Origin of the sequence: Roseovarius nanhaiticus, from assembly GCF_900156535.1 — a bacterium.
Classification (GTDB): domain Bacteria; phylum Pseudomonadota; class Alphaproteobacteria; order Rhodobacterales; family Rhodobacteraceae; genus Roseovarius; species Roseovarius nanhaiticus.
Map to the genome: position 1 here is coordinate 1 of NZ_FTNV01000001.1, position 57,012 is coordinate 57,012.

Consider the following 57,012-nt stretch of genomic DNA (forward strand, 5'->3'; position numbering starts at 1 on the left):
GATATATGTGCAGTCATCGTTCATCGAATGAACCAAACCGCCCACATATCTCTTCAGATATCATCAATGTCAAAAAACGTCGGACCCAAAAGCCCCAGAACAAAATCAACAAACAGCGCCCTATACAAACGGCGCAGCCCGCGTCATCAATCCCGAATTTTTCCCGGGCAAGACCGCCAGAGCACCGCTCCAACTTCCCGTCCCGTGCCCCAGCGCCGCATCAGCGCCGCCGGTGAAGGGGGTTCTACGGTTAGTTCCGGATACCCGCAACCCCTTTTTTCGGCAAAGGATGACTTTTGGCTGAAAAACCGATTTTTCACGTGAACTTATAAGCTTAGGTGCCATTTGTTGCTGCAGTATGCGTTCGCACGAAAGGATCTGACCCACGTTCCCCTGGGTGAGCCGAGTGAATCGGCTTCTAGGCGGACGGGCGCCTTTGCCCAATAGGGCGTCTCATCCGTCTTTGCCCGGGAATCGGGCGATAAAGGCACGCAAAAGGGCGAGGCCATTCCTGGCCCCGCCCTCCCTAATCCTGATTCTCGCCATCTCAGCGCTTGTGTATGACCGCCACCTGATCGCGGCGCTTCTTCTGATACTTCACAGGGTGCACGATACAGGCCGAAATCTCGGGGATAAGGGCGTTGAACTCCGCGGCGACGGCGGGATCGGAGTGCTGAAACTCGCGCGTATCTATGTAAGAGCGTAGCAACGCGGCCGTCTTGGTGATTCCGGGCACTTCATATGTGTCGGGCTGCCAGCGCAGATCCTCGATCACATATAGACCGCCCGACGGCAGCTTGGGGAAAATCTCAAGAAAGGCATTCTGCTGGTGGTGGCTGGCATGGCTGGCATCGTCGATGACGATATCGGGCGCGTCCATTGCCGCAACACTTTTGGCGATCGCCGCGCGGTCATCCATGTCGCAACGGTGAAAGGTGAAACGATCATGATCGAACCATGAAAAATCCGACACGTCGAGCCCGTGGATATGCGCCTTGGGAAAATACTCCAGCCACATCCGGATCGACGGCAGGTCCGTCGTCTCGCGATCCGCATCATTGCCTTGCTCGGGACCGCCTATCAGCAGGCCCATCTCGAGGAAGTTGATCTTGCGGCCCCGGTAGGGATGAAAGAGCAGATGATAGAGCTCCGTATACCGGTGCTTGGTCGAGCCCTTGTCCGAGCCAAACCGGTCGGCGAGGTCCGTCAGGTTGATAGGGGTCTTCTTCTTGGCAGTGCCTTCGTCCAGCATTGCTGCCTCCCTTATTCCGCCGCTTCGGCGTTTGCTTTTTTGGATATGACCGGCGCGGCCTCGGGGTCGATCCCGTGTTTCTTCAGCAGCTGGTCGATCAGGCCGCCCTCGTCCGGCAATCCGCCGGGGCGTGACGCCAGAAATTCACGGATGCGGCGACCGTATAGATGAATCGACGTCGTCTTGTCGGTCAGATAGCTCTCGGCACTGTCAGCGCGGGCGGCCTTGACCATGCGGCGCCGCTTGTCGAAGGGAATGGGGTAGAGCACTTCGCGCGGAAATGCGTATTTGTCCTCACCGGTCTTGTGGACGTAATGCGTCACGGCTTGCGGCCCCCAGACGCCCCAAGGCAGGTCGCTGCAATGCACCGGACTACCGGCATCCTTTTGCGCCTGCAGCTTGGCCTTGGCACCATCACTATACCATTCGGGGATGCCATATTCATCATGGCTCATCTCCAGAAGGCCCGCCAGCGCCGGACTGTCCTGCGGCAGACCCAGAACGCCGCCATTGATATGGCTTTCGCTCTCCCACCCATAGTAATGGCCCGTCTCGGTCTGGAACGGCTTCATGCAATAGGCGTCCGTGTCGGCCCAGATCGTGCGCTCGCTCTGGGTCAGCATGTGATAGCGAAAGACGTCCGAGAAAAGCGCCAGGCTGCCGGTGCGGCCATGGGCGATGAATTCGTCCCGCTTGAGGATTGCATCGCCATGCACGATCTTGGCGCCCTCGGGCACATTTTCGACCGGGCCATAATGATAGAGCGTCACGTCGTGGCCTGCGTCCAGAAAGGACTGAACACAGAGTTGCTCGACATAGCTCAGGGGGCCTTCGACCCACAGCATGGCGATATGGTGTAGTTTGCTCATCTTTGGGATCTGCCCTTTTGCCTGAAGCCTCGCGCGCGCCCGATTTCGGGTCTTTGCTGCGCATGACGTTACCCCAGAGGTCGAATCCGCGCAATCATGCTGCGCAATGTCGCAGGGACCAAAGCCCCTTGCCGCATTTCCACCACAATCTCGTGCGCAGTTTGCCTTGATTACGGTTAATATCGCCTCAACGCCCGCTCTTAGACGGGTCAGGCAGGAGCAGTAGACAATGACACCACTCTCGTTTTGCGTGATGCCATCCCGTGTTTTGCGGCGCGATGTGCCCGGCGGTTTCCGCGATTGGTCGGCCGAGGCGCAGGCGGCATTCGATAGTGAAACGCTGTTTTACGACGCGTTCGAGGGCGCCGAACCCGGTACCGTCTATGCGGTCGGCCCGCCACTCAAGCGCAGGTTTCGCATCTTCGTGAAGCAGGCCGAATTCCTGGTCGACGGGCAGCCTGCGCAGATGCGCGAAATCAGCCAGTCCCAACGTGCCTCGATCCTCGAGATCACGTCGAACGTGGCCGCGCCGACGCAACTGTCCATCCGGCATCCTGACCTTTCGCTAGATATGGCTGTCAGCCCGTCGCAGATCGGGCGCTACCAAGGGCTGAAGACGCTATTTACACTCAGCCGCAACAATGACCTCGCCTGGGTCCGCGACTGGGCGCGGCACCATGTCGAGACGCAGGGTGTCGAGGCGATCATCCTTTTTGACAACGCATCGGACCGATACGGCACGGACGCGCTGGAGCAGGTTCTCTCGAATGTGCCGGGCCTTACCACATTCGACGTGGTTCCCGCCCCGTTCCGATACGGCCCCGCTGGCGACGGACGCGAGCTGACAAGCGCGCGATTTCTGCAATTCGGGCTCTTTGAAATTGCGCGCCTACGGTTCCTGGCCCAGGCCGCGGGCGTGCTGAACATGGACATCGACGAAATGGCCTACGGCCCGGCGGGCGAGACCGTCTTTCAGGCCGCCGCCGACAGTGAGGCCGGCTTCCTCACCCTGCCGGGCACGTGGCGCTATCCGCAGCCGGGTGCGCCACTGACCCATGCCGCACATCTATTGCGCAGCGCGGAGGAAGACGCGCCGATGTATCCCAAATGGTGCCTCATCCCGAACGGGCCGCAACTGGGCAAAAGCTGGCGCACACATGGCATCAAGGGCCTGCCCGATCAGCTTCAACAGGATTTCGGTTTTTTCCATTGCCGCATGATCTCACAGAGCTGGCATTACGACCGCTCGGAATATCAGGACCTCACGCTCGAGCCGGATCCCCTAGCCCGGCGCATCCTGCAACGCGGCGTGACAGCGCAAGCGGCGGAAACTCCGCGCAAGGTGGCTAGACCGAAAGCAGCGTGACCCGGCCCCGCGCGCCGATCTCGGCGGTGTCGCGGTCATATAGTCGGGTCAGGTGCGCGCGCTCGGATGCGCTCCACGGATCGTATCCGGGGTAGTCCGGCCCACGCGGGTAAGCGTCCTGAATCTCGACCCGCCGCGCAAGGGCCGCCTCGCCGCCGCTGCGCTCGATTTCCATCAACAGCTCCTGCACCGCGCGGTGGCTGGCCGACGGCCTGCCCCGCTTGCGCTTGGGCGAGACCAGTGCGTCCACGTCGATATCCGGACCGCAAAGGTTGCCGATGACCACATTCGACAGATCGCGGAAATCCTCGTGCCGCCAGATCGTCAGATGCGCCTGCGGGAAACACTGCTCGATCACGTCGATAAATCCGCTCCAACTGGGCAGGTTCGACAGCACCGCGCGTTTCATCTGTGCCTCGGGGATCACATTCTCGCCCTTGGCCGAACGCAGGAATTCGATGAAGGTCGAAGCAAAGAAATCGGCGTAGTTGCGGATCGCCAGATGCACCTCTGTCACCGGGTAGGGGATGTGCTGTGCAAAAATCGGGATCAGCACGTCGCGCCGGTTGTAAAGCTGCCCCGACCGCACGCAATGCCCGCTATGGCCCGGCATGTTCTCGTCCGACAGCACAATGCGCGCACCCGGCCCAGCGCCGATGCCGTCAAAGAAGTCCCGCGCCTTTTGCGCCAGCAGATCGTCGGGCATCTTGGTCTTGTAATCGAGGCCCAGCTTTTCGTAGCCATTCAGCTGCGTCGGAAACGTATATTCTTTGCGTGTGTCGCGATGATGGACGTAATGCACGCCGCTCTTGCGCATCCGTCCCGCATTGCGTTGTAGAATGGACTGGATGTGGCTGGTGGCCGTTTTGTGAACGCCCCCATGCACCACTACGTAGGGCGTATCGCTGGTCATGCGCTCAGCCCTCGGCCATCTCCGGCGCGGCGTTGATCGCCCGGATCTGCGCGCGGAAGGCATCCCAGCCATCCCGCAGTTTCAGTTCTTCGATGCGCCCGCGGTGCCACTCGGTCGCCGCCTTGTGCAGGCGCGCCAGTTCGGGATCCTTCAAGAGCGAGGCCATCTCCCTGCGCAGACCAGGCAGGCGCGCGTGGATCGAGGTATCGCGCTCGGTATTGTAATTCATGTTGGACCAGTAGGTGACGCCCTGATCGTCGCCGACATGGTTGGTGCGGCCCCGGTCCCGCTTGACCAGGAAACTGTCGACCGAGCGGACGGCATAATGATGCAGGCGCACATAGTCATGGGCAAAGCCGTCATACGCCTTCCAGCCTTGCGCCAGATAAAGGTCCGGCATCGGCTTGCCGCCGCCATCGACCCAGGCGACATCGCCCCGGTCGAGGTGAAAGGCCGGGCGGTGAATGCGCAGCTTGTCGAAGCGCTCATTGTTGCGCACCAAGGTCTTCATGCCCAGCGCGCGGTAATTGGGAAATTCCAGCTCGGCGCAGCCGCGGTCGAACTGCTCGATCACGAAATCCTCGCTGTAATCGACGCGGCCCGAATTCCCCATCAGCTTCCAGCAGGCCGAAATGGCATCAGCCTCGCCCACCGCAGCGAAGAGATCATCCAGCCGCCCCTTGCCGACACGCACATTCAGAAACTCGTCGCAATCCGCGCAGATCAGCCAATCGGCGTTCTTGACCAGATCCTCATCCTTGGCGGCGCGCAATGCGCTGCGCTGCGGACTGCCGCCGGGCTTGAAAGGGTTTTGGCGATGCTGCGCCAGCCCAAGCGCGTCCAGACGCGCGGCGATCAGATCGGTGCCGTCATCGCAATCGTTCGTGTAGATCAGGAAGTCCGTGAAACCGATCAGGCGGTTATAGGCCACCCATTCCAGCATGAAGGGGCCTTCGTTCTTCATCGTGGTGACGATGACGCGGCGCTGATCGGCCTGCTTGGCCGGCGCTTTCTGGCCCGGATTGGCAGGGGCGACGATGCGCGGCATAACACCGCTTGCCGGCATCTTTGCGGCCTTGATCTTGGGCTGCTTGGCGATCGCGGCTGTCACCTCGGGCGACGGCGCATCGGGCGCGGCGGTCGCTTCGGGCGCGGCCTTGACCTCCGCCTCCACGGCGGGCGCCGCGGTCGCCTCTTCCTCAAGGCGTTTCTTGCGCTTGCGCAGGCGGCGGCGGAACGCCTTGTCGAAACGGTCGGCTAGCGCCTCGCGGCCCCGCTCGCGGAAATAATTCGAGAGCGCGCCGCGATACCACGGCAGATTGCGCCGCGCACGATAGAGATCGTAGAATTCCGCCTCGGTCAGCTCGTCCATGATGCAATGGGTCATGACGGCCTTGAGCGCGCCGATCTTGCGCAGGAAAACCGCCGTTTTGTGGTTCGAAAACCAGCACTTGAAGATGTGCACATTATCACCGTGAAACCGGTCGACATGGTGCTGGTCCAGCTCGAAATGCGGATCGTAGAAGATATTGACGCGCCCGGCCCCATGGGTCAGCGCGGCGCCATCGCCCAGCGGCAATGTCCAGTCCTGACGGCGCCCGTTCTCGTACCGCGTCTCCCAAGGGACCAGATCGGGGTCAAGCGTGCTTTGCGGGTTGATCGCGATCACATGCGCGCCCGGCACCAGAGACGAAAACACCAGCGAGGCATAGCCGCCCATCGACACGCCCGCGAACACGACGCGCTCGTACCCCTCGAAGAACCCTTGGGCCACCAGCCCCTCGAACCGCTTGATCAGATCCGCGTCACGATACCAATCGCTGACATGCGCCATCACGCCCAGATGCGAATACCCGCTGTCGGAGGCGTATTTATACGCCCACGGCTCGCGCAGGACGCTGTCGTCATTGACGTTTGAGAGGTTGTCGAAGGTTACCAGCAGGCGATCACTGGGCCGCTTGATGAACATCAGCGAATGGCGCAGGTTCTTCTCGAAAAAGCCCTCACCCTCGGCGCCCGGCCTCAGATCGTCCAGCCACCGGGGCGTTTCGGGGGCGTCATCTGGGCTGTCGCTCTCGTCTTGGTCTGCCATGGGTCCAACTTTGCGTTGTATGTCATTATGCGCGACATGGGCCTGATGGCCTGCCTCGGACCACCCCGCCGCGTTGATCGTCACACTAACCCGGCGCGATCGAAACAGGCAACATATCTATCCTTTCATGGTTATTGTTTCTTGATCCGAAACCGATCAGCCACATCCGTCGGGCCTCCGCCTTTCGATGCGTCGTGGCGGTGGGACTTGGCGGCGCGTTGCGCTAACTGACAATCGGTAACGCCAGAATTCGGAGACAAAGATGCTGGATACACTCAAACGCGCCATAGTGCCCGTCACGGCGCTGGCGCTTTCAGGTCTCGCTGTCGCGTTGGCATTCATCAATGTTGCATGGCTTTGGCTCCTGATTTTGACACTGCCTATCGTCGCGCTGGGGATTTACGATCACAACCAGAAGGCCTGGACCATCACCCGCAACTTTCCCGTTGCCGGGCGGATGCGCTGGGTTTTCTACAAGCTGCGCCCCTACTTGCGCGCCTACATCGTCGAGGATGACCTCAGCGGCACGCCCTATTCCTTTGACGCGCGCAACCTGATCCACGCCCGTGCTCGCGGCGAAAACGACACGCATCCCTTCGGGACCGAGCGCGAAACCGGCGCGCATGACTACCACTGGCTCATGCATTCCATCGCGCCCGAGGATCAACCCGATCAGGCCCCGCGCGTCACCGTTGGACACGACCAGACGTCAAAGCCCTATTCTGCTTCCGTCCTCAACGTGTCGGCAATGAGCTTCGGCTCGCTCTCGGCCAATGCCATCCGGGCGCTGAATATTGGCGCGGCAAAGGGCGGATATTATCACGACACCGGCGAGGGCGGCGTCAGCGACCATCACACGCAGCATGGCGGCGATCTGGTATGGGAAATCGGGTCGGGCTATTTTGGCGCGCGTACCAAGGACGGTGATTTCGACCCCGAAATGTTCCGCGACACCGCATCGAGCGACCAAATCAAGATGACCGAGATCAAGCTGAGCCAGGGCGCCAAGCCCGGCCATGGTGGCATGCTTCCGGGCGGCAAGGTGACGGCCGAGATCGCCCGCGTGCGCGGCATTCCCGAGGGGCAGGATTGCATCTCGCCACGGGGGCACAAGGCTTTCTCGACGCCTATCGAAATGATGGAATTCGTTGCCCGCACGCGCGATCTGTCAGGCGGCAAGCCTGTGGGCATCAAGATGTGCATTGGCCAGCCTTATGAGGTCTTTGCCCTAATGAAAGGCATCCTCGAAACGGGGATCAAGCCCGAGTTCATCGTCGTTGACGGCGGCGAGGGCGGCACCGGAGCGGCGCCGCTGGAGCTGTCCGACTGGGTCGGAACACCGCTGACCGAAGGGCTGATCCTGATGCGCAACGCGCTGGTCGGATGCGGGCTAAAGAACGACATCAAGCTGGTGGCGGGCGGCAAGATCTATTCCGGCATGGGGCTGGCGCGCAACATGGCGCTGGGGGCCGACTGGTGCAACGCAGCGCGCGCCTTCATGCTCTCGGTGGGCTGCATCCAGTCGCAGCGCTGCCATATGGATACCTGCCCCACCGGCGTCGCCACCCAGAACGCGGCCCGCCAACGTGGTCTCATTCCCGAGGTTCAGGGCCCACGCTCGGCACGCTTTCACCAGAAAACGGTCGAGGCGCTGGTCGATATGGTCGCTGCCGCGGGTCTCAAACATCCCAGCGAACTGCAGCCGCATCACATGATGCACCGCGTCGGCCCCGAGACGGCGCTGCCGATGGACGTGATCCACTCGTTCCTGCCCGAAGGCATCCTGCTCGATGCGCCCGAGGATACGCTTTATTCCGATTGGTGGTCGGCCGCCCAGGCAAACAGTTTCAAACCCGGCACCGACCTTATCAAACGCCGCGCCAAATCGCAGGCGATGGCCGCATTTTCCTGATAAGACCGCGCAGCGCAAAAATAAGGCCGCGCATGGATCCATGCGCGGCCTTTCTGTGTGTCGACGCCGATCAATGCACGACGGCATCCTCGGGCGGTTGCCGCTTGGTGGTGCCGACGCGGTCCCCAATGATCAGCCCCGCGTCGCCTGCGGTCACATTGACAGTCGCGCCATCCAGCACATCACCGGCCAGCAACATCTCCGCCAGCGGATCCTGAACCGCCCGCTGGAGCACACGCTTGAGCGGACGCGCCCCGAAGACCGGGTCATAGCCCTCGTCGGCCAGCCATTTCTTGGCTGCCTCATCCAGATCGAGGGTGATCTTGCGGCCTGCCAGACGCTTTTTGAGGCGCGCGAGTTGCACCTCGACGATGCCGGTCATGTTGTCACGGCTCAGCCGGTCAAAGATGACAGTCTCGTCCAGACGGTTCAGGAACTCGGGCCGGAAATGCGCGCGCACCGCGTCCATCACACCGCGCTTGGCATCGGCGGCATCCGCTCCCTCGGGCATCTGACTAAGCGCTTGGCTGCCAAGGTTCGACGTCAGGATGATCAGCGTCTGCTTGAAATCGACGCGGTGGCCCTGACCATCGGTCAGAACACCGTCATCGAGCACCTGCAAGAGCACGTTGAACACGTCCGGATGCGCCTTTTCGACTTCGTCGAACAGCACCACCTGGTAAGGGCGCCGGCGCACGGCCTCGGTCAGGACGCCGCCCTCGTCATAGCCGACATAGCCCGGAGGCGCACCGATCAGACGGGCGACCGAATGCTTCTCCATGAACTCGGACATGTCGATGCGCACCATCGCGTTGTCGTCGTCAAAGAGGAACTCGGCCACGGCCTTGGTCAGCTCGGTCTTGCCCACGCCGGTCGGCCCGAGGAAGAGGAAACTGCCCAGGGGGCGATTCTCGTCATTGAGCCCGGCACGCGCGCGGCGCACCGCGTTCGCGACGGCCTTGACCGCGGCATCCTGACCGATGACGCGCTTGTGCAGTCCGGCCTCCATGCCCAAGAGCTTCTCGCGCTCGCCTTCCAGCATCTTGGCAACGGGGATGCCCGTCCAGCGCTCGACCACCTGCGCGATCTGTTCGGGGCGCACGGCCTCCTCGACCATGACGCCGTCCTCTTCAGATTTCTCGGCCTCGGCCAGATCCTTTTCGAGCTGCGGGATCACGCCGTAGCTAAGCTCACCGGCCTTCGCCAGATCGCCCGCACGCTTTGCGTGGTCCAGATCGATCCGGGCACGGTCCAGCTTTTCCTTGATGTCGCGCGCACCGGCCAGCTTGTCTCGCTCGGCCTGCCATTTCGCGGTCATCTCGGCAGAGCGTTCCTGCAATTCGGCCAGATCCTTTTCGATCTTAGACAGGCGGTCCTTGGAGGCTGCGTCATCCTCCTTGCGCAGGGCCTCGGCCTCGATCTGCTTTTGCAGGATGTCACGGTCCAGCGCGTCCAGCTCCTCGGGCTTGGAGTCCACTTCCATCCGCAGACGGCTGGCGGCCTCGTCCATCAGGTCGATCGCCTTGTCGGGCAAAAAGCGGTCGGTGATGTAGCGGTTCGACAGAGTCGCGGCAGTCACAAGCGCCGAGTCACTGATGCGCACACCATGGTGCAGCTCGTACTTCTCCTTGATCCCGCGCAGGATGCTGATCGTGTCCTCAACCGTCGGCTCGCTGATGACAAGCGGCTGGAACCGGCGCGCCAGCGCCGCGTCCTTCTCCACATGCTTGCGATACTCGTCGAGCGTGGTGGCCCCAATGCAGTGCAGCTCGCCCCGCGCCAGCGCCGGCTTGATAAGGTTGGCGGCATCCATCGCGCCATCGCCCTTGCCCGCGCCGATCAGCGTGTGCATCTCGTCGATGAAGAGAATGATCTCGCCCGCGGCATCCGTCACCTCGTTCAGCACCGATTTCAGACGCTCCTCAAACTCGCCGCGATATTTCGCCCCGGCGATCAGAGCGCCCATGTCGAGACTCAGAAGCCGCTTGTTCGCCAAGCTCTCGGGCACGTCGCCATTGACGATGCGCAGCGCGAGACCCTCGGCAATCGCGGTTTTACCCACGCCCGGCTCGCCGATCAGAACGGGGTTGTTCTTGGTCCGGCGGCTGAGGACCTGCATCGCGCGGCGGATCTCATCGTCACGGCCGATGATGGGGTCGATCTTGCCTTCCTCGGCGGCAGCGGTCAGATCGCGCGCGTATTTCTCCAGCGCTTCATAGGTATCCTCGGCGCTGGCCGTATCGGCGGTGCGCCCCTTGCGGATATCGTTGATGGCCTCGTTCAGCGTCTGAGCCGAAACGTTGCCGGCCTCCAGCGCCTCCTTGGCCGGGGACTTGGTCAGCGCCAAAGCCTGCAACAGACGCTCGACCGGGACAAAGCTGTCCTTTGCCTTGCTGGCCAGCTTCTCGGCCTCGGACAGCACCTTGCCGGTCTGCTGGTCCATGTAGGTCTGACCCGCATCGCCCTGAACGACCGGGATCTTGGCGATGGCAATATCGTTGGCCTGTGCCACACGCGCCGGATCGCCCCCCGCGCGCCGGATGAGATTGGCCGCAAGCCCCTCACCATCGTCCATGAGCGCCTTCAGCAAATGCTCGGGCGCGAGGCGCTGATGGCTTTCGCGCATCGCAATTGTCTGGGCCGCCTGAATGAAACCGCGCGACCGTTCGGTGAATTTGTTCAAGTCCATGACTTGTCTCCTTGCTAAGCGAATTCCCTATGGCGCACCCAGCGTTAGGCATGCTCCGGCGGGATCCTTGAGTTGTATTTGGGCAACAGGCCGATCCGGTTCAAGAGCGGGCAAGCCCCAAAACCGCGGCACGGTAAACTTTTCGTCAGCTGTGATGAAACCGTAACAGCGCCACCTTAGTTAACTTTGCGAGAGGCGAGTTATCCACAAGGCCTTTCCCAGCCCAAGGCTGGCTTCAGCGAAGGAGCAGTCCAATGAAGATCGAGAAAATTCAGTTCGATAACGTGCGCTACAATCCCGAAATCGGAGCGTTCGAAACACTGGTCAAGATCCACGATCAAGGACAGACATTTTCCTATCCCGCCTCGGTCACCGCGCCGCTACATGCCGAATACGGCCTGATCGTGCGCGGTTTGGCGCAGGCGGCCCGCAAGGCGCATAAGGGCACCGAAGGCAGGACGCGGCTTCATCACGCGGCACCGCTCAAGGCGGCAATCGCGGATGCCAGCCAGAAAAGCCTGTTGTCGCGCCTTTTGGGCAACGCCGCCGCTTGACCCAATCCCGGCGGGCGCGGTTGACGCCGGGGCGATGCGCCGTATGAAGAGCGCATCAGCCAACCGGGAGCCGCGCCCATGACACAGACATTCGACGACCGCCTCATCGTGGCGCTCGACGTGCCGAACGCACTGGCAGGGCTTGAGTTGACTCAGCGCCTCGGGCCCCAAGTCGGGTTCTACAAGATCGGCCTTGGCATGCTGACAGGCGGTGGCCTGGCACTGGCCAACGAGTTGGTTGCCGAACACGGCAAACGCATATTCCTGGACATGAAGCTTTTCGATATCGGCGCGACCGTAGAGGCCGCAGTGCGCGGACTTGTGCAGTTCGATCTGGACATGCTGACGGTTCATGGCGATCCGCATGTCGTGCGCGCCGCAGCCGAAGGCGCATCCGGCAAGGCGACGCGCATCTTGGCGGTCACCATCCTCACCTCACTCGACCGCGCGGATCTGGATGCCGGGCTGATCGAGGCAGGCGACATTCCCGATCTTGTGGCGACCCGTGCGGCCCGCGCCTTCGAGGCGGGAGCCGATGGCGTGATAGCATCGCCGCAAGAAGCTGCGATGATCCGCGCCTTGCCCGAAGCCGCCGGCAAGCTGATCGTCACGCCGGGCGTGCGCCCCACCGGTGGCGCTTTGGGCGATCAAAAACGCGTTGCGACCCCCGCCGAGGCTATTGCGGGCGGCGCCGATCACATCGTCGTGGGCCGCCCCATATGGGCGGCTAGCGATCCGTCCGCCGCTGCGGCGGATATACTTGGAAGCCTACCCTGACATAGACGCGGCGCCAGAAGAACTTTTTGCCTCCGGCGGGGATATTTGTCGCAAGAAGAATGGGCGGGATTAACGCCGCCTCTTTCGGTTGGTATAAAAGACCATGCCCGCATTCTGCCGTGATTGCCTGACCGAAACGCCACCCGACCAGCGCCGCTGCGCGGCCTGCGGGCGTCCGCGTGTCATCTCGCATCCCGAGCTCTACGATCTGGGCATCGCACATATGGATTGCGATGCGTTCTACGCCAGCGTCGAAAAGCGCGACGATCCCTCGCTGGAGGGCAAGCCCGTCATCATCGGCGGGGGCCGTCGCGGCGTCGTGTCCACTGCCTGCTACGTGGCACGCATCCGCGGCGTGCGCTCGGCCATGCCGATGTTCCAGGCGCTGAAACTTTGCCCCGATGCGGTGATCATCAAGCCGCGGATGGAAGTCTATGCCGCCGTGTCGCGCCAGATCCGTGCGATGATGGAGGATCTCACCCCGGCCATCGAGCCTTTGTCCCTGGACGAGGCGTTCATGGATCTGCGCGGCACCGCGCGCCTCCACGGCGCGCCGCCCGCCGTGATGCTGGCCCGGCTGGTGCGACGGATGCGGGACGAGCTGGGCGTCACCGGCTCCATCGGGCTGAGCCATAACAAGTTCCTGGCCAAGATCGCCTCGGACCTCGACAAACCGCGCGGATTTTCAGTGATCGGCGCCGCTGAGACGGGGGCGTTCCTGCAAGACAGGCCGGTGCGCCTCATTTGGGGCGTGGGGCAGGCCGCGCAAGCATCATTGGAGGCGGCGGGCATCCGCACCTTCTCGGACCTGCTGCGCTGGGAGCGGACGGACCTGCACGCGCGCTTCGGCGCGATGGGCGACCGGCTATGGCATCTGGCGCGGGGCCAGGACCACCGCCGCGTCGATGCGCGCGCGCCGGTGAAATCCATTTCGAACGAGACGACGTTCCATGAGGATACAGGGAATCTCGATATCCTCGACGGGCATATCTGGCGCCTGGCCGAGAAGGTGTCGGGCCGGGCGAAGGCGCGGCAGCTGGCGGGCCGAGTCGTCACGCTCAAGCTGAAGCGCGCCAACCATACCAGCCTGACCCGGCGCCAATCGCTGCGCGATGCCAGCCAGATGGCCGACACGATCTATCGCACCGCGCGCGGCTTGATGGACGGGGCCACGGGCGAGGCGCCGTTCCGTTTGATCGGCGTCGGGCTGTCAGATCTGGTGGATGAAAGCGCGGCAGATCTCTCGGGCGATCTACTGGATCCCGGCGCGGCCCAGCGCAGCGGCGCCGAACGGGCGCGCGATCAGATCAGGGCGCGCTTTGGCGAGGCGGCCATCGTCAAGGGGCGTGCCCTGCGCTGAGGCTATTCGGCAGCGAGAGGCATTTGGACTGGCCGGCCGATATCGGCCAACCGCGCGATCACGTCTGCCATCACGGCCGCGAACGCCTCGAAATTCGCATTCGGCGTCACGCTGCGCTCATCCATGTAAAGGGCGCGATCGATTTCGATCTGGACCGCGTGGCGCCCGCGCGGGGGGCGCCCGTAAGTCTGGGTGATATAGGCGCCCGCAAAGGGTGTATTGCGCGCGACGCTCAGCCCGGCATCGGTAAAGGCCGCCTCGATCCGCTCGGTAACCTCGCGGCTGGCAGACGCGCCGAAGCGGTCGCCCAGCACCACGTCGGGGCGCCGCGAGCCACTGCGCACCGTGCCGTCCAGCGCCTCATGCGGCATGGAATGGCAGTCAATCAGTACCGCATTGCCAAACGCCTTGTGCGCAGCGTCCATCTGGGCTGTGAGCGCGGCGTGATAGGGCCGCCAGTAATGATCGATCCGCTTGCGCGCCTCTTGCATGGACAGCTTGCCATCATAGATGACGCGACCTCCCGCCACGACACGCGGGATCACCCCAAGGCCCGACGCAATGCGGGGGTTATGTCCGTGGTGGCGCGCACCCTCGATCAAGGCCGGGTCCAGCTCGTCCGCGCTGCGATTGAGGTCGACGAAAGCGCGCGGCGCACCGGCCAGGAGCAGCGGTGCGCCATGGTCGGGCGCCGTGGCAAACAGTCGATCGACGAACGCATCTTCCGAGCTGCGCATCGCCAAAGCATCGGGCAATGTGCGCGCCAGAAACGCCGCAGGATAGTCACAAGCGCTGTGGGGCGATGCGAAAACGACGCTGGTTTCCCGGCGCTTGGGCGATCTGAGGTGATAGGCGGCTTTGAACATTGCGGCTCCAGCGCGGGACAGTACATGATAGACCGAATTTTCCTGTGATCAAAAGCCCCTTGATCCTTGGTGCGACTCCTTTTATAGACCGGCGAACTGACGCGCGAGTTGTTCGTCCAATCTATTTGGAACGTGGCTCAAGTGCCGGTATTCATGGGCGATTAGCTCAGTGGTAGAGCACTTCGTTGACATCGAAGGGGTCACAAGTTCGAACCTTGTATCGCCCACCATGAATTCATTGGTCCCAACCGGGGCCGCCCGCAACCCCAGGCGCTGGCCCGCGCCGCGACAGAAGAGGAAGAGAACGATGAAAGTTCGCAACTCGCTCCGCTCGCTCAAGAACCGGCACCGGGATTGCCGTGTCGTGCGCCGCAAAGGCCGCGTCTACGTGATCAACAAGACCCAGCGCCGCTTCAAGGCCCGTCAGGGCTAAGCCGAGCAGCAGCTCCCGCGCAAGCGGTAGATACCAAGCCCCGTCCCGGCCCTGCCGAGGCGGGGTTTTTCGTTTGCGATGTCTCTCTTGCCGCGGCAGCGCAAACTGGCTTAGCTGGCGGCGAACACAACCGGAGTGGCCGCCATGCGCGCGCAAAAGATCATTGTCGTTGGCGCAGGCATATGCGGGCTATCGTCGGCCATCTGGCTGCGGCGCGCGGGCCATGAGGTAACACTGATCGACAAGGATGGGCCCGGCGCTGGCGCGTCCTATGGAAATGCGGGCCTCTTGGCGGAGTGGGCAGTCGTGCCTGTCAGCGGTCCGGGGATCGCCTGGACCGGACTGAAATACCTCACCTCGCGCGATGCGCCTCTGTCGCTGGAATGGCGCGAATTGCCGCGCCTAGCCCCATGGCTGCGGCAATTTCTGCGCAATTCCTCGGATGCCAAAACACGGCAGATCTCGGCTGCGCTGTCGCACCTTCTGCACGATTCGGTCGATCAGCACCGCGCTTTGGCGCGCGGCACCATCGCCGAGCGCTGGATCGCCTCCAGCGATTTCGGCTGGGCCTACGCCAATCGTGCGGCGTTCGAAGCGGATAGCTACGGCTGGGAGCTGCGCCGCATCGCCGGCTACACGCCCGAAGTGATCGAAGGCGATGCCGTGCGCGAGATCGAGCCGATGCTGGGCCCCGCGACCCAGTGCCTTGTCCGGCTGCGGGGTCACGGACATATAACCAATCCCGGCGCCTATATGACCGATCTGGCGCAAGTGTTTCAGGGCGAAGGCGGTACATATCGCCATGCCGCGATGCGCGATGTGACCTTGGCGGACGGGCGCATCACCGAAGTCATCACCGACCAAGGCACCCTGCCCTGCGACGCCGCCGTTCTGGCCGCTGGCATCTGGTCCAAACCGCTGGCGCGCAAGCTGGGCGTAAAGGTACCGCTGGTGGCGGAGCGCGGTTTTCATCTCGAGTTCAAGAACCCCAGCCAGATGCCGCGTATGCCGCTGATGATGACGGCAGGCAAATTTGCTGTGAACCCGATGGCGCAGGGCCTGCGCTGTGCCGGGATGGTCGAACTGGGCGGCACATCGCCCAGGATCTCGCGCGGGCCGATCGAGCTGCTCCGGCGCAACGTCGCCAAGATGTTTCCGGATCTGGAATATGACGAGGTCGAGGAGTGGATGGGATATCGCCCCTCCACTCCTGACAGCCTGCCGATGATCGGACAAATGGGCGCCAGCGGCATCTACGCCGCCTTCGGGCACCAGCATATCGGCCTGACGGGTGGGCCCAAAACGGGCCGCTGGGTGGCTGACATGATCGGCGGGCGCGGCAATTCCGATCTGGAGGCGTTCGGCGCGAACAGGTTCAGCTAGCGGTCAAAAGCGCGCGCAGACGCTCCATCCGGTCGGCGATTTGCCCCTTGAGAAAATCGTTGTTCAGCGCGCCGTCCTCGCCGAATTCGTTATGCGCGGCCGCGACCAGTATCAGCGGCCCATGCACCACGTTGACCTGCAACTGCGTCAGGATCTGATGCGTGTTGAAATGCGCCGTCTCGCCGCCGGTTCGGCCTGCCGAGGCTGAAAGGATGACGGCGGTATGATTGGCCAGAACATTCGGCTTGGCGCGGCTGAGCCAGTCGATCGCGTTCTTGAGCGGCGCGGTGATCCCCTTGTTGTACTCGGGCGATCCGATGATCAGCGCATCGGCGCGCCGCGCTTGATCCATGAGGGTCTGCACCGAAGCAGGCATGCCGCGCTCCTCCAGATCGCCATCATAAAGCGGCAGGTTCAGATCGCCCTCGATGACCTCGGCCTCACCAAAGGCGCGCACCGCCTCGGCAATCAGCATGCGGTTATACGAGCCCTTGCGCAGCGAGCCTGACATAGTCAGCAGAACGGGTTTGGTCATGAAATCGATCCTCGGAATCATTTGGGTTGCCTCTTATTTGCGGCGCATACCGCCCAAGACAAGCGGCGAAGCGCACAGGAGATGTGCAATCAGGCAGACGAAAAAGCCCCGAACGCGGGATGGCGTCCGGGGCAGGCGGCCGGGATCGGCTGTGCAGGAAGTCAGGCAATCAGAAAATTACCACTCGGTCGGGCCTTTGTCGGCAAAGGCATGGACCAGGAAATCGATGAAGGCGCGCACCTTGGGCTGCGTGAACCGGCCCGGCGGATAGACGGCATAGATGCCTTGCGTCTCGACCGGCAGGTCGGGGATCACATCCTCGACCAAACCCTGCTCCATCGCCTTGGCGTAGAGAAAACTGGGCAGGTAAGCGATGCCGAGGCCGGAAATCGCGGCATTGAGCAGCGATTGCCCGTCATTGACCGACAGGCCCCCGGCGGTGCGCACCTGGCGCTTTTCGCCCGAGGGGGCGGTCAGCTTCCACACGGAGCCGCCGGCCTGGCTGGAATAATGCAGCAGCTTGTGCTCGTTCAGGTCGTCGATCTTGGTCGGGCGTCCGTATTTGGCGATATAGCCCGGCGCGGCGATCATGCGTTTGGTCGTGTCGGTCAGCTTGCGGGCGCGCAGGGTGCTATCCTCCAGCTCGCCGATGCGGATGGCCATGTCGAAGCCTTCGGAAATCAGCTCCACGTAGCGATTGTTGAGCACCATATTGACGGTGATGTCGGGAAACTCATCAAGGAACGTGCCGAGTACGGGGCTGAGATGATTGACCCCAAAATCCGTGGCGACACTGATCCGCAGAAGGCCCGAAGGATCGCTCTGCATCGAGGACACAAGCGCATCCGCCTCACCTGCGTCATTCAGAACCCGCAGGGCGCGGTCATAATACGCAAGGCCGATCTCGGTCGGGCTGACCCGCCGCGTGGTGCGGTTGAGCAGTCGTGCGCCCAGCCGCGCCTCCAGCGACGAGACATGCTTGGAGACCGCAGATTTCGAGATGCCCATCTTGCGGGCCGCGTCGGTAAAGCCGCCCTGATCCACGACTGTGGCGAAGGCTTCCATTTCGGTCAGGCGATCCATTCGCGCATCCTTCCGTCTTATTCATTGACGGTGGGTATGGCGGCCAATCTAGGCGCAAACGGGGCGCGCACTGGACAATATCGCGGTTTTACCGCGCATCGTTCGCGGCAGGGAAACGCGGAAACGGCTGTTTCCGCGCCCCCTTCCCGCGCTCCGCCTAGAAGAGCGAGCCTTGATCGGGCGCATCAGGCTTGTCCTTCTTGCGCGGCGCCGGGGCCGCAGCGCCGCCAATCCCCAGCCGGCCATCTGCGAATTCGATTTCCAGAGCACCGGCGGCCTTGGCCTCCTTGCGCGTGGTGACCAAGGCGCCATCACTGCGCACCACGGCATAGCCACGCTTGAGCGTTTCGCGATAGCCCAACGTCTCGCGCAGCCGGTCCAGCGCGGCGATGCGCTGAGCCCAGCCATCGATCTGCCGCTGCCCCGCTGCCGAGAGGCGCTCGTTCATGCGGTCCATCTGCGCGCGCCGCGCGGCCACACCCTCGCCCGGCGCGCGGGCGGCGAACCGCGCCGCCAGCGCATCAAGGCGACGCCGATCGTCGCGCGTGCGCCGCTCAAGCGCACCGCCCATCCGCTCGCTGGCCGCGCGTAATCTGCGGGTGTCGCCCTCGATCATGCGGCGCAGCACACCGGGCCGCAGGGCGCCGCCCGCTTCGGAAAGGGCAACACGCCGCAGTTGCACGCCCCGTATCAGCGCGGCAGGCAAGCGATCGCCCCAAAGGTCGATCCGCTGGCGCGGTCCATCGAGCAGCACCTCGGGCCGGGGCAGCGCGCGCGCCAGATCGCGGAGGCGCTGACCGCGCTGTGCCACACCGCCACTCAGCGCCTGGATCAGCCGCCCCTCCTGCCCGTCGAGCCATGCCAGCAGTTCAAGCCGGACAGGCACGGCCAGCTCGGCGGCGGCCGTCGGTGTCGGCGCGCGCTTATCCGAAGCGTAATCGATCAAGGTGGTGTCCGTTTCGTGCCCGACGGCGGAAATCAGGGGAATGTCGCTGGCCGCTGCGGCGCGAACGACGGATTCCTCGTTGAACCCCCACAGATCCTCGATACTGCCACCGCCCCGCGCGACGATGATCAGATCCGGTCGCGGCATGGCGCCGCCCGGTGTCATCGCGTTAAAACCGTGGATGGCACGGGTCACCTCAGGCGCACAGCGCTCGCCCTGTACAGCAACGGGCCAGATAATGACTTTGCGCGGGAAACGGTCCCGCAGGCGGTGCAGGATATCGCGAATGACCGCGCCCGATGGCGAGGTCACGACCCCGATAATTTCAGGCAGGTACGGAAGCCTTTTCTTTCGACCCTCATCAAAAAGACCCTCACCAGCCAACGCCGCGCGGCGCCGTTCCAGCATCGCCATCAGCGCGCCAGCACCGGCCGGTTTGATATCCTCGATGACGATTTGATAGCGGGATTGCCCAGGGAATGTGGTCAGTCGGCCCGTGGCCACGACTTCCATTCCCTCTTCGGGCTGAACCGGCAAACGGCCCGCGACACCTTTCCAGATGATGCCGTTGATGACGGCGCGGTCATCCTTGAGGTCCAAATAGATGTGCCCCGACTTGGGCCGAGACACGCGCCCGATTTCACCCTTGACCCGAACGAACGAGAACTCGCCCTCAATCAGGCGCTTGATCGCACCCGAAAGGTCCGAGACCGAGAATTCGGGCGCGTTTGCGCCGGGATCGGGATCATCGATAAGGTCTGACATATCTCATCAATGCCCGATCCCGGCGCGGTTGAAAAGCCGCACGACATTGGTGCCGCCTATACGGCCCTAGGCGGCTCGCGAGCGGTGTTTGCCCTCGGCGATCTCTTCGATCAGCTTGGCATTGAATGCGGGCAGGTCATCGGGATTGCGGCTGGTCACCAGAGCCTTGTCGCAGACGACCTCGCTGTCCTCCCATATGCCTCCCGCATTCTCGACATCCTTGCGGATCGACGGGAAAGAGGTGACGCGCCGGCCATCAACAATCTCGGCCTCGATCAGCAGCCATGGTGCATGGCAAATGGCGCCGATGGGCTTCTTGGCATCCCAGAATGCCCGCACGAAAGTGACGGCATCGGGATTGGCACGCAGAACGTCCGGGTTGATTTGTCCGCCGGGCAGCATCAGCGCATCGTAATCGGCGGATTTTACTGCATCCAACGTGTGATCAACGGCAACCTTGCTACCCCAATCATCGCCATCCCAGCCACGGATTTCGCCGCCCTCGGGGGCGATGACATGGACGGTGGCGCCAGCGTCTTTCAGTGCCTTCAGAGGCGATTCCAACTCGGACTGTTCGAACCCGTTGGTTGCGAGAATTGCGACTTTGCGGTCAGAAATATCGGTCATTGCATTTCCTTTCCTGCGTGTGAACCTATTGGCCAGCCAACGCAGAGCATCGGCGCCTCGTTCCATCCGGTCCGCCGCTTGCCTGTGCGGCGCCATGGCCCTATTGAGCGGTTGGCGCAAGAACGGGAGAGCGGCATGAATATCTTGATCCTCGGCAGCGGCGGGCGCGAGCACAGTCTGGCCTGGGCCGTCCTGCAGAATCCCAAATGCGACCGGCTGATCGTGGCGCCGGGCAATGCGGGCATCAACGCAATCGCCGAATGCGCGACTCTCGACATCATGGACCCAGGCGCAGTCATGACCTTTGCCGAGGAAGAAGCGATCGACTTCGTCATCGTCGGCCCCGAGGCACCGCTGGCCGCCGGTGTAGCCGACCGCCTGCGCGAGGCCGGCATCCTGACGTTTGGCCCCTCCGCCGCCGCCGCGCAGCTGGAGGCATCGAAAAGCTTTACCAAGGAAATCTGCGACGTCGCGAATGCGCCCACCGCCGCTTACGGCCATTTCACCGATGCCGCCGCCGCGCGCGATTATGTCGCGGCCCAAGGCGCGCCCATCGTGATCAAGGCCGACGGCCTTGCCGCGGGTAAGGGCGTGATCATCGCCGAGACGGTAGCCGAGGCACATGCCGCCATCGACGACATGTTCGGCGGCGCCTTTGGCGGCGCGGGCGCCGAGGTGGTGATCGAAGAGTTCATGGAGGGCGAGGAAGCGTCGCTCTTCGTGCTGTGCGACGGGGCGAACATCCTCTCCATCGGCTCGGCGCAGGATCACAAGCGCGTCGGCGAAGGCGACACCGGCCCCAACACGGGCGGCATGGGCGCCTATTCCCCTGCCCCCGTCCTGACGCCCGAGATCGAGGCGCTTGCGATGGACCGCATCGTGCGCCCCTGCGTCGAGGAAATGGCCCGTCGCGGCACGCCCTTTCAGGGGGTGCTCTATGCGGGACTGATGATCAAAGACGGCCAGCCCCGCCTTGTGGAATACAACGTGCGCTTCGGCGATCCCGAATGCCAGGTGCTGATGATGCGCCTTGGCGCACAGGCGTTTGACCTGATGCATGCGGCGGCCGAGGGGCGGCTGGACAGCGCCCAGGTCAACTGGGCTGACGATCACGCGCTGACGGTGGTCATGGCCGCCGAGGGCTATCCCGGCGACTATGCCAAGGGGAGCGTGATCGGTGGGCTGGAGGCGTGCCCTGCCGACAGTTTCAACATGGTATTCCACGCGGGCACCGCGGCCAAGGATGGCAAGATCACCGCATCGGGTGGACGCGTTCTGAACGTGACCGCGCGCGGCGCAACCCTGCGCGAGGCGGCGGATCGCGCCTATGGCATGGTGGACCGTATCGACTGGCCCGAGGGCTTTTGCCGCCGCGATATCGGATGGCGGGCGCTCTAGCCGCTTTAGAGGAATACCCTTGCGATGATCATCCGTGACAAGCCCGGCGTGCTACAGCTGCTCTTCTCGGTGCGGGGCTCTGTCCTGCCGCGGATCGTGCCGCGAATCGTGGTTGTCACCGGCTTTGCCGCGCTGCTGGTCTGGTTCGATACCGTCTACACCGCGCTGCCCCATCCCGACCCGGCGCCCTTCGCCGTTTTCGGGATCGCGCTGTCGCTGTTTCTTGGCTTTCGCAACAACGCCGCGCATAATCGGTGGTGGGAGGGGCGCAAGCTTTGGGGTCAGCTGATCGCCGACATGCGAAGCCTGGCGCGAGACGTCGAGATCTTTCTGCCCGAGCAAGAAGACAGAAAAAAGGTTCTGCGCCTGGCTATCGGGTTTATCCATGCGCATCGGATCAACCTGCGCAAACTGCCCACGGCGTCGGCGCCGCGCGAGTGGCTGAGCGAGAATGATATGGCCCAGCCCCATCCGCCCTGCGCCATCTTGGACCGCATGGCCGAGACCGTGGCTCGCGCGGCGCCCGATGGTTTTGCAAGGCGCGCGCTGGCCGAGCGTCTCGCTTCGATCAGCATTGCCCAAGCCGGATGCGAGCGGATCGCGACAACGCCCTTGCCTTACGTCTATTCGCTGCTGATCTTCCGCACGACCTATCTTTACTGCGGTCTCATTCCCTTCGGATTGATCGAGTCGGCGGGCTGGATGTCGCTGCTATTTGTGGCGATCATCGCCTATATCTTCTTCGGCCTCGCCGAAGTGACCGAAGAATTGGCGCATCCCTTCGGCGAGACGGTGAATGGTCTGTCCCTGGATGCAATGTGCCGCACCATCGAAATCAGCCTCGCGCCCCATCTGGACATACCCGCCCCGGCCCCCAAGAAGGCCGAGCGCTTCTATCTGAGCTAAATCGCCCTGGCAAAGGCAAGGAGGCTGGCGCCCATCGGCAAAGCAGTCCGTCTCGCAGAAATCGGCGCCGCCGGGTGCCGCCCGGCCACCCAGAGGCACGGCAACAGCCACGCGCGGCGGGCGAGGCATGACAAGGGGCGCGCGAGGAGACGCCGCGCCCCGATCGTGATCAGATCTGCTTCTCGGGCATTTGCACCACGAGGCCGTCCAGATCGTCCGACACCTTGATCTGGCAGGTCAGACGCGAACGGGCGGGATCAGGCTCGTAGGCGAAATCCAGCATGTCCTCTTCCATGTCGTCCTTGGCGGGCAGTTTCTCGACCCAGGCGGGATCGACATAGACATGGCAGGTCGAGCAGGCACAGGCGCCACCGCAATCGGCCTCGATGCCGGGAATGTTGTTGTCGCGCGCGCCTTCCATGACGGTCAGGCCCGTAGGCACGTCGACCTCATGCTTGGTCCCGTTATGCTCGATATAGGTGATCTTGGCCATGCTCGCGAACTCCCTCTGATGACGGCTGCGCGATACCTAGCTTTCATGCCGCGCCCAGACCAGAGGATTCGCGCGTATCATGAGGAAAGAGTTGCTTGGCGCATCATATGTTCTATTTATGTTCGCATGCAGAATCACGCACAAGCCACAGCTGAGGCACGCAATGCCAGGCCATCCAATGACTGGCCGCGCCCGCCCTCGGCCCTGGTCGCCGCGCGGCTGGGTCAGCCGCCCACCGGTGCAATGGTGACGGTGGCGGGTCTGGTCATCCTGCGCCAGCGGCCCGGCACGGCCAAGGGGGTGATCTTTCTCACGCTCGAGGACGAGACCGGAGTGATCAACGTAATCGTCTGGCGCAAGATGTACGAAGCGTTCCGCCGCGCCGTGATCTCTGGGCGCCTTCTGCGCGTGACCGGGCGGGTGCAGCGCGACCACGGCGTCACCCATGTGATAGCCGAACGGATCGAGGATATCTCGGACATGCTGGACAGTCTGCTTGCGCCAGAGCCAAGGCCCGAGCCAGAGCCCTAGCGACCGAGCTCCGCCGAATGGGCGCCGCACGATGCCGCGATCTTTCCCGCGCATGCAAAAGGGGCTATTGTCGCGCGAAATACGGCATCAGACCGCCAACCGAGGCACGTGCATTGATCCTTCGCCCACTTTCCTTGCTGGCTGTCATGGCGCTGGCCTCTTGCGGCGCGACCGTTCCCGGCGCCGGAGAGCCCAACCTGATACAGACCTTGGCCGAGGCGCCGCCGGGCGCCGCGCCAGGCACATGCTGGGGCAAGGTCGTCACGCCAGCCGTCATCGAGACCGTGACGGACCAGATCCTTGTACAACCGCCAGACATTCTGGCGGACGGAACCGTGCGCGCGCCCGGCGTTTACAAAACCGAAATGCGCCAGCAAATCGTAACAGAGCGGCAGGTCACATGGTTCGAAACACCCTGTCCCGCCGACCTGACCCCCGATTTTGTCAGCTCACTGCAAAGGGCGCTAAAGGCGCGCACGCTCTACCGAGGCGCGATTACCGGCGACATGGATGCGCGCACACGCGCAGCGGTGCGCAAATACCAACAGCCCGAGGGGCTGGACAGCGGAATTCTGTCACTGGCCGCCGCGCGCCGCCTTGGCCTGGTCGCGGTCGACCTGCCCGAATAGCCCGGCGCGCAGGCAGGTCGATCAGCCGATCGCGCGAGCGATGGCGACGCCTGCCGTCGCAGATGTGCCCGTGAGGAATGTGCCCCAGGTAAAGTCGGTCGCCACCATCCGCCACGTCCAATCCTTGAGCGTCGCAAGATTGGTGAACTCGTAGGTGCCGTAAGCCATTGCGCCGATCAGCGCGCCAGAGGCAAAGACCCAAAGCAGGGATTTGTCAGCCTGCATAGCGGGCCAGCTGACAAACCACAAAAGCACGCCAACGTAGAACGCATAGAACACAACAGCCGGACCGATGCGCGGGCTATCCAGCAAAAGCGGCGCGATGTCCTTCTCGAACGTGGGTTTGATCAGGTTCGTCAGCGCGATGTAGTCGAGGCCCAGAAAAACCGCGAAAGTGGCGACATATAGGATGAGAAGGGTCATGCAATGCTCCGTTTGCTTTGACCTCCAACGCCGGGCGCGCCCTATTGGTTCAGGCGCTTTGCGGCGCTAGACGATCCCCCCGTCGATCAGCCGCTGGGCAAGTGCCGCATATGCAGCGGCTGCCGGGCCATCCCCTGCGGCAATGGGCGTGCCGGAATCCCCTGCCATGCGCGTGTCGAGATCGATGGGCAGCGAGCCGAGGAAAGGCAGGCCCATCTTTTCGGCCTCGGCCTTGACCCCGCCATGGCCGAAAATCTGCGCCTCATGCCCGCATTCGGGGCAGACATAGGTGCTCATGTTCTCGATCATGCCCAGGATTGGCGTTTTCAGGGTGCTGAACATGTCCATCGCCTTGCGCGCATCCAAGAGCGCCACGTCCTGCGGGGTCGAGACGATGATGGCGCCCGACGGCTCGGCCTTTTGGCAGAGCGTCAGTTGCACGTCGCCAGTGCCGGGCGGTAGATCGACGATCAGCACGTCCAGCTCGCCCCATTGCACCTGGCTGATCATCTGCTGCAGCGCCCCCATCAACATCGGGCCGCGCCAGACGACCGCCTTGGCCGGATCCAGCATAAGACCGATGGACATAAGCGTGACGCCATGCGCGTGCAGTGGCTCGATCGTCTTGCCATCGGGGCTGGCGGGGCGTTTGCTTACGCCCATCATGCGCGGCTGGCTGGGCCCGTAGATATCCGCATCCAAGAGGCCCACCTTCTTGCCCGCCCGCGCCAGCGCGACGGCAAGGTTGGAGGACACGGTGGACTTGCCCACGCCACCCTTGCCCGAACCAACGGCAACAATGGACTTGACGCTGGCCGGCTTCATCGAGCCTTCCTGCGGCTTGGGGTGTCCGCCGATCTTCAGACTGGGCGGCTCCTGACCTTGCCCGCTGCCGGGCCGCGGCGGCGCTTTGGCCGAGGGCGCGTGGGCCGTCAGCGCGGCCGAGACGCGGGTCACACCGGGCATCTCCGCAACGGCCCGCTCGGCGGCGGCGCGCACGCCTTCGATTTGGCGGGCGATCTCGGGCGTCGGCGCCTCGATCACGAAGCGCACCTCGCCGCCCTCGACGCTGAGCGCGCGTACCCAGTCGCGCGACATCAGACTGCCCCCGTCCGGTAGCTCGATCTTGTTCAGCCGAGCCTCGATATCGCTGCGCGTTACGGCCATGGTGCCCCTCCTTGAATGTGATGGCTCATAGGTGGCGATTTTAACGGCATGGGCAAGGGCGATCCCGGAAAGCGCGGAAAAACCTGAGGAATTCCTGACGCTAGGTCAGCTTTACGTATGCATTTGCTGCATAGCAGCATTGCCCCTGAACAGGATTGTGCAACTGCAGCAAAAGCCTAATTAAGGGCTATAACGAATTGAGGCCGCAGCACAGGCCGGGATTTCAAGCAGGGCATTCTACAAGCCCCACCGGACAGCGGCACCCAAACGAAGACGAAGGAACACGAGATGAGCTACACATCGCACGCACATGCAGGCCGCGCCACCGCTGGCCACACGCTGTCCGCCGCCTTTGGCGACATGAAAAACAAGATTGCCCGCCGCCGCGCCTACCGCCAGACGGTCAATGCGCTGTCGGATCTGTCGGATCACGAGTTGGCCGATCTGGGCCTGAGCCGCAGCACCATCCCCAGCCATGCATGGCAGGCCGTCTACGGCACGCGCCACAAGGGCTGAGTGCAGAGCACATAGAATCCTGCCGCGACAAACTCAGCGGCAACCGAGTTCCGGATATTTCCCTCCTCCCTGAGATATCCGGTCATGGCGGCGGTCCCTCTCCTCCTCCCTGGGGGCCGCCGCTCAATCCATCCCCTGAGCGGGTCTGACGACATGACGAAACCGGCGCGCGCCACTTCAGGCGGCGCCGGTTTTTGCTGTCGGGGGGATTTGAGTATTTTACTGAACAGTGAAAGGGCGGCGCGCGGCGTCTCAGCCTTCCCCGCCAGGGATGTTCAGCAAGTGGCGCGCGCCCCGCGCCTTGGCGAGAGCCATCTGCTTTTGCCGCTCGCGAAAGCCGTCCTTGTCCGCCTCGGTCGTCTCATCCGTGCACAGATGGCAGGCGACACCCTGCTCGTATTCAGCGCGCTGCATATCCTCGGGCAGGATGGGACGGCGACAGGCATAGCAGAGCAGATGGCGCCCTTCGGTCAGGCCGTGACCAACCGATACGCGGCCGTCGAAGACAAAGCATTCGCCCTGCCATGTGCTCTGCTCCGGCGGCACGTCCTCAAGGTATTTCAGGATGCCACCCTTGAGATGAAAGACATCACTGACGCCCTGCCCCAGGAGGTAGTTCGTCGACTTCTCGCAGCGGATGCCGCCGGTGCAGAACATCGCAATCCGTTTGTTATGGAAGCGGTCCTTGTTTTCCTCCCACCAGGCGGGGAAGTCCCGAAAGCTCGTCGTCTCGGGATCAATCGCGCCCTGAAACGTGCCGATGGCCACCTCGAAATCGTTGCGCGTGTCGATTACGGCAACGTCGGGCTGCGCGATTAGATCGTTCCAATCGGCGGGGTCCACGTAATGCCCGGCGCGGGCGCGCGGATCGACGCCGGGCTGGCCCATCGTCACGATCTCGCGCTTGATCCGCACCTTGAGACGTCCGAAGGGCTGGATCTTGCTAGTGCTTTCCTTGTGCTCAAGCGTCTCGAAACCTGGCCAGGCGCGCAAATGCGCCAGAACCGCGTCCACCCCAGCGCGTGGCCCGGCGATGGTGCCATTGACGCCCTCCTCGGCCAGGATCAGCAATCCGGTGATGCCCTGCGCCTCGCAGAGCTGTGCCAAGGGCGCCTGCCGGGCGGCAGGATCCGCAATGCGGCAGAAGTGATATAGAGCGGCGATGGTAAACATGGGCGCCGGTTTAGGCCCAAGGCGCCGGGCGGACAAGACCCCTGATGTTGACGCAAGGCGCCCCGGCACCTACGCAGAGCAGTAGCCAACGGAGAGCCCCATGACCCATGCCCTCATCGTCATCGACGTGCAGCGTGATTTCTGCCCCGGCGGCGCCTTGGCCGTGACCGGCGGCGACGAGATTGTCGCGCCAATCAACGCCCGTATGGCCGATTTCGGCGCCGTGATCCTGACGCAGGATTGGCACCCGGCCGGGCATTCCTCCTTTGCGTCGAGCCATCCGGGCCAGCAACCGATGGACGTAATACAGATGCCCTACGGCCCGCAGGTGCTGTGGCCCGATCACTGTGTTCAGGGCAGCCACGGCGCCGGATTCCACGCCGCGCTGGCGACCGATGCCGCCGATCTGATCATCCGCAAAGGCCACAATCCGGCAATCGACAGCTACTCGGCCTTTTTCGAGAACGATCACCAGACGCCCACGGGCCTGCATGGCTATCTGCAAACGCGCGGGATCACCGCGCTGACGATGGTCGGCCTTGCGCTGGATTTCTGCGTCAATTTCTCGGCGGTGGACGCCGCCAAGTTGGGCTATGACACGCGGGTCGAGACGGCGCTTTGCCGCGGGATCGATCTGAACGGCTCGATGGATGCGGCGTTGACAGGGATGCGCGGCGCGGGCGTAACGCTGGCGCAAGACTAAGCCGCCCGGTTCAGCCTATCCGCGCCGCAGGGTCAGCAATCGCATGGCGAGAATCCCGGCGGCGGCACCGGCGATATCCGCCACCAGATCCGCCCATTCCGCAGCGCGGCCCACATTTGGCTGGATCAGTTCAATCACCCCGCCGAACGCGGCAGCGCCGATGAGGATGCGCAAGCCCCAGTCCGGCCGCGCATAGCCCAAAGGCAGCACGAGCAGGGCAAAACCGGCAAAATGCTGCCACTTGTCGCTGCCTTGGGGGCCGATCGCGGGCATGCCGGGGCTGAGCGTGGCGATGGCGAGCGCAAGTGCGATCAAAACGGTGAGGAAGATCGCCCAGCGCGGCACACGGTTTTGAACGGGATCGGGCATCATGAGGCCTCTGGCCAAGAAACAGGCATTGGCGGGCTTCTGCACGTCCGGGGTCTCGATGACAATACACAGCCTCGCCATCGCGCGCCGAAATCTCTATACGGCCCGCGAAGGGTCCGCATTGCGCCGCCGCGCGCCGACGGATACCGGCAGACGCATGCTTCGAAGCGATGAGGAACTTATGACGCGCAAGATTTTCGGCACCGATGGTATTCGCGGGACGGCCAACACCTATCCCATGACGGCCGACATGGCCCTGCGCGTGGGCGCGGCGGCGGGCCGCCATTTCCGCCGCGACGGTCTGAACGGGCACCGCGTCGTCATTGGCAAGGATACGCGGCGCTCGGGCTATATGCTGGAAAACGCGCTGACGGCGGGGCTTACCTCGACCGGGATGAATGTTCTGCTGCTGGGGCCGGTGCCGACACCGGCGGTCGCGTTCCTGACGCGCTCGATGCGGGCCGATCTGGGCATCATGATCTCGGCCAGCCACAATCCGCATCACGACAACGGGATCAAATTCTTCGGCCCCGACGGGTTCAAGCTGTCCGATGCCGACGAGGCAGAGATCGAGCGCATCCTCGCGGGCGATATCCAGCCGGCCAAGCCGATGAATATCGGCCGCGCCAAGCGGATTGATGACGGCAAGGGCCGCTATGTCGAATACGCCAAGACGACGATCGCGCGCAGCACCCGGCTGGCCGGGATCAAGGTGGTCGTGGATTGTGCCAATGGCGCCGCCTACAAGGCCGCACCCGAGGCCCTGTGGGAGCTGGGCGCCGAGGTGATCCCCATCGGGGTCGAGCCGGACGGCTATAATATCAACCTGTCTTGCGGGTCGACCTCGCCGCAGGCCGCTGCCGATGCGGTGCGCCGCCACGGCGCCGATCTGGGCATCTGCCTCGATGGGGATGCGGACCGGATCGTGCTGATCGACGAGATGGGCCGCGTCGCCGATGGCGATCAGATAATGGCCCTTTTCGCGCGGCTGTGGTCCGAGGCGGGCACGCTGGCGGGCGGCACTCTGGTCGCCACAGTCATGTCGAACCTCGGGCTTGAGCGGTATCTGGGCGGCATGGACATCACGCTGGAGCGCACCAAGGTGGGCGACCGGCACGTGGTCGAACGGATGCGTGCGGGCGGCTTCAACCTCGGCGGTGAGCAATCGGGCCATATCGTGATGAGCGATCACGCCACCACCGGCGACGGCCTTGTTGCGGGTCTGCAATTTCTGGCCGCGATGGCCAATTCGGGCCAACCGGCAAGCACGCTCTTGCGCAGTTTCGATCCGGTCCCGCAGCTTCTGGAGAACGTCAAGCTGACGGCGGGTGCATCACCGCTGACCGATAGCGACGTGAAGTCCGTGATTGAGGCGCAGGAACAACGGCTTGCCGGAAAGGGCCGCCTGTTGATCCGTGCCTCGGGGACCGAGCCGCTGATCCGCGTCATGGCCGAATGCGAAGATGAGGACATCCTGCGCGATGTCGTCGCCAATATCGCCGAGGCCGTCCGCCGCGCCGGGTGATCAGCGCCGCGCTTCCCAACTGGAGGAGGCGTGGCGGCGCGTGTAGAATTCCCCCATCAGGCCGATCATCGTCAGCGTAACGGCGACGATGATCGGATACTCGATGTTCGAGTTATTGGGCGAATAATTCACAAAGACGAACCCGCGCGCCTGGTCGATCGTGTGAAAGAGCGGGTTCCAGTCGAACATCCGCAGCATGTAGCCCGGCAGCATGTTGGCCACGAACATCTTGCCCGAGGCGATCATGTTGGCCCGCTGATAGACGGTGGCAAAGGTTGCAACGAACGTCGGAAACCACGGCTTGAGCGCAAGAAGCACCAGACCGATCGCCGCACCGGTGAACCATGCCAGCAGCAGCATGCCCATGGCCGCGAACGGATACTCCACCTCGAAAGGCGTCACTGCGACGTGATAGGCAAAAAGGATCAGCGCCATGGTAAACACCTGAACGTATAGCGCGCCCAGCGCCGCCGAGGTGATGGCGATGGCCGTCGTCATCGGCGCATGCTTCATCATCGGAGAAGACGGCCCTTCGGAGCCGACAACCGCGCCCAGCGTCTTGATATGCGTGAGGAAGAGAAAAATCCCCGACATGATGTAGAGCAGAAAATCACCGCGCAGCGCCGCGCCGCGCAGGCCCAGCACCGAGAACATCACGTAAAACGCAGCAAGAAATACCAGTGCCTGCAGGATGTTCAGCCCGATCGCCATAAATGCGTTGCCATGCGCCTTGCGCACATCGCGTACCGTAGCGTGATAGATCAGCTCGAGGATCGAAACGGCAGAGTGCAGCTTCGATCGGTGATGGATCTGTTGAAACATCGCGCGGCTCCTGCGCTGTTGGTCCTGCCGTCCTGTCACGGAATTCTTGCCGTTCCGTTAGCACGAGACCATAAGGGGGGCGGCCATTTCTCGCAACAGCGCGTTGTGCGCCCGAAAACCGCAGGAGCTTTGCCTTGGATTACGCTAAACTGACCACCGAAATGCGGCGCCTTGCGCTGGAGGCAGGTGAAGCCATCATGCAGATCTACGGTCAGGACGATTTCGACGTCAAATCCAAGTCCGACGACAGCCCCGTCACCGCCGCCGACGAGGCCGCCGATGCGCTGATCTCGGCCGGTTTGCGCGCGGCCTTTCCGAATGTGACCCTCGTCACCGAAGAGCAGGCGGACTCGCACAGCGAACGCGCCGATACCTTCCTGATCGTGGATCCTCTGGACGGGACCAAGGAGTTCATCCACCGCCGGGGCGATTTCACCGTCAATATCGCGTTGGTCGAAAATGGCGTACCGACCCGCGGCGTCGTCTATGCCCCCGCCAAGGGCCGGATGTTCTACACCACCGCCGAGGGCATCTCGGTCGAGGAAAAGGGCGCGCTGGACAAGGGCGCCTTGGGCGAGCAGACGCCGATCCGGGTGTCGTCTCCCGACAATGACGCGCTGATGATCGTCGCGTCCAAATCGCACCGCGATCGGGCGACGGACGACTACATCTCGAAATACAGCGCCAAGGACATGAAAAGCGCGGGCAGCTCGCTCAAGTTCTGCCTCGTCGCCACGGGAGAGGCCGACATCTACCCCCGCGTGGGGCGGACGATGGAATGGGACACGGCGGCTGGCCATGCCGTTCTGGCTGGCGCTGGTGGGCGCGTTGTGCGCTTTGACGATCACGCGCCGCTGACCTACGGCAAGGACGGGTATGCCAACCCATTCTTTATCGCGCACGCGCCGGGCATCGATCTGAAACTGCCCTGACTGGCCCGGACAGGATGCGGCGAAAACCTGCCGTAATCGTGTTTTTGCTGCTGCAGGTTAAATAAAATGCAACGTTTTTGGCTAAATCTTGTTCTCAAAGCGCATCCCAAGATGCGCAGGGGCGGTTTCTGTGCCATCTTGGCGGAAAAGAATTTCGAGGGGTTATAATGCGCAGTAAAGTTACGAAGGCGATCTTTCCGGTCGCGGGCATGGGGACCCGCTTCCTGCCTGCCACCAAGTCCGTTCCCAAGGAGATCATGACCCTCGTCGACCGTCCGCTGGTGCAGTATGCCATCGACGAGGCGCGCGCAGCCGGAATCAAGGAATTCATCTTCGTGACCTCGCGCGGCAAGGGCGCGCTTGAGGATTACTTCGACAACGCACCTCAGATTGAGCAGGAGCTGCGCAAGAAGGGCAAGAAAGAGCTGCTGGAGATCCTGAAATCCACCAATATGGACTCGGGCGAGATCGCGTACATGCGCCAGCACAAGCCGTTGGGCCTGGGTCACGCCGTATGGTGCGCCCGCCGCCTGATCGGGAACGAGCCCTTTGCGGTGATCCTCCCAGACGACGTAATCGCCGCCGACAAGCCCTGCCTGCAGCAAATGGTCGAGGCGTTCGAGCAAACCCAAAGCAATATCGTCGCCGCGATGCAGGTGCCCGATGACAAGACATCGTCCTATGGCATTCTCGACATCAAGGAGGATATGGGCGCGCTGGTTTCGACCAAGGGCATGGTGGAAAAACCCGCGCCCGGCACGCAGCCATCAAACTTGGCCGTGATAGGGCGCTATATCCTGACACCGACGGTCCTGCAGATGCTGAACAAGAAGACCGTTGGCGCGGGCGGCGAGATCCAGCTGACCGATGCCATCGCCGACGCGCGTGATGCTGGAGAAGAGGTCTATGGCTTCCGCTTCCGCGGGCATCGCTATGATTGCGGCTCCAAGGCGGGCTTTTTGCAGGCCACAGTCGCCTTCGCGCTGGCGCGTGATGATCTGCGAGACGACCTGCAGAACTTCCTTTACGACATTGTCGGTGCGGCCAAGTCCGCGCAGTAGAAGGGCGGGGGCGACCAGCGGGTGACGAATATTCTGGTGACAGGCGGGGCGGGCTATATCGGCAGTCACGCTTGCAAGGCGCTCAAGGCTGCGGGCTATACTCCGGTCACTTACGACAATCTCAGCACAGGCTGGGCGGACGCGGTCAAGTTCGGTCCGTTCGAGCAGGGCGAGCTGACGGACCGCGCGCGGCTGGACCAGGTATTCGCCGCCTACAACCCGGCTGCCGTGATGCATTTCGCCGCGCTGAGCCAAGTGGGCGAGTCGATGCGCGTCCCCGAGCTTTACTGGCACAACAACGTCGCCGGATCGCTGACCCTGATGGAGGCGGCCGTGCACGCGCGCTGCCTCGATTTCGTCTTCAGCTCGACCTGCGCGACCTATGGCGATCAGGATAATGTCGTGCTCGACGAGGATAGCGCACAGCATCCAATCAACGCCTATGGCGCGTCAAAACGCGCGATCGAGGACATGCTGCGCGACTTCGAGATCGCGCATAACCTGCGCCACGTCATCTTCCGCTATTTCAACGTCGCCGGCGCCGATCCCGAGGCCGAGGTGGGCGAGTTTCACCAGCCCGAAACGCATCTGGTCCCTCTGATGCTGGACGCCGTGCAGGGCAAGCGCGACGCGCTGACCATCTTCGGCACGGATTACGACACGCCTGACGGCACCTGCATCCGCGACTATGTGCATGTCTGCGATCTGGTGGATGCGCATGTGCTGGGGCTGCGCTGGCTGGAGGAAGGCAAGGGCAGCCGCGTCTTCAACTTGGGCACCGGCACCGGATTTTCGGTGCGCGACGTGATCGGCCACGCAGGCGCCGTCACCAATGCCGAAGTTCCGGTGATCGAGGGGCCGCGCCGCCCCGGCGATTGCACCAAGCTGGTCTCGGGCTCGACCCGCGCCGAGGCCGAGCTGGGCTGGCGCGCGCAGCGCAGCACAATGGACCGCATGATCGCGGATGCATGGCGTTGGCACGGAACTGGACATTACGAAAAATAGGCGCGAGTCTGACTTATTGAACGGTGCGGAGAGCGGATGACCGGCAGCGCGCAGATCAGGGATGCCGCAGCGGAATTGGCCATGGCCTATCGCCTGCGCTGGAAACGGCGGCGCCTGCTCTGGCGCAGCTGGCGCAAGCGGCGGCAACTCAGCGTCGTCGTCGACCGCACGGCGCAGATTACCCGAGGCGCCATCCTCGGCTTTTCCACGGTCCGGAACGAGGCGGTCCGCCTGCCCTATTGGCTGGAACATCACCGCGCGCTGGGCGTCGATCATTTCCTGATCGTGGACAATGCATCTGACGACAGCACGCGTGACTACCTTGTGGCGCAGCCCGATGTATCGCTCTGGCGCACACCGCACAGCTACCGTTTGTCCCGGTTCGGCGTTGACTGGCTGACTTGGCTGCAGATGCGTCACGGCCACGGTCACTGGTGCCTGACCGCCGACGCGGACGAGCTGCTGATCTATCCGTTTCACGACACACGGCCCCTGCCTGCACTGACCGAATGGCTGGACGGGCGCGGCATCGCGTCCTTCGGCGCGCTCATGCTGGACATGTATCCCAAGGGCCGCCTCAGCGCGGCGCCCTATGCGGCGGGACAGGATCCGCGCGAGGCCTTGCCTTGGTTCGACGCAGGCAACTACATGATACAAAAGCAGAAACGCCTGCAAAACCTGTGGATTCAGGGTGGCCCACGCGCCCGTTCTTTCTTTGCCGGTGAGCCACGGCGCGCGCCCACGATGGGCAAGGTACCCCTGGTGAAATGGCATCGCGGCTATGCCTATGTCAGCTCGGCCCACTCGGCTCTGCCACGGCGACTGAACCATGTCTACGATGAGGCGGGCGGAGAATTCGTCAGTGGCGTGCTGCTCCATACCAAGTTTCTGAGCATGGTCACGGAGAAATCCGCCGAAGAGAAAGAGCGCCGCGAGCACTTCGCCAACTCCTCTCTCTACGACGCCTATTACGACAGCCTGACCGAGGATCCAGACCTGTGGTGCGAGGGCTCTACCCGGTATCGCGGTTGGCGCCAGCTCGAGGCGCTGGGCCTGATGTCGCGGGGCACATGGCTGTGATGGCTGCAATAACAGTTTACCCAAGCGCGCCAACAGCTTATCGTCCGCGAAAATCGCCGCGGGGCCACAAGACGCGGGGCAACAGAACCTTAATCACCGGCCGCTATGGTGCGGGCGAGGCAGCGACGCAGGGAGGGCCGGTTTGAGTATTTTGCAATCCTACCGCATGCGCCTGCGCCGCAAGCATGCCAAGGCCCGGTCGCTGCGCAAGGGCCTGTCGCTGCGCCCGGTGGTCGACCGCACCGCTCAGATCGAGCCCGGCGACATCCTGCTCTTCTCGACCCTGCGGGACGAAAATGTGCGCCTGCCCTATTTCCTCGACTATTACCGGAATATGGGCGTCGATCATTTCCTGATCGTCGACAATGACAGCAGTGATGGCAGCGGCGATTATCTGGCCGATCAGCCCGACGTGTCGCTGTGGCACACCACTGGCAGCTATCGAAACGCGCGCTTTGGCGTTGACTGGCTGAACCGGCTGCAGGCCAAATACGGACACGACCACTGGACGCTGGTCGTCGATCCCGACGAGCTGTTCATCTACCCCTTCTGCGACACGCGGCCCATCCGCGCGCTGACCGACTGGCTTGATGGCTCGAACGTGCGCAGTTTCGGCGCGATGCTGCTGGATATGTATCCCAAGGGGCGGCTGGATGCCGTGCCCTACCGCCGCGGGCAGGACCCGATCGAGATCGCCTCGTGGTTCGATCCCGGGAATTACATGATCGAGAAGAACCACAAGTTCGGCAATCTGTGGATTCAGGGCGGCCCTCGCGCCCGCGTTTTCTTTGCCGATCAGCCCAAGAAGGCGCCCGCGCTGAACAAGATCCCGCTGGTCAAGTGGAACCGGCGCTACGCCTATGTCAGCTCAACCCACATGCTGCTGCCGCGCGGTCTGAACCTCGTCTACGACGAATGGGGCGGCGAAACGGCGAGCGGTGTCCTGCTCCATGCGAAATTCCTCGACACCTTCACCCAGAAGGCCGAGGAGGAAATGGAGCGCAAGCAGCATTATCGCGCCTCATTGGAATACAAGGCCTACATGGAAAACCTGGCCGAGCAGCCAGAGCTTTGGTGCAAATGGTCGGAAAAGTATATAAACTGGAGGCAATTGGAAATTCTGGGCCTCATGTCCAAGGGAAACTGGGCATGAGACAGTTGGTATCGAGGGCACGGGTGGGATGAGCGTCGGTATCGTCATGCTGGTCCACACGGCGCTTGGCCGGGCCGAACAGGTGGCGCGGCACTGGTCCGCCGCAGGCTGTCCCATCGTTATCCATGCAGACCTTTCAGTGCCTGCCAAGACCTATCGCGCCTTCCGCGAGGCGCTGGCCGATCTGCCCGACGTACGCTTTTCCAAGCGGCATCGCTGCGAATGGGGTACCTGGGGCTTGGTGGCTGCATCGCAAAGCGCGTCCGAGATGATGCTGGAGGAATTTCCGCAAGTGCGGCACGTCTACCTGGCCTCAGGCTCGTGCCTGCCGCTGCGCCCGGTGCAGGAGTTGATCGACTATCTCGCGGCGCGGCCCCACACCGATTTCATCGAAAGCGCAACCACCGCCGACGTCCCCTGGACCATCGGCGGCCTGGATGCCGAGCGGTTTACCCTGCGCTTTCCGTTCTCGTGGCGCCGGCATCGCTATCTTTTCGACCGCTATGTGGCCCTGCAACGCGCCCTCGGGATGAAGCGGCGCATCCCCGGCGGTATCGTGCCTCATATGGGCAGCCAATGGTGGTGCCTGACGCGCCAGACCCTGTCAGCCATCCTCAGCGATCCCGAGCGCGCCGCCTATGACCGCTATTTCTCCAAGGTCTGGATCCCGGACGAGAGCTATTTCCAGACCCTTGCGCGCCAGTATTCTTGCCAGATCGAGAGCCGGTCGCTGACCCTGTCAAAATTCGATTACCAGGGTAAACCGCACATTTTCTACGACGATCATCTGCAGCTTTTGCGTCGCTCGGATTGCTTTGTCGCGCGCAAGATCTGGCCGCGGGCCAATCGCCTCTATGACGCATTCCTCACGGATGAGGCCGGCGCGATGAAGCGGACCGAGCCGAACCCGGCCAAGATCGATCGCATCTTCTCGAAGGCGGTCGAGCGGCGCACGCGCGGGCGCCCCGGCCTTTACATGCAAAGCCGCTTTCCTGTCGAGACGCGCGAAAACGGGCTGACCTCGGCCCAGTACTCGGTCTTCCACGGGTTTGCCCAGCTTTTCGAGAATTTTGAGCCGTGGCTGGCCCGCGCCACCGGCGCGCGGGTCCACGGTCACATTTTTGCGCCCGAACGTGCCGATTTCAGCGAAGGCGCGACCGTGATCAATGGCGCGCTCAGCGACAGCGCGGCACTGCGCGACTATAACCCGCGCGCTTTCCTCGCCAGCCTGATCTGGAACACGCGGGGCGAGCGGCAGTGTTTTCAGTTTGGCCCTCAGGACAATCAGGCGATCAACTGGCACATTGCCAAGGATCCCAACGCGCAGATCTCGGTCATCTCGGGCGCGTGGGCGATCCCGCTGTTCCAGTCCAATGGGAATTTCATCGATATCCGGCGCGAGGCAGCACGCTTGCAGCGGCTGGAATCGAAACACTTGGAAATTCTGCGCTCCAGCTGGACAAAGGCACGTGTGCGCATCTGGACGATGGCCGAATTCATCGAGGCGCCGATGGAGCCGCTACAGACCATCATCGACGAGATCGGCCCACAACAAAAACAGCGCGGCATCTCGGAGGTGCCCAAGATGGTCGATCTGACTGGCTTTGGCCAATTCCTGCAAAACCTCAAGAACCAGGGGATGCACCCCTATCTGATGGGCAATTTCCCCGTCGCGCATGACCTGCACGAGGCGCCGACAAACGCGCGCAAACCCTATCTGGTGCGGTAGGCGATGAAGGGTTTCGACTATTTCGTGGTGCTGGCCGAAATGCGCACCGGTTCGAACCTGCTGGAATCGCATCTGAACGCCTTTCAGGGCATCGAATGCCATGGCGAGGCGTTTAACCCTGCCTTCATCGGCTATCCCAACCGCACCGAAATCCTGGGCATGACGCAGGCAATGCGGGAAGGCGATCCGGCGCGCCTGATCGAAACCATCCGCGACGGATCTGACGGGATGGGCGGCTTTCGCCTTTTTCACAACCACGATCCGCGCGCGATCGAAATCGTGCTGAATGACCCGCGCTGCGCCAAGATCGTACTGACGCGCAACCCCGCCGAAAGCTATGTCAGCTGGAAGATCGCGCAGGAAACGGGGCAGTGGAAACTGACCAACATCAAGCGCCGCAAGGATGCCAAGGCAACATTCGACGCCGAGGAATTCGAGCGCCATGTCGCCAACCTGCAGGCCTTCCAGATCGAGGTTCAGGCCAGCCTTCAGCGGTCGGGCCAGACCGCCTTCTACATCTCCTACGAGGACCTGAACGAGATCGAGGTTATCAACGGCCTCGCGCGCTATCTCGGCGTCGATGAGACACTCGAAGCGCTGGACGGCGCGCTCAAGATCCAGAACCCGGCGCCCCTATCGGACAAGGTCGCCAATTTCGACGATATGGCGCAGGCGCTGTCGGGGCTGGATCGCTTCAACCTGACCCGCACCCCCGAGTTCGAGCCGCGCCGCGGCCCCGCCGTGCCGGCGCATATCGTCGCCTATAAGGCGCCACTGATCTATATGCCGGTCAAATCCGGGCCCGAGGCCGAAGTGATCAATTGGATGGCTGGGCTGGACGCCGTGGCACCCGAGGCGCTCTTGACCAAGATGAATCAGAAGGGCCTGCGCCAATGGATGCGGCAAGCGACCGGGCATCGCAGTTTTACCGTGATCCGTCACCCGGCGGCGCGCGCGCACGCGGCCTTTTGCCACCGTATCCTGACGCCCGGCCCAGGCTGCCTGGGCGAAATCCGCCGCATCTTGCGCAACTTTCACAAGCTGCCCATTCCCGGCGGTGGCCCGGACGCGACATATGACAGGCGCGCGCATTACCTCGCGTTTACTGCGTTCCTTGAGTTTTTGCGCGCCAACCTGCGTGGCCAGACCAGCGTGCGGGTAGATGCAAATTGGGCGACGAAAACCGCCGTGCTGCAAGGCATGGCGCAATTCAGCCTGCCAGACGTCATCATCCGCGAAGACGAGATGCAACTGCAACTCGGCGCCCTGGCCAAACAGGTAGGGCGGCCGGGTGCAGCGCCCGTCGCAGAGGCCGCGCCGGATCAGCCCTATACGCTGGCCGAGATTTATGACGATGAAATCGAGGCGTTGATCGCCGACGTCTATCAGCGCGACTACATCATGTTCGGATGGGGTCGCTGGCAGGAATAGCCCCGCCAGCGCGCGTTACGCGGCAAGGATCGATTGCGCCTCGGTGACGATCGCGTAGAGGGTCGCAGGGTCCGGATTGGCCCGCAACTTGGCGCAGAGCTGCGCATCGCGCAGCGTGCGGGAGACAAGAGCCAGCGCCTTGAGGTGTTCGACCCCGGCCTCCTTCGGCGCAAAGAGAGCGAAGGCCAGGTCAACGGGCTGACGATCTACCGCATCAAAGTTGATTGGCTGCTCAAGCAGGACCATTGCGCCCACGACCCGGTCGATATCCTCGAGCCGAGCATGCGGCAGGGCCACGCCGTGGCCTACGCCCGTTGGCCCCAACGCCTCGCGCTCCAGCAGGGCTTCGACGGCGGCATGGGCATCCACGCCATATACGGCATGTGCGATATCACCCAACTCATGCATCAGCCGTTTCTTGCTCGAGGCTGCACTCAGCACGCGCACGGCTCCGGGTTTCAGGATCATGGGAATGTCCATTCACTGCTCCGCCAGCCAGCGCCATTATGGCCGCCAGGCCCGATTTTACGGATCGATCCACCCTATATTGCCGTCGTCGCGGCGGTAGACCACGTTCAATCCGCTTTTTGCCTCGTTTCGAAACACCAGGACCGGCGCGCCAGCCAGCTCCATCTGCATCACGGCCTCTCCGACGGAAAGGGACGGGATCTGCGCCTCCATTTCGGCGACGATGATGGGCTGAAGGCTATCGGGCTCCGATTCCCCTGCTTCTGTTTCAGAGGCGAGGATATACGAGGAACCCCCGAAGAGTTCAACAGGCTGCGCGCGCTCCTTGTGATGGTCTTTCAACCGGCGCTTGTAGCGGCGCAACTGCTTTTCCATCTTCTCGCAGGACGCATCGAAGGCGGCGTAGATTTCATGCGCCTTGCCGGTCGCCTGCGCCGTCAAGCCGGTCGAAAGATGCACGATCACTTCACAGGCAAATTCGCTGGCACTTTTGGAAAAGACGACAGTCGCATTGGTCGGACGCTCGGCGTATTTCGCAACGGCCTCGCCCAGTTCGGTCCGCACATGGGTCTGCAGGGCTTCGCCGATGTCGATTTGCTTGCCAGTGATTTGATAGCGCATGGTCTCTCCTTCAAAAGGCGCACCCAGTCCGGCCCAAAGCGGTCATATGCCCCCTGGACGGTTGGAAAGGGCTGCTGAAAACAGATATTTCGTTAACGATTTCAACGCCAACTCAGAGCTCGGACGGCGTATGTCACTCAGAAACATCATACCTTAATTGACGCCCTTTCGACGGCGCTTGTCAATGAAGATCGCAGGCGCACTGGCGGAATCCGCCGCGCTATTTCACGAAATGCGAAAGTTCTCGCCCAGGTAGACGCGGCGCACGTTCTCGTTGCCCACCACTTCTTCGGGGGTGCCGGACATCAGCACCTTGCCGTCATGCAGGATATAGGCGCGGTCCACGATCTCGAGCGTTTCGCGGACGTTGTGATCCGTGATCAGCACGCCGATGCCGCGCTTTTTCAGGTCGGCGACAAGGTGCCGGATATCGCCCACGCTGATCGGATCCACCCCGGCAAAGGGTTCGTCCAGCAGAAGGTATTTGGGATTTGCGGCCAGGCAGCGCGCAATTTCCACGCGGCGCCGCTCACCGCCCGACAGGGCCAGCGCTGGCGCGCGGCGCAGATGCTCGACCGAGAACTCGGCCAAAAGCTCTTCCAGACGCTCGCGACGGGTATGCGCGTCACGGGTCGAGATATCGAGGATCGCCATGATATTGTCTTCGACCGACAGGCCGCGAAAGATCGACATCTCCTGTGGCAGATACCCGACGCCCATCTTGGCACGCCGGTACATCGGCAGGTTGGTCACATCGCGCCCGTCGATCATCACGTGGCCGCCTTCGGGATAGACGAGGCCTGCGATGGCGTAGAACGTGGTTGTCTTGCCCGAACCGTTCGGCCCCAACAGCGCGGCCACCTCGCCCTGGCGCAGGTGCAGCGACACGTCGCGGATAACGGTGCGCTTCTTGTAGCTTTTGCGCAGATTGCGCACGCTTAGCCCGCCATCCTCGGCGTTGCCGCCCTCGATATGCAGATCGGGCCGGTTCACTGGCGCGCCTCGGGTTGCAGAACGGTGCTCACACTGCCGTTCATGCGTGCAGTCCCGGCGACGGTATCCACGCTCATCCGGTCGGCGGTCAGCGCCGCGGGGCCTTGCACCAAGAGGACATCGCCCGCCATCTCGATCATGCCGGTCTGCACATCGTAATCCGCGCCGGCGGCTTCGGCGGCATCCTCGCCACTGACAAGGGTCACGCCGCCCGATGCCTCGAGCCGGGCGATCCCGGTGCCATCCGCAAGATAAACCACCAGAACGCGCGGCGCCGACAGCCGCATTTGACCCTGACCGACAACCACGTTCCCGGTAAAGATCGCCGTTCCGTCATTCTGGTTCACGTCAAGGTTCTGCGCCGTGACTTCGACCGGCAGGTCGCTGTCCTCGGCGGCACTGCCAAAGGCCACCTGCATGCCCTGCGCAAGGGACGCCGTGCCGAACGCCATCATGATCAGCAGTATCATGGCCTGAATAATGCGTGGCACGGTCGTCATTCCTTCGACTTTGGGGGGTTGTACACCAGCTTGACCCCGTCCGTGAACTGCAAATTCGCGGCGCCTGTCTCGGGGTCCGAAGTCAGGATCATTCGGCCCGCATCCAGCGCACCGGCTGGCCCGGTGCCGGTGATGGGCCCGGGCGTTTCGGCAAAGAGCGTGTCGAAGCGCGTGTCGATCGCATCGGTCCTGATGTCATAGCCGGTGGTCGTGATCACTTGCACGTCACCCTCCAGCCGAGCGGTCTTGCGGATCTGGCTCGCCTGCCCGCGCTGCCCGGTGATATCGACGACGCCTCCGCCATTAAGCCGCAAGGATGCCTTCGCTGTCTCTGCCAGCACCAATTCGCGATCCTCGGGGTCGGGCCGAACCGAGGCGGCACGAAACAGGATCTGCTCGCCGCCCGACGCGACGCCGGCAAAGCTGGGATTGGTCACCCCCTGATCATGTGCCCGCTGCGCCAGATCGACCTCCGCAAACGGAATCGTATCGCTGATATCGGCCTTGCGCGAAATCAGGAACACGGTCGACAACAGGCCCAGCGCGACAAGCGGCAGGATGATCTTGGCCCAGTTGACCAGACGCGTGTGAAGATTGTCGCCCCGGCGGATCAATGTGAAAAGATGTCCTGTTCGGGCCAACCAGCCAGATCGAGTGCGGCACGCGTCGGCAGGAAATCAAAGCAGGCCTGCGCCAGCTCCATCCGCCCCTCGCGCTCCAGCCGCTTGTTCAGCGCGTCGCGCAGGCGGTGCAGGTAAAGAACGTCCGACGCCGCATAATCCAGCTGCGCCTCGGTCAGTTGCGGCGCGCCCCAATCGCTGCTTTGCTGATGCTTCGAGATATCGACATTCAGCAACTCGGACAGCAGGTATTTCAGGCCATGCCGGTCCGTATAGGTGCGGATCAGCTTGCTGGCGATCTTGGTGCAATAGACCGGTGCGGTAACGGCGCCGAACGCATTTTGCATCGCGGCAATGTCGAAGCGGCCAAAGTGAAAGAGCTTGAGTACGTCGGGGTTGGTCAGCATCGCGCAAAGGTTCGGTGCCTCGGTCTGCCCCTTGGCCACTTGCACGAGATGCGCGTTGCCATCGCCACCCGACATCTGGATCACACACAGACGATCCCGATGCGGGTTCAGACCCATCGTTTCGCAATCGATGGCCACCACAGGGCCCAGGTCCAGCCCGTCTGGCAAATCGCCCTGGTAGAGGGTGTTGGTCATGCCTGTCTCCTATTCGCGTTTGCCACGGGGATATATAGGATCGGGCAGGCGGGCCACCAATATCTGGCGCCAAGCGGCGACCGGACGCCGAAATCCACACGGATTTCTGCCGGGAAAGCGCACGCTTTCCCCTTACCCCTCGCCTTCCACCTTGCCGCGCAGGGCTTTTTTCTCGCCCTGTACCTTCTTGGCCTTCAGGCGGCGCTTCTTGGACCCCAGCGTTGGCCGCGTCGGGATGCGTTTTTTGGGCTTTTCGCTCGCCTTGCGGATCAGCTCGATCAGGCGATCCCGCGCGATGTCGCGATTGCGGGCCTGATGGCGCGTCTCGTCGCACTGGATGATCAGCGTGCCGTCGGTCGTCCAGCGCCGCCCGGCCAGTCGCCGGAGCCGCCGCTTGACCGGATCGGGCAGGTTGGGCGAGCGCTCGGCCTCAAAGCGCAGTTCGACCGCGCTGGAGGTTTTGTTGACGTTCTGCCCGCCCGGCCCGCTGGCGCGCACGAACTGCTCGGTCAGCTCCCAATCCTCGATGGCGATGGTGTCGGTGATGCGCAACATGAGGACCAATCTAGTGCCGCACCAGGCAAATCGAAAGGGCCGCCTCGGTAGCGAGACGGCCCTCTAGAGCTTTTCGGAGGCGGGCCGGTTAGGTGGCACACCAATTCAGGTTCTCAGTTACCCAAGGGCTGCCTCAGGCACAGGTCTCCAAAACTGTTCCGACACCTCGCTCCAATACCTCTGTAGACACTGGACCACCTCCTTTCAGTTGTTGAAATCTAGAGGTAGCCTGACACAGTTTTCGCGCATGTCAAAACAAAATGCAGTGGTTCAGTAACGTTTCGCTACGTCATGTTGCGGGTGTGTGAGCGGGACGCCTATTGCGATTGCAAGACACCGACGCATTGCTGCGGCAAATCGGCCATTGTCAGCTCGCGCTTCGGCTTGGGCTTGGGCGCGTTCGGATCACGCGGCTTGGGCGGCGGCGGGTTGAGAATATTGTTCACCCATTCCTGCGCATCGGCGCAGCCGTCGCCGGCCGGGATCGGATCCTGGTTGATGCAGCCCGACGCGCCGGACGGACAGGCAAGGCGTACATGCATGTGGTAGTGATGCCCCCACCACGGGCGCACCTTGCGCAGCCAGTCGCGATTGCCGGTCTCGTCCTTGCACATCTGCACTTTAGCGCCGGGGAATATAAAGATCCGCGCGACACGCGGATCGCTGGCCGCCGCCTTGACCAGCTCGTGCTGGCCACGCGTCCAGCCCGAATTGACATAGGCGCCATTCGCCCGCCGCATCGACGTGGCCGACAGGTTTTCACGCTCGCGAATACTCAGGTCGAGGCGGCTGGGCTGCATCAACCAGACATCCGCATCGAGGCCAAGCTGGTGCGAGCGGTGCCCGCTCAGCATCGGGCCGCCGCGCGGCTGACTGAGGTCCCCCACGTAAAGACCCGGCCAACCCGCCCTTTGCCGCATCTGGCCCGACAGGTCCGCGATGAAATCGATTAGCTGAGGGTGCCCCCAGTTGCGATTGCGGCTGAGGCGCATCGCCTGCCATGTCGGCCCGGTTTGCGGCAGCTGCACACCGCCCGCGATACAGCCCTTGGCATAGCTGCCGAAGGGCGCCGCGCCTTGGCGCGAGCCCACCTTGGCCGCGCCAAAGAACTGCTTGGCCTCCTTGCCCTGCATGCTGGCGGGCACGCCTTGGGCAAAGGCAGGCAGGGCCGCGAGGCCGAGTATGACGGCGAGGAATTTCAGAACACTGGTCATGCGGGTCCGTCTCCTTGGGGTTTCACCCAGAGTAGCAGGAGGAACCCCAAGGCGAAAAGCCCGATCAGCGGACTGACACCGATTTGCTGGCTGCCCGACAGCGTTGTCGCCACCCCGATCAGCGACGGCGCGATAAAGGCGGTTGCCTTGCCGGCCAACCCGTAAAGGCCAAAGGACTGTGCCATCTGCCCTTGCCGTGCCTGCCGCACCATCATCGACCGGCTGGCCGATTGCAGCACTCCGCCCGCCGCCCCTATCAGGATGCCGCAGCCGTAAAACAGGATGTCGGGCAGGGCCGAGCCGGGCTGCACTGCGATGCCGTAAACCGACCCGCGCGAGATGGTGGCGATCGAAATGGCAACGCAGAGCAGCACCAGAATTGCACCCATGATCACCGCCTTGGGGCCGAACCGGTCATCCGCATGTCCGCCAAGCGCGGCAAACACCGCGCCCGAGATCAGCGCGAGGATGCCGAAGACACCGACATCGACGACGCTCCAGCCCAAAACGCCCGAAGCATAGATGCCACCAAAGAAATACATCCCGTTTAGCGCATCGCGGTAGAACATCGACGCGCCCAGATATGAGAACATCGAGGGCGTCTGCGGCAGCGCGCGAATGGTGCTCAGAACTTCGGCCAACGCGCGGCGCACGGCACCGGCGCCCTGCCGCTTGGGGCGCGGATCGCGCACCCACAGGAAAAACGGGGTCATGAAGAGGGTATACCACAGCCCCGTCAGTGGCCCGACAAAGCGCGTGCCCTCGCGCGCCTCGGCGTCGAGGCCCAGCGCCGGCTCAAGCCCGATCAGAGTGCGCCCCGTCTCGGCGCCTTCGGCAAAAAAGAGCAGCATGATAACCAGCGCGACGAGCCCGCCCAAATACCCAAACGCCCAGCCATTGCCGGAGATACGCCCGATCTCGTCCGGTCGGCCCAGATCCGGCAGCATGGAATTGGTAAAGATCGTGGCGAACTCCATCCCGATCATGCCGATCACGAAAAACCCAAGGATCAGGACGAGGTTCACATCCCCCGGCACCGCCCACCAGATGCCAAAAGCGCCCACTACATACATGGCGGAAAATCCCCAGATCCAGCGCAGACGCGCGCCCGAATGATCCGCCATCGCCCCCAGCACCGGCGCGCCCAGCGCGATGATGACGCCGCCCGCCGCGATGCCGAAGGCCCAGACCGATTGCGCCCGCGCGCCATCACCGATCAGCTCGTTCATATAGGGCGCAAAGATGAAGGTGATCAGCAGCGTATTGTAGGGCTGGCTGGCCCAGTCGAAGAAGAACCAGCCCCAGATGCGGCGGCGTTTGCTGATGGCTGTCATGTCTGTCCCCGCGATACCCGCTATACCGGGCCACATCGGTATGACAGCGCAAGTCCCCGCGCGGCAAGCCATTCGTGACCAAGCTCTTGCGCTTTGCGCCCCTGCGGCCTAACTCGGAGGGCAAACCTTATTGAAGGATGACACACGACATGCTGGCAATCTACGGACCTTTGCAGCTGATCCTCAGCATCGTCTATTTCGTGATGATCGTTCACATCATCATGAGCTGGCTGATCAACTTTCAGGTGCTGAACCTGCGCCAGCCGCTGGTCGCCCAGATCTGGGAAGGCCTCAACCGCCTGCTCGAGCCGATCTACCAGCCCATCCGCAACATCCTGCCCGATACGCGGCCCCTCGATCTTGCACCGCTCGTCGCGCTGATCATCGTGATTTCGCTGCGCGCCTATGTGCTGCCAGTGATCTTCGGCTTCGCCTGATCACGCCTCGGGACTTGTTCACCGAATCTTAGTGTGAAAATACTCTTGTAAGAGCAGTCGACTTTTACAGGATATCCGCATGCCCCCCGCTGCCACCCTCCTGAGGGATATATTTGGATTCGATGCCTTCCGCGCCGGACAGGAGGATATCGTGTCGGCTGTTGCGAGTGGGCAAAATGTTCTGGCCATAATGCCGACGGGCGGCGGCAAATCGCTCTGCTTTCAGCTGCCTGCGCTGATGCGCGAAGGCGTCACCGTCGTTATCTCGCCGCTCATTGCGCTGATGCGCGATCAGGTCCGCGCGCTGAAGGCCGCGGGCGTAGAGGCGGGCGCGCTCACCTCCGGCAATACCGAGGAAGAGACCGCCGAAGTCCGGCAGGCGCTGGAAGAGGGTCGGCTCAAGCTGCTTTATATCGCGCCTGAGCGGCTGGCCGCCGGTTCGGCCATGGGCATGTTGCGGCGCATCGGCGTCAGCCTGATTGCCGTGGACGAGGCGCATTGCGTCAGCCAGTGGGGCCATGATTTTCGCCCCGATTACCTGCGCATCGGCGAATTGCGCCGCGCATTGGGCGTGCCACTGGCCGCCTTCACCGCGACGGCGGATGCCGAAACGCAGGATGAGATCATCCAAAAGCTGTTCGATGGCGCCGCGCCCGAACGGTTCCTGCACGGCTTTGATCGGCCCAATATCCACCTCGCCTTTCAGGCCAAGGACAGCCCGCGCCGCCAGATCATGGACTTCGCCCGCGCGCGCAAGGGCCAGTCCGGCATCGTCTATTGCGGCACCCGCGCGCGCACCGAAACACTGGCGCAGGCGCTGCGCGAGGCGGGGCATAACGCGGTTGCCTATAATGGCGGGATGGAGGCGGACACGCGCCGCGAGGTCGAGGCGCGGTTCAACGCCGAGGACGGGCTTATCGTGGTGGCCACCGTCGCCTTCGGCATGGGCGTGGACAAGCCCGATATCCGCTGGGTCGCCCATGCCGACCTGCCCAAATCCATCGAAAGCTACTACCAGGAGATCGGCCGCGCAGGCCGCGACGGCGCCCCCGCCGAGACGCTGACTCTATACGGCCCCGACGATATTCGCCTGCGACGCTCCCAGATCGACGAAGGTCTGGCCCCGCCCGAACGCCGCATGGCCGATCACGCGCGGCTCAACGCCCTGCTGGGTCTGGCCGAGGCGCTGGAATGCCGGCGCGTCAAACTGCTGGGCTATTTCGGGGAGGAGGCCGCGCCCTGCGGCAACTGCGATCTGTGCGACACGCCACCCGCCACCTTCGACGGGACCGAGGCGGTGCGCAAGGCACTGTCGGCGATCCTGCGCACGGGCGAGTATTTCGGCGCGGGCCACCTGATCGACATCCTCACCGGTAAGGCGACCGAGAAGGTGCGGCTGCGCGGCCACGACGATTTGCCCACTTTCGGCGTGGGCAAGGATATGTCGAAACAGAATTGGCAGGCCATCTTTCGCCAAATGATGGGTCACGACCTGGTCCGCCCCGATCCCGAGCGTCACGGCGCGCTGCGCATGACCGATCCGGCCGTGCCCATCCTCAAGGGCGAGGCCGGGATCACCCTGCGCAAGGACATGGTGCAGGCGGGCGACCGCCGCCCGGCAGTCAAGGCGCTGGTCTCGGACGAGGACGCGCCGCTGCTGTCGGCGCTCAAGGCGAAACGTCGCGCCTTTGCCGAGGCACAGGGCGTGCCGGCCTATATCGTCTTCAACGACCGCACCCTGATCGAAATGGCCGAACTGAAACCCGCCAGCCTCGACGATATGGCGCGCATCGGCGGCGTCGGTGCAAAGAAGCTGGAACAATATGGCGATGCCTTCCTTGAAGTGATCAATGGCGAGGCCGAGCAGCTGCACCCGTCGCGGCGCAAGCTGGCCGGGCGGGCCGCAGGCAGCATGTATGACCGCCTCAACGAGGTGCAGCGCGAACTGGCGCGCGGGACCGGCGGCACCGACAAACCGCTCAGCTGCGCATCCAGCCTGATCACCCGCGTGGCCGAGCAGCGCCCGCGCGACGCGGCGCAGATGGCCCGCATTCTCGGCGACAAGCGGGCCGAGCGTTTCGGACCCGCCTTTCTGGACGTTCTGCAAGAGGCGGACTAGATCAGGGGCAACCCGAAAGGAATTGCCATGCTCGTCGCCATCTCGCCCGCCAAGAAACTTGATATGTCGCCAACCGAACGCGACGCCACGGTGCCCGGCTTTGCCAAGGATGCCAAGGCACTGGCCGAGGTCGCCCACGGCCTCAGCCAGAACGAGCTGCGCAAGCTGATGTATATCAGCGCCGATCTGGCCAAGCTGAACGCCGAACGCTTTGCAAATTTCGGCGAGATGGAGAGCAAGCCCGCCGCGCTGGCCTTTGCCGGTGACACCTATCAGGGGCTTGAGGCTGGCAGTCTGGACGACGACGAAATGGCCTGGGCGCAGGACCATCTGCGCATACTGTCTGGCCTCTATGGCGTCCTTCGGCCCCTTGATGCAATCCAACCCTACCGGCTGGAAATGGGCAGCAAGCTGAAGACCGAGCGCGGAAAATCTCTCTATGAGTATTGGGGAACGCGCCTGTCCGAGGCGCTCAATCGGCACGCGGACGACGTGAAAACTGACATTCTGGTGAACTGCGCCAGCCAGGAGTATTTCGGGGCGGTCGACCTGGACGCGCTGAACTTGCGCGTGATCACGCCCGTATTTCTCGAGAACAAGGGCGGCACGCCCAAAATCGTCAGCTTTTACGCCAAGAAGGCGCGCGGCGCGATGGCGCGGTTCATTATCCAGAACCGCCTGACCGATGCGGAAGCGCTGCTGGACTTCGACACCGGGGGATACCGCCACGCGCCCGACCTGTCCGAAGAGGGCAAGCCCGCCTTCCTGCGCGACGCCGAGTAACGCCTAGCCCGCCTCCGCCTCGTCCGGCGCAGGCGGACGCATTTCGTCAGTGCAGGCGTCGATGATGCGCTCGCGTATGGCGGCCTTGCGCAGCGGTTTCGTCAGATAGTGATCGAGGCCTGCCGCAAGGATCCCCTCATCGTCACCATCCATAGCATGGGCGGTCATAGCCACGATGGGCACATGCCGGTCGGTCCCCGCCTCGATTGCGCGAATATGGCGCGTCGCCTCCTTTCCGTCCATCATCGGCATCGAAATGTCCATGAAAACGATGTCGGGCTTGACGTTCTGATAAAGCTCGACCGCCTCGACACCGTTCTCGGCAAAGGTCAGTTCGATATCCAAATCACCGACCATCTTGGAGAAAACCAACCGGTTCGTCTTGTTATCCTCGGCGGCCAGAACGCGTAGCGCGCGCGGTGTATCGGCGACCTCCTGCCCCTGCCCCGCTGCGGGCTCCTTCTCCGCCAGCGCACTCAAGGACGCATAAAGATCGCTGCGCGAGACCGGCTTTTGCAGTACCGCATGCAGCAATGGCCGCGCCGGATCCTGCGCCGCGTAGCCCGTGTTGTCCGAAAGCAGGATGACCGGCACCTCGTGCCCAGCCGCGCGCAGCGCCTCGGTCAATTCCAGCCCGTCCATCCCGGCCAGATTATGCTCGGCGAGTATCAGATCGATCCGGGACTCTTGCCGAACGCGCGCCAGCGCATCCGGCCCATTCGCACAGCTGAGCGTTTCAATCCCCATCAGCTTCATCCGCTTTTCCAGGATCTGCCGGTTCGTCTCGTGCCCGTCGACAATCATCGCGCGGCGCAAGCCAGGCACCCGCATCGGTTCGGGCACTGCGGTATCGGGAACCAGCGGAAGGGTAATCTTGAGCCCGAAGGTCGAGCCGTGGCCCAGCTCGCTCTCGACCCAGATCTGACCGCCCATGAGGCGCACCAATTGCTGCGAGATGGCGAGGCCCAAGCCGGTTCCCTCGAACCGGCGGTTGTGTTCGTCATCGACCTGATTGAACTCGCCAAAGACGTGATCCACCTTGTCGGCCGGAATGCCGATCCCGGTATCCTGAACCGCGATATGCACCTGCGCTGTGCCGTCCTCGCCGCGCATGCCGGTCACGCGGATCAGGACATGGCCCGCCTCGGTGAATTTCACCGCGTTGCCCATGAGGTTGGTCATAACCTGCCGCAGCCGCCCCGGATCGCCGATGAACTCGGTGGGCATGAACAGATCGTAGTCCAGCAAGATCTCCAGCCCCTGATCACGCGCCTTGGGCTGCATCAGCATGATCAGCTCGTGAATGCAGCGCTCCAGGTCGAACGGCTCGGGCTTGAGCGCCAGTTTCTCGGCCTCGATCTTGGAATAATCCAACACGTCATTGATGATCACCAACAGCGCCTCGCCCGAATTCCTGATCGTGTCCGCGTATAGGCGCTGCTCTTCGGTCAGTTGGGTTTCCTTCAACAGATCAGCCATGCCGACGACGCCGTTCATGGGCGTTCGTATCTCGTGGCTCATATTTGCCAGGAACGACGATTTCGCTCGGTTGGCGGCCTCGGCTTTGGCGCGCGCGTCTTTCAGGCGCTCTTCGTAGCGGATGGTTTCGGTGATGTTGAGCGCGAGGCTGACCACATCGCCGCCATGGCCGCGTTGGTCGATCAGCTTGATATATTCCCCGCTCCAGAGCCGGATGACTGTGGGTTCGGGATCGGTGCTCTGCCAGCGGTCGAGCATCGCCTCGCGCCATGCCGCGGGGGTTTCCTCGCCGATATCTACGATGCCCTCCTCGGTTGCGAGTTGCAGGATCTCGACGTAGCTGATGCCCGGCTCGATCGCGCTCAGCCCGTCGAAAACGGAGATATAGGCCGGGTTGGCCGCGATCATCCGGCCGCTATCGTCAAAAAAGGCAAAGCCGTCCTGGATGGTTTCGATCGAATGCCAGAGCCGCCGCTCGGCAACCTGCACCTTCTCATTTGCGACATGGAGATCCGATTTGACCCGCTGATTTTCATCCAGGGCAGTCTGCACCTTGGCGCGGGTGACGACGATCTCGTCGGACAGGGCGCGCGCGTGCTTGCCCAGCTTGCGATTGGCGGCATGCAACTCGGCCTGCTTTTGCTCAAGCAGACGCTCGGCGGCGAGGCGCGCGCGCCGCTCCTGTGCCAGCTTATTGGCAAGATCCATACCGATTCCCTGCCGTGACGATCCCCATAATGGCTTGGACGATGCGCGAGCAGGGTGAATATACGCTTAACGTCCATCCGTCCGGCCATTGCCCTGCGCAGGCGCCCGTGGCACGATAAAGACCCCATCTCAGGAGGCTGCCATGCTGCGCCACGCTCTGCTCTCGTTGGTTCTGATCGCCATGGCGCCGGGGGTATCCGCGCAGTCGCCGGTTCCCGAACGCCGCGCTGTTGTCACGCCGAATGTGGATTTCTACGGCTCGGACCTGACGGCGATCTTCGACACAACGTATCGCGCCTGCGCCACCGCCTGTCTGGCCACGCCCGACTGCCAGGCTTTCACTTTCAACGGCAAATCGAACGCATGCTTTCCCAAGAGTGCGGTCAGCGACGTGCAACCCTTCGACGGCGCCCTGTCGGCGCGCATCGCCCGGACGGACCCTGCCGTCCTCGCAGTGGCCTCGGAACGCGCGGAGGATCTGACCTTCCTTGGCGTCGGCACGCTCGATGGCGCGCGCAAGCTGGCTGGCGATCTGGGCCAGATGCATCCGGGCGGTGGCACGGATATCTCGAACATGGTCGCCGCCGCGCAGGACCGCGAGGCAAACGGCGATGCGCTGAACGCCATGCGCTGGATGGGCGCCGCCACGGCCAGCAGCGATCTGGCCGAGCATTGGACCGATTACGCGCGGCTGTCTCTCGCCATTGACGAGAACCAGTCTCAAACGATCCAGCGCGCGGTCGCGGCCGGCACCAACGCCTATCTGCGTGCCACCTCGGACGGAGCGCGCGTCAACGCGTTGCTTATCATGGCCGAGGCGCTGGAGCGCGCGGACCGGGGCCGCGATATGGTGCAGGCTCTGCGCCTTGCGGACAGCGTGCAATCGCGCGCCGATGTCAGCGCGGCATTGAATGCGGCAGTCGCGAAATACGGGTTTCGCATCGTGGATGACAGCGTCGAGGCCGATAGCGCCACGCCCCGCATCTGCGCCGAGTTTTCCGAGGATCTGATTGAGGCGGGGCAGGATTACGCCCCCTTCGTGCGCCTGCCCGATCCCGGCCTCGTGGTGCAGCCTGATCAGCGCCAGATCTGCATCGACGGCGTTCGCCACGGCGAACGTTACACCGTCACCTTCCGCGCCGGCCTGCCCGCCGCCGATGGGCAGACCTTGGCCAAGGACACCCAGATCACCGCCTATATCCGCGACCGCGCGCCGCAGATCGTCTTTCCGGGTCGCGCTTACGTTCTGCCGCGCGCGGCAGATGCCGCCCTGCCGATTGAGACGGTCAATCTGGATGAGGTGCAGCTGACCCTGTCGCGCGTCAGCGACCGCAACCTTCTGCGCGTCATGCAGGAGGGGTATTTCGGCCGGCCCATCGAAGGCTACTCGCAGGACGCCTTTACGCGCGAATTGGCGCAAGAGATCTGGACTGGCGTGGGCGAGGTCGGGAACGAGCTGAACCAGACCATGACCACGCGCCTGCCCTTGGGCGATGTCCTCTCGGATCAGCCGCCCGGCATCTATACGCTGACCGCCGGGATCGATGGGGTCGAGGAGTATGATGACGAGGGCGCGACGCAGTGGTTCGTGCTGACCGATCTGGGCCTGACGACCCTTTCCGGCACGGATGGCCTGCATGTCATGACCCGCAGCCTTGCCAGCGCCGAGGCGCTGGAGGGGATCGAGGTGACGCTTGTGTCACGTGCCAATGCCGTGCTGGCCACCGCCACCACCGACGGGGACGGGCATGCGCGTTTCGATCCGGGCCTCGCGCGCGGCACCGAGGGCGCGGCGCCCGCCCTGATCGTGGCGCGAATGGGCGATGAGGATGCGGCGTTCTTGTCCCTGACGGATCCGGCTTTCGATCTGTCGGATCGCGGGGTCGAGGGGCGCGCGCCCGCGCCACCCATCGACGTCTTCCTGACCACGGACCGGGGTGCCTACCGCGCCGGTGAGGTGATCCACGCCACGGCCCTCGCGCGCGTAACGGGCGCCGAGGCCGTCACCGGCCTGCCGCTGACCGCGATCCTGACGCGGCCCGACGGGGTTGAATACAGTCGCGCGCTGTCACCCGATGATGCGGCGGGCGGCCATGTCTTCTCCCTCCCCGTGGGCGAGACGGCGCCGCGCGGCACCTGGACGCTGGACATCAAGGCCGACGCAGACGCGCCGGCACTGGCCAGCACGCAAGTGCTGGTCGAGGATTTCCTGCCCGAACGCATTGATTTCGACCTCTCGCTGCCCGAAGGCCCGCTCAGCGCCGATGCCCTGCCGCCCCTCGAAGTGACGGCCAAATACCTTTTCGGCGCGCCCGGCGCGGGCCTGAAATCCGAAGGCACGCTGGTGCTGCGGGCCGCCCGCACGCTGAATGCGTATCAGGGCTATCTCTTTGGCCGTCATGACGCCGCGAACGGGCCAAAGGTCGAGGTTCTGGACAGCGCCGAGACGGATGAGGACGGCACGCTGACCGTGCCGCTGCGCCTGCCCGAAGATCTGGACAGGGGCAGCCCCCACACCGCGACCGCCACCTTGCGTCTGCGCGAAGGCTCGGGCCGTCCGGTCGAGCGCCGGATCACCCGCACCGTCGCCCCCGCCGCGCCGGTCATCGGCATCAAGCCGGCCAGTGAGGACGTCGTGCCAGAAGGCAGCGAGGCGGCGTTCGAAATCATCGGCGTCGCGCCGGACCTTGGCCGCGCGGAGATGCAGGTGGAATGGACGCTGAACCGCGTAAACACGCGCTACCAGTGGTATCGCCAATATGGCGACTGGAACTGGGAGCCGATCACAACCCGCACCCGCATCGCCACCGGCGCGGGTCAGCTGGGCGAGACGCCTTTGACCATCAGCGCGCCGGTCGAGTGGGGCGAATACGAGCTGGTCGTCGAGCGGGTGGATGGCCCCTATACCGCATCCTCCGTGCCGTTCTATGCGGGCTGGTACGCCCCCGCCGATGGCAGTCAGACGCCCGACACGCTGCAAGTCTCGCTCGACGCCGAAAGCTATGCACCCGGCGATACCGCGCGCCTGCGCATCGACGCGCGCCATGCCGGGACCGCGCTGGTCAGCGTCCTGTCCAACCGCGTCATCTCGCGCCAGTCGGTCGAGGTGGCCAAGGGCGAGACGATCATTCCTGTCGAGGTCACGGACGAGTGGGGCGCCGGCGCCTATGTCACGGCGCAGCTGATCCGCCCCATGGATGTCGCCGCCGGGCAGAACCCGGCGCGCAGCCTCGGCCTTGCCCATGCCAGCATCGACCCCGGCGCGGCGCAGCTGAGCGTCAGTATCGACGCGCCCGACATGGCGGACCCGCGCGGCCCGATGGAGGCGCGCGTCACCGTGGAGGGGCTGGAGGGCGAGGCGGGCTATATCACCCTTGCCGCCGTGGATGTGGGCATTCTCAACCTGACGGGCTTCACAGCCCCCGACCCTTCGGCGCATTACTTTGGCCAACGCCGCCTCGGCGTTGAGATCCGCGATATCTATGGCCGCCTCATCGACGGCATGACCGGCGCGGAAGGCGCCGTGCGCTCGGGCGGGGATGCGGGCAATCGCATGCAGCGCCAGTCGCCCCCGCCCACCGAGGAGCTGGTGGCCTATTTCACCGGCCCCATCACCACCGGTCCCGATGGCATCGCCACCGCCAGTTTCGATCTGCCCGATTTCAACGGCACCGTGCGCCTGATGGCCGTCGCGTGGACCGCCAGGGGCGTCGGTCAGGCCGCCCGCGACGTGATCGTGCGCGACCCCGTGGTGCTGACCGCGTCGCTGCCCCGCTTCCTTGCGCCGGGGGATACCAGCTCGCTTCTGCTGGAGATCGTGCATGCCAGCGGGCCCGCAGGCCGTGTCGGGCTGGACGTGACGGCGGAGGGTCTGGCGCTGCAAGGCGACGTGCCCTCCGGCTTCGATCTGGCAGAGGGGCAAAAGCAGAGCTTTCGCCTGCCGATCACGGCGGGCGAGGTGGGCGATCACCCCATCCGTATCGCGCTGACCACGCCCGATGGCCAGCAGCTGACCAAATCGCTGACCCTGCCCGTGCGCGCCAATGATCCGCCCGTCTCACAGACGCGGCAGTTCCCGCTGGCAGCGGGGGATACCTTTACCTTGACCGATGATGTCTTTGAGGGCTACCGACCGGGCACGGGCGAGGCTGTCATTTCGGCGGGCGCCATTGCGCGGCTGAACGTGGCCGGATTGCTGCAATCGCTAGACCGCTACCCCTATGGCTGCACCGAGCAGGTGACCTCCCGCGCGCTGCCGCTCCTTTATTTCAACCAGGTCGCCAGCGCCTTGGGCATGGGCGATGACGGCGCCATCGCCGCGCGCATCGACCGGGCCGTGGCGCGGGTTCTGACGCGCCAGACCGCCAGCGGCGCGTTCGGCCTCTGGCAGGCGCAATCGGGGGATTTCTGGCTCGATGCCTATGTCGCCGATTTCCTGTCGCGCGCCCGCGCCGAGGGGCATGCCGTCCCGGACCAGGCCTTTGCCATGGCCATGGACAACCTGCGCAACCGGGTGAACTACGCCCCCGATTTCGACGACGGGGGCGAGGATATCGCCTATGCGCTGATGGTGCTGGCCCGCGAGGGGGCGGCAGCGATGGGTGATCTGCGCTACTACGCCGACGTCAAGGCGAACGATTTCGCAACCCCGCTGGCGCAGGCGCAGCTGGGCGCCGCGCTCGCCTCCTACGGCGATCCCAGCCGGGCGGACGCGATGTTCCGCGCGGCCCTCGCCAATGCCAAGGCCGAGAGCGGCGGCGCGCAGGTCTGGCGCAGTGATTACGGCACCGCGCTGCGCGACCGCGCTGGCGTGCTGGCATTGATGGTCGAGGCGGGCAGCGAAGCGGGCGATACTGCGGAGCTGGCCCGCAGCCTCGGCGCCCAAGGCCCGCACCTGTCGACCCAGGAAGAGGCGTGGAGCCTTCTGGCTGCCCATGCCCTGATCGACCAGACGGGCGCGGCGGGCCTCACACTGAACGGCAAGCTGGTCAGCGGGCCGTTCATTCGCAAACGCGAGGCGGGCATCGCAGCCCCGCAGGCGATCCGCAACACAGGCCAGCGCGAGACCGACATCACACTGACCACCTTCGGCGTGCCCGAGGTGCCCGGCC

At 63.5% G+C, this 57,012-nt stretch carries 51 protein-coding genes and 1 tRNA gene (1 of these 52 only partly in view); 26 read left to right on the forward strand and 26 right to left on the reverse strand.

Annotation, left to right across the window (positions count from 1 at the left end; all coding sequences use genetic code 11):
• Positions 1–547 precede the first annotated feature (547 nt).
• Together BW975_RS00005 and BW975_RS00010 are read right to left on the reverse strand one after the other, a co-directional pair.
• Positions 548–1,252 carry a hypothetical protein gene (locus tag BW975_RS00005; RefSeq protein ID WP_076529885.1) on the reverse strand — a complete coding sequence of 235 codons (705 nt, stop codon included), beginning with the start codon at positions 1,250–1,252 and terminating at the stop codon, positions 548–550.
• 11 nt (positions 1,253–1,263) lie between these two features.
• A complete protein-coding gene (locus tag BW975_RS00010) occupies positions 1,264–2,121 on the reverse strand; it encodes a hypothetical protein (RefSeq protein ID WP_076529888.1) in 858 nt (285 codons plus the stop codon).
• Between the two features lie 229 nt (positions 2,122–2,350).
• Here BW975_RS00010 and BW975_RS00015 point away from each other — a divergent pair, with 229 nt between their 5' ends.
• Positions 2,351–3,487 carry a hypothetical protein gene (locus BW975_RS00015; protein ID WP_092746216.1) on the forward strand — a complete coding sequence of 379 codons (1,137 nt, stop codon included), beginning with the start codon at positions 2,351–2,353 and terminating at the stop codon, positions 3,485–3,487.
• On the opposite strand, the gene BW975_RS00020 is transcribed toward BW975_RS00015, so the two are convergent.
• Positions 3,468–4,400, reverse strand: coding sequence for a hypothetical protein (locus tag BW975_RS00020; protein ID WP_076529892.1), 933 nt, complete (start codon positions 4,398–4,400; stop codon positions 3,468–3,470). The genes BW975_RS00015 and BW975_RS00020 overlap by 20 nt on opposite strands.
• A gap of 4 nt (positions 4,401–4,404) precedes the next feature.
• Complete coding sequence (locus tag BW975_RS00025) at positions 4,405–6,492, reverse strand: glycosyltransferase family 2 protein (RefSeq protein ID WP_076529894.1); 2,088 nt, start codon at positions 6,490–6,492, stop codon at positions 4,405–4,407.
• A gap of 262 nt (positions 6,493–6,754) precedes the next feature.
• Between BW975_RS00025 and BW975_RS00030 the strand changes: the two genes are divergently transcribed.
• Positions 6,755–8,404: an FMN-binding glutamate synthase family protein gene (locus BW975_RS00030; protein WP_076529896.1), complete on the forward strand. Its 1,650-nt coding sequence runs from the start codon at positions 6,755–6,757 to the stop codon at positions 8,402–8,404.
• Positions 8,405–8,474: 70 nt separating this feature from the next.
• Here the strand turns inward: BW975_RS00030 and clpB are convergent, their stop codons facing one another.
• A complete protein-coding gene (gene clpB / locus BW975_RS00035) occupies positions 8,475–11,093 on the reverse strand; it encodes an ATP-dependent chaperone ClpB (RefSeq protein WP_076529898.1) in 2,619 nt (872 codons plus the stop codon).
• 254 nt (positions 11,094–11,347) lie between these two features.
• Between clpB and BW975_RS00040 the strand changes: the two genes are divergently transcribed.
• The 3 genes from BW975_RS00040 to BW975_RS00050 all read left to right on the forward strand — a co-directional run bounded on the left by BW975_RS00040 (position 11,348) and on the right by BW975_RS00050 (position 13,784).
• Positions 11,348–11,647, forward strand: a complete 300-nt coding sequence (locus BW975_RS00040) for a hypothetical protein (protein WP_076529899.1) — start codon at positions 11,348–11,350, stop codon at positions 11,645–11,647.
• Positions 11,648–11,725: 78 nt separating this feature from the next.
• On the forward strand, positions 11,726–12,424 hold the full coding sequence (gene pyrF / locus BW975_RS00045; RefSeq protein ID WP_076529901.1) for an orotidine-5'-phosphate decarboxylase: 699 nt from the start codon (positions 11,726–11,728) through the stop codon (positions 12,422–12,424).
• A 103-nt stretch (positions 12,425–12,527) separates the two neighbouring features.
• A complete protein-coding gene (locus BW975_RS00050) occupies positions 12,528–13,784 on the forward strand; it encodes a DNA polymerase IV (protein WP_076529903.1) in 1,257 nt (418 codons plus the stop codon).
• A gap of 2 nt (positions 13,785–13,786) precedes the next feature.
• On the opposite strand, the gene BW975_RS00055 is transcribed toward BW975_RS00050, so the two are convergent.
• Positions 13,787–14,650, reverse strand: coding sequence for an N-formylglutamate amidohydrolase (locus tag BW975_RS00055; RefSeq protein ID WP_076529905.1), 864 nt, complete (start codon positions 14,648–14,650; stop codon positions 13,787–13,789).
• A 155-nt stretch (positions 14,651–14,805) separates the two neighbouring features.
• Here BW975_RS00055 and BW975_RS00060 point away from each other — a divergent pair.
• The 3 genes from BW975_RS00060 (at position 14,806) to BW975_RS00070 (ending at position 16,466) form a co-directional block, all read left to right on the forward strand.
• Positions 14,806–14,880 (forward strand) — tRNA-Val (locus BW975_RS00060).
• A 77-nt stretch (positions 14,881–14,957) separates the two neighbouring features.
• Positions 14,958–15,083 (forward strand): type B 50S ribosomal protein L36, encoded by a 126-nt coding sequence (gene ykgO, locus BW975_RS00065; protein WP_005850168.1) that lies wholly within the window; start codon positions 14,958–14,960, stop codon positions 15,081–15,083.
• 144 nt (positions 15,084–15,227) lie between these two features.
• Positions 15,228–16,466: an NAD(P)/FAD-dependent oxidoreductase gene (locus BW975_RS00070; protein WP_076529907.1), complete on the forward strand. Its 1,239-nt coding sequence runs from the start codon at positions 15,228–15,230 to the stop codon at positions 16,464–16,466.
• Here the strand turns inward: BW975_RS00070 and BW975_RS00075 are convergent.
• The 4 genes from BW975_RS00075 to BW975_RS00090 all read right to left on the reverse strand — a co-directional run bounded on the left by BW975_RS00075 (position 16,459) and on the right by BW975_RS00090 (position 20,422).
• Positions 16,459–17,001, reverse strand: coding sequence for an NADPH-dependent FMN reductase (locus BW975_RS00075; protein WP_076533201.1), 543 nt, complete (start codon positions 16,999–17,001; stop codon positions 16,459–16,461). The genes BW975_RS00070 and BW975_RS00075 overlap by 8 nt on opposite strands.
• Before the next feature lie 177 nt (positions 17,002–17,178).
• A complete protein-coding gene (locus BW975_RS00080; RefSeq protein ID WP_076529909.1) occupies positions 17,179–18,084 on the reverse strand; it encodes a LysR family transcriptional regulator in 906 nt (301 codons plus the stop codon).
• Between the two features lie 157 nt (positions 18,085–18,241).
• Entirely contained in the window at positions 18,242–19,795 is a 1,554-nt protein-coding gene (gene xseA, locus BW975_RS00085) for an exodeoxyribonuclease VII large subunit (RefSeq protein WP_076529911.1), read from the reverse strand.
• Positions 19,796–19,861: 66 nt separating this feature from the next.
• Positions 19,862–20,422: a type 1 glutamine amidotransferase domain-containing protein gene (locus BW975_RS00090; RefSeq protein ID WP_076529913.1), complete on the reverse strand. Its 561-nt coding sequence runs from the start codon at positions 20,420–20,422 to the stop codon at positions 19,862–19,864.
• Between the two features lie 135 nt (positions 20,423–20,557).
• Between BW975_RS00090 and purD the strand changes: the two genes are divergently transcribed.
• Positions 20,558–21,820, forward strand: coding sequence for a phosphoribosylamine--glycine ligase (gene purD / locus BW975_RS00095; RefSeq protein ID WP_076529915.1), 1,263 nt, complete (start codon positions 20,558–20,560; stop codon positions 21,818–21,820).
• 24 nt (positions 21,821–21,844) lie between these two features.
• Complete coding sequence (locus BW975_RS00100; protein WP_076529917.1) at positions 21,845–22,726, forward strand: bestrophin family protein; 882 nt, start codon at positions 21,845–21,847, stop codon at positions 22,724–22,726.
• A gap of 169 nt (positions 22,727–22,895) precedes the next feature.
• Here BW975_RS00100 and BW975_RS00105 read toward each other — a convergent pair whose 3' ends face one another.
• Entirely contained in the window at positions 22,896–23,219 is a 324-nt protein-coding gene (locus BW975_RS00105; protein ID WP_076529919.1) for a 2Fe-2S iron-sulfur cluster-binding protein, read from the reverse strand.
• Between the two features lie 126 nt (positions 23,220–23,345).
• Here BW975_RS00105 and BW975_RS00110 point away from each other — a divergent pair, with 126 nt between their 5' ends.
• Entirely contained in the window at positions 23,346–23,750 is a 405-nt protein-coding gene (locus tag BW975_RS00110) for an OB-fold nucleic acid binding domain-containing protein (protein ID WP_076529921.1), read from the forward strand.
• A gap of 113 nt (positions 23,751–23,863) precedes the next feature.
• Positions 23,864–24,379 carry a peptidoglycan-binding domain-containing protein gene (locus BW975_RS00115; protein WP_418314297.1) on the forward strand — a complete coding sequence of 172 codons (516 nt, stop codon included), beginning with the start codon at positions 23,864–23,866 and terminating at the stop codon, positions 24,377–24,379.
• 21 nt (positions 24,380–24,400) lie between these two features.
• Here BW975_RS00115 and BW975_RS00120 read toward each other — a convergent pair whose 3' ends face one another.
• Together BW975_RS00120 and BW975_RS00125 are read right to left on the reverse strand one after the other, a co-directional pair.
• A complete protein-coding gene (locus tag BW975_RS00120) occupies positions 24,401–24,802 on the reverse strand; it encodes a DUF2177 family protein (protein WP_076529926.1) in 402 nt (133 codons plus the stop codon).
• 66 nt (positions 24,803–24,868) lie between these two features.
• Positions 24,869–25,969, reverse strand: coding sequence for an Mrp/NBP35 family ATP-binding protein (locus BW975_RS00125; RefSeq protein WP_076529928.1), 1,101 nt, complete (start codon positions 25,967–25,969; stop codon positions 24,869–24,871).
• 288 nt (positions 25,970–26,257) lie between these two features.
• Here BW975_RS00125 and BW975_RS00130 point away from each other — a divergent pair, with 288 nt between their 5' ends.
• Complete coding sequence (locus tag BW975_RS00130; RefSeq protein ID WP_076529930.1) at positions 26,258–26,485, forward strand: DUF1127 domain-containing protein; 228 nt, start codon at positions 26,258–26,260, stop codon at positions 26,483–26,485.
• Between the two features lie 252 nt (positions 26,486–26,737).
• On the opposite strand, the gene trhO is transcribed toward BW975_RS00130, so the two are convergent.
• A complete protein-coding gene (gene trhO, locus BW975_RS00135; protein ID WP_076529932.1) occupies positions 26,738–27,658 on the reverse strand; it encodes an oxygen-dependent tRNA uridine(34) hydroxylase TrhO in 921 nt (306 codons plus the stop codon).
• A 100-nt stretch (positions 27,659–27,758) separates the two neighbouring features.
• Here trhO and pncA point away from each other — a divergent pair, with 100 nt between their 5' ends.
• A complete protein-coding gene (gene pncA / locus BW975_RS00140) occupies positions 27,759–28,361 on the forward strand; it encodes a bifunctional nicotinamidase/pyrazinamidase (RefSeq protein ID WP_076529934.1) in 603 nt (200 codons plus the stop codon).
• 15 nt (positions 28,362–28,376) lie between these two features.
• Here the strand turns inward: pncA and BW975_RS00145 are convergent, their stop codons facing one another.
• Positions 28,377–28,730 carry a VanZ family protein gene (locus tag BW975_RS00145; RefSeq protein ID WP_076533203.1) on the reverse strand — a complete coding sequence of 118 codons (354 nt, stop codon included), beginning with the start codon at positions 28,728–28,730 and terminating at the stop codon, positions 28,377–28,379.
• 181 nt (positions 28,731–28,911) lie between these two features.
• On the opposite strand from BW975_RS00145, the gene glmM reads away from it, so the two are divergent.
• The gene (gene glmM, locus BW975_RS00150; protein WP_076533205.1) at positions 28,912–30,255 is read left to right on the forward strand and encodes a phosphoglucosamine mutase; all 1,344 of its coding nucleotides are present in this window, start codon (positions 28,912–28,914) and stop codon (positions 30,253–30,255) included.
• Here glmM and BW975_RS00155 read toward each other — a convergent pair whose 3' ends face one another.
• On the reverse strand, positions 30,256–31,077 hold the full coding sequence (locus tag BW975_RS00155) for an ABC transporter permease (protein ID WP_076529937.1): 822 nt from the start codon (positions 31,075–31,077) through the stop codon (positions 30,256–30,258).
• A gap of 134 nt (positions 31,078–31,211) precedes the next feature.
• Here BW975_RS00155 and cysQ point away from each other — a divergent pair, with 134 nt between their 5' ends.
• From cysQ to BW975_RS00190, 7 genes are all read left to right on the forward strand, one after another.
• On the forward strand, positions 31,212–32,009 hold the full coding sequence (gene cysQ, locus BW975_RS00160; RefSeq protein ID WP_272482014.1) for a 3'(2'),5'-bisphosphate nucleotidase CysQ: 798 nt from the start codon (positions 31,212–31,214) through the stop codon (positions 32,007–32,009).
• A gap of 167 nt (positions 32,010–32,176) precedes the next feature.
• Positions 32,177–33,070, forward strand: a complete 894-nt coding sequence (locus tag BW975_RS00165) for a UTP--glucose-1-phosphate uridylyltransferase (protein WP_076529939.1) — start codon at positions 32,177–32,179, stop codon at positions 33,068–33,070.
• 21 nt (positions 33,071–33,091) lie between these two features.
• Complete coding sequence (galE, locus tag BW975_RS00170) at positions 33,092–34,075, forward strand: UDP-glucose 4-epimerase GalE (RefSeq protein WP_076529941.1); 984 nt, start codon at positions 33,092–33,094, stop codon at positions 34,073–34,075.
• Between the two features lie 36 nt (positions 34,076–34,111).
• Complete coding sequence (locus tag BW975_RS00175) at positions 34,112–35,155, forward strand: glycosyltransferase family 2 protein (protein WP_076529943.1); 1,044 nt, start codon at positions 34,112–34,114, stop codon at positions 35,153–35,155.
• A 166-nt stretch (positions 35,156–35,321) separates the two neighbouring features.
• Positions 35,322–36,308 carry a glycosyltransferase family 2 protein gene (locus BW975_RS00180; RefSeq protein WP_076529945.1) on the forward strand — a complete coding sequence of 329 codons (987 nt, stop codon included), beginning with the start codon at positions 35,322–35,324 and terminating at the stop codon, positions 36,306–36,308.
• A 28-nt stretch (positions 36,309–36,336) separates the two neighbouring features.
• Positions 36,337–38,037, forward strand: coding sequence for a DUF5927 domain-containing protein (locus BW975_RS00185; protein WP_076529947.1), 1,701 nt, complete (start codon positions 36,337–36,339; stop codon positions 38,035–38,037).
• A 3-nt stretch (positions 38,038–38,040) separates the two neighbouring features.
• Positions 38,041–39,468, forward strand: coding sequence for a sulfotransferase family 2 domain-containing protein (locus tag BW975_RS00190; protein WP_076529949.1), 1,428 nt, complete (start codon positions 38,041–38,043; stop codon positions 39,466–39,468).
• A 15-nt stretch (positions 39,469–39,483) separates the two neighbouring features.
• On the opposite strand, the gene BW975_RS00195 is transcribed toward BW975_RS00190, so the two are convergent.
• The 9 genes from BW975_RS00195 to BW975_RS00235 form a co-directional block, all read right to left on the reverse strand.
• A complete protein-coding gene (locus BW975_RS00195; RefSeq protein WP_076529951.1) occupies positions 39,484–39,948 on the reverse strand; it encodes a PTS sugar transporter subunit IIA in 465 nt (154 codons plus the stop codon).
• 45 nt (positions 39,949–39,993) lie between these two features.
• The gene (gene hpf / locus BW975_RS00200) at positions 39,994–40,557 is read right to left on the reverse strand and encodes a ribosome hibernation-promoting factor, HPF/YfiA family (RefSeq protein ID WP_076529953.1); all 564 of its coding nucleotides are present in this window, start codon (positions 40,555–40,557) and stop codon (positions 39,994–39,996) included.
• Positions 40,558–40,782: 225 nt separating this feature from the next.
• Positions 40,783–41,550 carry an LPS export ABC transporter ATP-binding protein gene (lptB, locus tag BW975_RS00205; RefSeq protein WP_076529955.1) on the reverse strand — a complete coding sequence of 256 codons (768 nt, stop codon included), beginning with the start codon at positions 41,548–41,550 and terminating at the stop codon, positions 40,783–40,785.
• Entirely contained in the window at positions 41,547–42,050 is a 504-nt protein-coding gene (locus tag BW975_RS00210) for an LptA/OstA family protein (protein ID WP_076529957.1), read from the reverse strand. The genes lptB and BW975_RS00210 overlap by 4 nt, the downstream gene beginning before the upstream one ends.
• Positions 42,047–42,664 (reverse strand): LPS export ABC transporter periplasmic protein LptC, encoded by a 618-nt coding sequence (gene lptC / locus BW975_RS00215; RefSeq protein WP_244512555.1) that lies wholly within the window; start codon positions 42,662–42,664, stop codon positions 42,047–42,049. Before lptC ends, BW975_RS00210 begins: the two co-directional genes overlap by 4 nt.
• Positions 42,661–43,272, reverse strand: coding sequence for a ribonuclease D (locus tag BW975_RS00220; RefSeq protein WP_076529959.1), 612 nt, complete (start codon positions 43,270–43,272; stop codon positions 42,661–42,663). The genes lptC and BW975_RS00220 overlap by 4 nt, the downstream gene beginning before the upstream one ends.
• A gap of 132 nt (positions 43,273–43,404) precedes the next feature.
• Positions 43,405–43,827 (reverse strand): alternative ribosome rescue aminoacyl-tRNA hydrolase ArfB, encoded by a 423-nt coding sequence (gene arfB / locus BW975_RS00225; RefSeq protein ID WP_076529961.1) that lies wholly within the window; start codon positions 43,825–43,827, stop codon positions 43,405–43,407.
• Between the two features lie 317 nt (positions 43,828–44,144).
• A complete protein-coding gene (gene mepA / locus BW975_RS00230) occupies positions 44,145–44,960 on the reverse strand; it encodes a penicillin-insensitive murein endopeptidase (RefSeq protein WP_244512571.1) in 816 nt (271 codons plus the stop codon).
• 77 nt (positions 44,961–45,037) lie between these two features.
• The gene (locus BW975_RS00235) at positions 45,038–46,375 is read right to left on the reverse strand and encodes an MFS transporter (RefSeq protein WP_076533214.1); all 1,338 of its coding nucleotides are present in this window, start codon (positions 46,373–46,375) and stop codon (positions 45,038–45,040) included.
• A gap of 149 nt (positions 46,376–46,524) precedes the next feature.
• Between BW975_RS00235 and BW975_RS00240 the strand changes: the two genes are divergently transcribed.
• From BW975_RS00240 to yaaA, 3 genes are all read left to right on the forward strand, one after another.
• A complete protein-coding gene (locus BW975_RS00240) occupies positions 46,525–46,812 on the forward strand; it encodes a YggT family protein (protein WP_076529963.1) in 288 nt (95 codons plus the stop codon).
• A gap of 79 nt (positions 46,813–46,891) precedes the next feature.
• Positions 46,892–48,931: a DNA helicase RecQ gene (gene recQ / locus BW975_RS00245; protein WP_076529965.1), complete on the forward strand. Its 2,040-nt coding sequence runs from the start codon at positions 46,892–46,894 to the stop codon at positions 48,929–48,931.
• Between the two features lie 27 nt (positions 48,932–48,958).
• Positions 48,959–49,714 carry a peroxide stress protein YaaA gene (gene yaaA / locus BW975_RS00250; RefSeq protein WP_076529967.1) on the forward strand — a complete coding sequence of 252 codons (756 nt, stop codon included), beginning with the start codon at positions 48,959–48,961 and terminating at the stop codon, positions 49,712–49,714.
• Positions 49,715–49,717: 3 nt separating this feature from the next.
• On the opposite strand, the gene BW975_RS00255 is transcribed toward yaaA, so the two are convergent.
• A complete protein-coding gene (locus tag BW975_RS00255; RefSeq protein ID WP_076529969.1) occupies positions 49,718–51,901 on the reverse strand; it encodes a response regulator in 2,184 nt (727 codons plus the stop codon).
• Positions 51,902–52,043: 142 nt separating this feature from the next.
• On the opposite strand from BW975_RS00255, the gene BW975_RS00260 reads away from it, so the two are divergent.
• On the forward strand, positions 52,044–57,012 hold the 5' portion of the coding sequence (locus BW975_RS00260) for an alpha-2-macroglobulin family protein (RefSeq protein WP_076529970.1). The gene runs 440 nt beyond the window's last position; the window shows 4,969 of its 5,409 coding nt (coding positions 1–4,969); it begins with the start codon at positions 52,044–52,046; its stop codon lies beyond the right edge, outside the window.

Coding starts and splice junctions, on each gene's coding strand:
- BW975_RS00005 (WP_076529885.1), bottom strand. CDS start 1,252: ATGCTGGACGAAGGCACTGCCAAGAAGAAGACCCCTATCAACCTGACG.
- BW975_RS00010 (WP_076529888.1), bottom strand. CDS start 2,121: ATGAGCAAACTACACCATATCGCCATGCTGTGGGTCGAAGGCCCCCTG.
- BW975_RS00015 (WP_092746216.1), top strand. CDS start 2,351: ATGACACCACTCTCGTTTTGCGTGATGCCATCCCGTGTTTTGCGGCGC.
- BW975_RS00020 (WP_076529892.1), bottom strand. CDS start 4,400: ATGACCAGCGATACGCCCTACGTAGTGGTGCATGGGGGCGTTCACAAA.
- BW975_RS00025 (WP_076529894.1), bottom strand. CDS start 6,492: ATGGCAGACCAAGACGAGAGCGACAGCCCAGATGACGCCCCCGAAACG.
- BW975_RS00030 (WP_076529896.1), top strand. CDS start 6,755: ATGCTGGATACACTCAAACGCGCCATAGTGCCCGTCACGGCGCTGGCG.
- clpB (WP_076529898.1), bottom strand. CDS start 11,093: ATGGACTTGAACAAATTCACCGAACGGTCGCGCGGTTTCATTCAGGCG.
- BW975_RS00040 (WP_076529899.1), top strand. CDS start 11,348: ATGAAGATCGAGAAAATTCAGTTCGATAACGTGCGCTACAATCCCGAA.
- pyrF (WP_076529901.1), top strand. CDS start 11,726: ATGACACAGACATTCGACGACCGCCTCATCGTGGCGCTCGACGTGCCG.
- BW975_RS00050 (WP_076529903.1), top strand. CDS start 12,528: ATGCCCGCATTCTGCCGTGATTGCCTGACCGAAACGCCACCCGACCAG.
- BW975_RS00055 (WP_076529905.1), bottom strand. CDS start 14,650: ATGTTCAAAGCCGCCTATCACCTCAGATCGCCCAAGCGCCGGGAAACC.
- ykgO (WP_005850168.1), top strand. CDS start 14,958: ATGAAAGTTCGCAACTCGCTCCGCTCGCTCAAGAACCGGCACCGGGAT.
- BW975_RS00070 (WP_076529907.1), top strand. CDS start 15,228: ATGCGCGCGCAAAAGATCATTGTCGTTGGCGCAGGCATATGCGGGCTA.
- BW975_RS00075 (WP_076533201.1), bottom strand. CDS start 17,001: ATGACCAAACCCGTTCTGCTGACTATGTCAGGCTCGCTGCGCAAGGGC.
- BW975_RS00080 (WP_076529909.1), bottom strand. CDS start 18,084: ATGGATCGCCTGACCGAAATGGAAGCCTTCGCCACAGTCGTGGATCAG.
- xseA (WP_076529911.1), bottom strand. CDS start 19,795: ATGTCAGACCTTATCGATGATCCCGATCCCGGCGCAAACGCGCCCGAA.
- BW975_RS00090 (WP_076529913.1), bottom strand. CDS start 20,422: ATGACCGATATTTCTGACCGCAAAGTCGCAATTCTCGCAACCAACGGG.
- purD (WP_076529915.1), top strand. CDS start 20,558: ATGAATATCTTGATCCTCGGCAGCGGCGGGCGCGAGCACAGTCTGGCC.
- BW975_RS00100 (WP_076529917.1), top strand. CDS start 21,845: ATGATCATCCGTGACAAGCCCGGCGTGCTACAGCTGCTCTTCTCGGTG.
- BW975_RS00105 (WP_076529919.1), bottom strand. CDS start 23,219: ATGGCCAAGATCACCTATATCGAGCATAACGGGACCAAGCATGAGGTC.
- BW975_RS00110 (WP_076529921.1), top strand. CDS start 23,346: ATGCAGAATCACGCACAAGCCACAGCTGAGGCACGCAATGCCAGGCCA.
- BW975_RS00120 (WP_076529926.1), bottom strand. CDS start 24,802: ATGACCCTTCTCATCCTATATGTCGCCACTTTCGCGGTTTTTCTGGGC.
- BW975_RS00125 (WP_076529928.1), bottom strand. CDS start 25,969: ATGGCCGTAACGCGCAGCGATATCGAGGCTCGGCTGAACAAGATCGAG.
- BW975_RS00130 (WP_076529930.1), top strand. CDS start 26,258: ATGAGCTACACATCGCACGCACATGCAGGCCGCGCCACCGCTGGCCAC.
- trhO (WP_076529932.1), bottom strand. CDS start 27,658: ATGTTTACCATCGCCGCTCTATATCACTTCTGCCGCATTGCGGATCCT.
- pncA (WP_076529934.1), top strand. CDS start 27,759: ATGACCCATGCCCTCATCGTCATCGACGTGCAGCGTGATTTCTGCCCC.
- BW975_RS00145 (WP_076533203.1), bottom strand. CDS start 28,730: ATGCCCGATCCCGTTCAAAACCGTGTGCCGCGCTGGGCGATCTTCCTC.
- glmM (WP_076533205.1), top strand. CDS start 28,912: ATGACGCGCAAGATTTTCGGCACCGATGGTATTCGCGGGACGGCCAAC.
- BW975_RS00155 (WP_076529937.1), bottom strand. CDS start 31,077: ATGTTTCAACAGATCCATCACCGATCGAAGCTGCACTCTGCCGTTTCG.
- BW975_RS00165 (WP_076529939.1), top strand. CDS start 32,177: ATGCGCAGTAAAGTTACGAAGGCGATCTTTCCGGTCGCGGGCATGGGG.
- BW975_RS00175 (WP_076529943.1), top strand. CDS start 34,112: ATGACCGGCAGCGCGCAGATCAGGGATGCCGCAGCGGAATTGGCCATG.
- BW975_RS00180 (WP_076529945.1), top strand. CDS start 35,322: ATGCGCCTGCGCCGCAAGCATGCCAAGGCCCGGTCGCTGCGCAAGGGC.
- BW975_RS00185 (WP_076529947.1), top strand. CDS start 36,337: ATGAGCGTCGGTATCGTCATGCTGGTCCACACGGCGCTTGGCCGGGCC.
- BW975_RS00190 (WP_076529949.1), top strand. CDS start 38,041: ATGAAGGGTTTCGACTATTTCGTGGTGCTGGCCGAAATGCGCACCGGT.
- BW975_RS00195 (WP_076529951.1), bottom strand. CDS start 39,948: ATGGACATTCCCATGATCCTGAAACCCGGAGCCGTGCGCGTGCTGAGT.
- hpf (WP_076529953.1), bottom strand. CDS start 40,557: ATGCGCTATCAAATCACTGGCAAGCAAATCGACATCGGCGAAGCCCTG.
- BW975_RS00210 (WP_076529957.1), bottom strand. CDS start 42,050: ATGACGACCGTGCCACGCATTATTCAGGCCATGATACTGCTGATCATG.
- BW975_RS00220 (WP_076529959.1), bottom strand. CDS start 43,272: ATGACCAACACCCTCTACCAGGGCGATTTGCCAGACGGGCTGGACCTG.
- arfB (WP_076529961.1), bottom strand. CDS start 43,827: ATGTTGCGCATCACCGACACCATCGCCATCGAGGATTGGGAGCTGACC.
- mepA (WP_244512571.1), bottom strand. CDS start 44,960: ATGCAGGGCAAGGAGGCCAAGCAGTTCTTTGGCGCGGCCAAGGTGGGC.
- BW975_RS00235 (WP_076533214.1), bottom strand. CDS start 46,375: ATGACAGCCATCAGCAAACGCCGCCGCATCTGGGGCTGGTTCTTCTTC.
- BW975_RS00240 (WP_076529963.1), top strand. CDS start 46,525: ATGCTGGCAATCTACGGACCTTTGCAGCTGATCCTCAGCATCGTCTAT.
- recQ (WP_076529965.1), top strand. CDS start 46,892: ATGCCCCCCGCTGCCACCCTCCTGAGGGATATATTTGGATTCGATGCC.
- yaaA (WP_076529967.1), top strand. CDS start 48,959: ATGCTCGTCGCCATCTCGCCCGCCAAGAAACTTGATATGTCGCCAACC.
- BW975_RS00255 (WP_076529969.1), bottom strand. CDS start 51,901: ATGGATCTTGCCAATAAGCTGGCACAGGAGCGGCGCGCGCGCCTCGCC.